General features: G+C 72.7%; 48 protein-coding genes (1 of these 48 running past the window's edge). 29 read left to right on the top strand and 19 right to left on the bottom strand.

The window, feature by feature from the left end:
• The 4 genes from ACFWVV_RS07905 to ACFWVV_RS07890 all read right to left on the bottom strand — a co-directional run.
• Positions 1–296, bottom strand: partial view of a class F sortase gene (locus ACFWVV_RS07905; protein ID WP_384357960.1) — the 5' end (the start) only. 355 nt of this gene lie to the left of the window's left edge; the window shows 296 of its 651 coding nt (coding positions 1–296); its start codon is at positions 294–296; its stop codon lies beyond the left edge, outside the window.
• Positions 297–388: 92 nt separating this feature from the next.
• Complete coding sequence (locus tag ACFWVV_RS07900) at positions 389–907, bottom strand: hypothetical protein (protein ID WP_384357972.1); 519 nt, start codon at positions 905–907, stop codon at positions 389–391.
• A gap of 282 nt (positions 908–1,189) precedes the next feature.
• The gene (locus ACFWVV_RS07895; protein WP_384357974.1) at positions 1,190–3,208 is read right to left on the bottom strand and encodes a sensor histidine kinase; all 2,019 of its coding nucleotides are present in this window, start codon (positions 3,206–3,208) and stop codon (positions 1,190–1,192) included.
• A gap of 130 nt (positions 3,209–3,338) precedes the next feature.
• Positions 3,339–4,064 (bottom strand): response regulator transcription factor, encoded by a 726-nt coding sequence (locus tag ACFWVV_RS07890; RefSeq protein WP_384357962.1) that lies wholly within the window; start codon positions 4,062–4,064, stop codon positions 3,339–3,341.
• A gap of 59 nt (positions 4,065–4,123) precedes the next feature.
• Between ACFWVV_RS07890 and ACFWVV_RS07885 the strand changes: the two genes are divergently transcribed.
• The 6 genes from ACFWVV_RS07885 (at position 4,124) to ACFWVV_RS07860 (ending at position 8,889) form a co-directional block, all read left to right on the top strand.
• Positions 4,124–4,495, top strand: coding sequence for an ArsR/SmtB family transcription factor (locus ACFWVV_RS07885; protein ID WP_384357964.1), 372 nt, complete (start codon positions 4,124–4,126; stop codon positions 4,493–4,495).
• Between the two features lie 144 nt (positions 4,496–4,639).
• Positions 4,640–5,185: a GNAT family N-acetyltransferase gene (locus ACFWVV_RS07880; RefSeq protein ID WP_384357966.1), complete on the top strand. Its 546-nt coding sequence runs from the start codon at positions 4,640–4,642 to the stop codon at positions 5,183–5,185.
• 137 nt (positions 5,186–5,322) lie between these two features.
• The gene (locus tag ACFWVV_RS07875) at positions 5,323–6,186 is read left to right on the top strand and encodes a TIGR03619 family F420-dependent LLM class oxidoreductase (RefSeq protein ID WP_384357968.1); all 864 of its coding nucleotides are present in this window, start codon (positions 5,323–5,325) and stop codon (positions 6,184–6,186) included.
• 416 nt (positions 6,187–6,602) lie between these two features.
• Positions 6,603–7,040, top strand: a complete 438-nt coding sequence (locus ACFWVV_RS07870; RefSeq protein ID WP_384357970.1) for a hypothetical protein — start codon at positions 6,603–6,605, stop codon at positions 7,038–7,040.
• A gap of 172 nt (positions 7,041–7,212) precedes the next feature.
• A complete protein-coding gene (locus ACFWVV_RS07865) occupies positions 7,213–7,872 on the top strand; it encodes a class F sortase (RefSeq protein ID WP_384356467.1) in 660 nt (219 codons plus the stop codon).
• 669 nt (positions 7,873–8,541) lie between these two features.
• The gene (locus tag ACFWVV_RS07860; RefSeq protein ID WP_384356463.1) at positions 8,542–8,889 is read left to right on the top strand and encodes a MerR family transcriptional regulator; all 348 of its coding nucleotides are present in this window, start codon (positions 8,542–8,544) and stop codon (positions 8,887–8,889) included.
• An 83-nt stretch (positions 8,890–8,972) separates the two neighbouring features.
• On the opposite strand, the gene ACFWVV_RS07855 is transcribed toward ACFWVV_RS07860, so the two are convergent.
• Complete coding sequence (locus ACFWVV_RS07855; protein ID WP_384356460.1) at positions 8,973–10,448, bottom strand: MFS transporter; 1,476 nt, start codon at positions 10,446–10,448, stop codon at positions 8,973–8,975.
• A gap of 39 nt (positions 10,449–10,487) precedes the next feature.
• On the opposite strand from ACFWVV_RS07855, the gene ACFWVV_RS07850 reads away from it, so the two are divergent.
• Together ACFWVV_RS07850 and ACFWVV_RS07845 are read left to right on the top strand one after the other, a co-directional pair.
• Positions 10,488–10,985 carry a MarR family winged helix-turn-helix transcriptional regulator gene (locus tag ACFWVV_RS07850; protein WP_384356457.1) on the top strand — a complete coding sequence of 166 codons (498 nt, stop codon included), beginning with the start codon at positions 10,488–10,490 and terminating at the stop codon, positions 10,983–10,985.
• 240 nt (positions 10,986–11,225) lie between these two features.
• Positions 11,226–11,849 (top strand): ADP-ribosyltransferase, encoded by a 624-nt coding sequence (locus ACFWVV_RS07845; RefSeq protein WP_384356454.1) that lies wholly within the window; start codon positions 11,226–11,228, stop codon positions 11,847–11,849.
• A gap of 212 nt (positions 11,850–12,061) precedes the next feature.
• Here the strand turns inward: ACFWVV_RS07845 and ACFWVV_RS07840 are convergent, their stop codons facing one another.
• The gene (locus tag ACFWVV_RS07840; protein ID WP_384356451.1) at positions 12,062–15,436 is read right to left on the bottom strand and encodes a CARDB domain-containing protein; all 3,375 of its coding nucleotides are present in this window, start codon (positions 15,434–15,436) and stop codon (positions 12,062–12,064) included.
• Positions 15,437–15,725: 289 nt separating this feature from the next.
• Positions 15,726–16,745, bottom strand: coding sequence for a LacI family DNA-binding transcriptional regulator (locus tag ACFWVV_RS07835; protein WP_384356448.1), 1,020 nt, complete (start codon positions 16,743–16,745; stop codon positions 15,726–15,728).
• Between the two features lie 173 nt (positions 16,746–16,918).
• Here ACFWVV_RS07835 and ACFWVV_RS07830 point away from each other — a divergent pair, with 173 nt between their 5' ends.
• The 7 genes from ACFWVV_RS07830 to ACFWVV_RS07800 all read left to right on the top strand — a co-directional run bounded on the left by ACFWVV_RS07830 (position 16,919) and on the right by ACFWVV_RS07800 (position 26,780).
• Positions 16,919–19,393 (top strand): glycoside hydrolase family 3 C-terminal domain-containing protein, encoded by a 2,475-nt coding sequence (locus ACFWVV_RS07830; protein ID WP_384356445.1) that lies wholly within the window; start codon positions 16,919–16,921, stop codon positions 19,391–19,393.
• A 66-nt stretch (positions 19,394–19,459) separates the two neighbouring features.
• On the top strand, positions 19,460–20,500 hold the full coding sequence (locus ACFWVV_RS07825; protein WP_384356442.1) for a LacI family DNA-binding transcriptional regulator: 1,041 nt from the start codon (positions 19,460–19,462) through the stop codon (positions 20,498–20,500).
• A gap of 691 nt (positions 20,501–21,191) precedes the next feature.
• Positions 21,192–22,523 (top strand): ABC transporter substrate-binding protein, encoded by a 1,332-nt coding sequence (locus ACFWVV_RS07820; protein WP_384356439.1) that lies wholly within the window; start codon positions 21,192–21,194, stop codon positions 22,521–22,523.
• A gap of 222 nt (positions 22,524–22,745) precedes the next feature.
• Positions 22,746–23,696, top strand: coding sequence for a carbohydrate ABC transporter permease (locus ACFWVV_RS07815; RefSeq protein WP_384356436.1), 951 nt, complete (start codon positions 22,746–22,748; stop codon positions 23,694–23,696).
• Between the two features lie 4 nt (positions 23,697–23,700).
• Positions 23,701–24,687, top strand: coding sequence for a carbohydrate ABC transporter permease (locus ACFWVV_RS07810; protein WP_384356433.1), 987 nt, complete (start codon positions 23,701–23,703; stop codon positions 24,685–24,687).
• Positions 24,688–24,747: 60 nt separating this feature from the next.
• Positions 24,748–26,352 carry an alpha-amylase family glycosyl hydrolase gene (locus ACFWVV_RS07805; RefSeq protein ID WP_384356430.1) on the top strand — a complete coding sequence of 535 codons (1,605 nt, stop codon included), beginning with the start codon at positions 24,748–24,750 and terminating at the stop codon, positions 26,350–26,352.
• A gap of 26 nt (positions 26,353–26,378) precedes the next feature.
• Positions 26,379–26,780, top strand: coding sequence for a pyridoxamine 5'-phosphate oxidase family protein (locus ACFWVV_RS07800; RefSeq protein WP_384356427.1), 402 nt, complete (start codon positions 26,379–26,381; stop codon positions 26,778–26,780).
• A gap of 24 nt (positions 26,781–26,804) precedes the next feature.
• Here ACFWVV_RS07800 and ACFWVV_RS07795 read toward each other — a convergent pair whose 3' ends face one another.
• Positions 26,805–27,107 (bottom strand): helix-turn-helix transcriptional regulator, encoded by a 303-nt coding sequence (locus ACFWVV_RS07795; protein WP_384356424.1) that lies wholly within the window; start codon positions 27,105–27,107, stop codon positions 26,805–26,807.
• Between the two features lie 65 nt (positions 27,108–27,172).
• Between ACFWVV_RS07795 and map the strand changes: the two genes are divergently transcribed.
• Both map and ACFWVV_RS07785 read left to right on the top strand, forming a co-directional pair.
• Entirely contained in the window at positions 27,173–27,955 is a 783-nt protein-coding gene (gene map / locus ACFWVV_RS07790; RefSeq protein WP_384356421.1) for a type I methionyl aminopeptidase, read from the top strand.
• A gap of 112 nt (positions 27,956–28,067) precedes the next feature.
• Entirely contained in the window at positions 28,068–28,982 is a 915-nt protein-coding gene (locus ACFWVV_RS07785; protein WP_384356418.1) for an oxygenase MpaB family protein, read from the top strand.
• Positions 28,983–28,997: 15 nt separating this feature from the next.
• On the opposite strand, the gene ACFWVV_RS07780 is transcribed toward ACFWVV_RS07785, so the two are convergent.
• The 3 genes from ACFWVV_RS07780 to ACFWVV_RS07770 are packed head-to-tail and all read right to left on the bottom strand — an operon-like array spanning position 28,998 to position 31,730.
• Complete coding sequence (locus ACFWVV_RS07780) at positions 28,998–30,011, bottom strand: NAD(P)/FAD-dependent oxidoreductase (RefSeq protein ID WP_384356415.1); 1,014 nt, start codon at positions 30,009–30,011, stop codon at positions 28,998–29,000.
• Positions 30,008–30,553, bottom strand: coding sequence for an isoprenylcysteine carboxyl methyltransferase family protein (locus tag ACFWVV_RS07775; RefSeq protein WP_384356412.1), 546 nt, complete (start codon positions 30,551–30,553; stop codon positions 30,008–30,010). The genes ACFWVV_RS07780 and ACFWVV_RS07775 overlap by 4 nt, the downstream gene beginning before the upstream one ends.
• Before the next feature lie 52 nt (positions 30,554–30,605).
• Positions 30,606–31,730: a type III polyketide synthase gene (locus ACFWVV_RS07770; RefSeq protein WP_384356409.1), complete on the bottom strand. Its 1,125-nt coding sequence runs from the start codon at positions 31,728–31,730 to the stop codon at positions 30,606–30,608.
• Between the two features lie 239 nt (positions 31,731–31,969).
• Between ACFWVV_RS07770 and ACFWVV_RS07765 the strand changes: the two genes are divergently transcribed.
• Complete coding sequence (locus ACFWVV_RS07765) at positions 31,970–32,839, top strand: UbiA family prenyltransferase (protein ID WP_384356406.1); 870 nt, start codon at positions 31,970–31,972, stop codon at positions 32,837–32,839.
• A 96-nt stretch (positions 32,840–32,935) separates the two neighbouring features.
• Here the strand turns inward: ACFWVV_RS07765 and ACFWVV_RS07760 are convergent, their stop codons facing one another.
• From ACFWVV_RS07760 to ACFWVV_RS07750, 3 genes are all read right to left on the bottom strand, one after another.
• Positions 32,936–34,498 carry an FAD-dependent oxidoreductase gene (locus tag ACFWVV_RS07760; RefSeq protein ID WP_384356403.1) on the bottom strand — a complete coding sequence of 521 codons (1,563 nt, stop codon included), beginning with the start codon at positions 34,496–34,498 and terminating at the stop codon, positions 32,936–32,938.
• On the bottom strand, positions 34,495–35,217 hold the full coding sequence (locus tag ACFWVV_RS07755) for a methyltransferase domain-containing protein (protein WP_384356400.1): 723 nt from the start codon (positions 35,215–35,217) through the stop codon (positions 34,495–34,497). The genes ACFWVV_RS07760 and ACFWVV_RS07755 overlap by 4 nt, the downstream gene beginning before the upstream one ends.
• A gap of 121 nt (positions 35,218–35,338) precedes the next feature.
• On the bottom strand, positions 35,339–36,559 hold the full coding sequence (locus tag ACFWVV_RS07750) for a lycopene cyclase family protein (RefSeq protein WP_384356397.1): 1,221 nt from the start codon (positions 36,557–36,559) through the stop codon (positions 35,339–35,341).
• A gap of 296 nt (positions 36,560–36,855) precedes the next feature.
• Here ACFWVV_RS07750 and ACFWVV_RS07745 point away from each other — a divergent pair, with 296 nt between their 5' ends.
• From ACFWVV_RS07745 to ACFWVV_RS07725, 5 genes are all read left to right on the top strand, one after another.
• Complete coding sequence (locus ACFWVV_RS07745) at positions 36,856–38,235, top strand: polyprenyl synthetase family protein (RefSeq protein ID WP_384356394.1); 1,380 nt, start codon at positions 36,856–36,858, stop codon at positions 38,233–38,235.
• Positions 38,226–39,809, top strand: coding sequence for a phytoene desaturase family protein (gene crtI / locus ACFWVV_RS07740; protein ID WP_384356391.1), 1,584 nt, complete (start codon positions 38,226–38,228; stop codon positions 39,807–39,809). The genes ACFWVV_RS07745 and crtI overlap by 10 nt, the downstream gene beginning before the upstream one ends.
• Complete coding sequence (locus ACFWVV_RS07735) at positions 39,806–40,828, top strand: phytoene/squalene synthase family protein (RefSeq protein ID WP_384356388.1); 1,023 nt, start codon at positions 39,806–39,808, stop codon at positions 40,826–40,828. Before crtI ends, ACFWVV_RS07735 begins: the two co-directional genes overlap by 4 nt.
• Positions 40,829–40,872: 44 nt before the next feature.
• Complete coding sequence (locus ACFWVV_RS07730; protein ID WP_384356385.1) at positions 40,873–41,826, top strand: DUF5914 domain-containing protein; 954 nt, start codon at positions 40,873–40,875, stop codon at positions 41,824–41,826.
• 131 nt (positions 41,827–41,957) lie between these two features.
• Complete coding sequence (locus ACFWVV_RS07725; RefSeq protein ID WP_384356382.1) at positions 41,958–42,494, top strand: TspO/MBR family protein; 537 nt, start codon at positions 41,958–41,960, stop codon at positions 42,492–42,494.
• 285 nt (positions 42,495–42,779) lie between these two features.
• On the opposite strand, the gene ACFWVV_RS07720 is transcribed toward ACFWVV_RS07725, so the two are convergent.
• The 4 genes from ACFWVV_RS07720 to ACFWVV_RS07705 form a co-directional block, all read right to left on the bottom strand.
• Positions 42,780–43,571: a hypothetical protein gene (locus ACFWVV_RS07720; RefSeq protein WP_384356379.1), complete on the bottom strand. Its 792-nt coding sequence runs from the start codon at positions 43,569–43,571 to the stop codon at positions 42,780–42,782.
• Between the two features lie 379 nt (positions 43,572–43,950).
• Positions 43,951–45,924, bottom strand: coding sequence for an acyl-CoA synthetase (locus ACFWVV_RS07715; RefSeq protein WP_384356376.1), 1,974 nt, complete (start codon positions 45,922–45,924; stop codon positions 43,951–43,953).
• Between the two features lie 110 nt (positions 45,925–46,034).
• Positions 46,035–47,486, bottom strand: a complete 1,452-nt coding sequence (locus ACFWVV_RS07710) for an amidase (RefSeq protein WP_384356373.1) — start codon at positions 47,484–47,486, stop codon at positions 46,035–46,037.
• A 198-nt stretch (positions 47,487–47,684) separates the two neighbouring features.
• Complete coding sequence (locus ACFWVV_RS07705) at positions 47,685–48,752, bottom strand: Lrp/AsnC family transcriptional regulator (RefSeq protein ID WP_384356370.1); 1,068 nt, start codon at positions 48,750–48,752, stop codon at positions 47,685–47,687.
• Positions 48,753–48,907: 155 nt separating this feature from the next.
• Between ACFWVV_RS07705 and ACFWVV_RS07700 the strand changes: the two genes are divergently transcribed.
• From ACFWVV_RS07700 to ACFWVV_RS07680, 5 genes are read left to right on the top strand one after another with little or no spacing between them, the layout of a single operon-like run.
• A complete protein-coding gene (locus tag ACFWVV_RS07700; RefSeq protein ID WP_384356367.1) occupies positions 48,908–50,476 on the top strand; it encodes an ABC transporter substrate-binding protein in 1,569 nt (522 codons plus the stop codon).
• Positions 50,476–51,468 (top strand): ABC transporter permease, encoded by a 993-nt coding sequence (locus ACFWVV_RS07695; protein WP_384356364.1) that lies wholly within the window; start codon positions 50,476–50,478, stop codon positions 51,466–51,468. The genes ACFWVV_RS07700 and ACFWVV_RS07695 overlap by 1 nt, the downstream gene beginning before the upstream one ends.
• The gene (locus ACFWVV_RS07690; RefSeq protein WP_384356361.1) at positions 51,468–53,306 is read left to right on the top strand and encodes a dipeptide/oligopeptide/nickel ABC transporter permease/ATP-binding protein; all 1,839 of its coding nucleotides are present in this window, start codon (positions 51,468–51,470) and stop codon (positions 53,304–53,306) included. Before ACFWVV_RS07695 ends, ACFWVV_RS07690 begins: the two co-directional genes overlap by 1 nt.
• A complete protein-coding gene (locus tag ACFWVV_RS07685) occupies positions 53,303–54,148 on the top strand; it encodes an ABC transporter ATP-binding protein (RefSeq protein ID WP_384356358.1) in 846 nt (281 codons plus the stop codon). The genes ACFWVV_RS07690 and ACFWVV_RS07685 overlap by 4 nt, the downstream gene beginning before the upstream one ends.
• The gene (locus ACFWVV_RS07680) at positions 54,145–55,386 is read left to right on the top strand and encodes an amidohydrolase (RefSeq protein WP_384356355.1); all 1,242 of its coding nucleotides are present in this window, start codon (positions 54,145–54,147) and stop codon (positions 55,384–55,386) included. Before ACFWVV_RS07685 ends, ACFWVV_RS07680 begins: the two co-directional genes overlap by 4 nt.
• A gap of 52 nt (positions 55,387–55,438) precedes the next feature.
• On the opposite strand, the gene ACFWVV_RS07675 is transcribed toward ACFWVV_RS07680, so the two are convergent.
• The gene (locus ACFWVV_RS07675; RefSeq protein ID WP_384356352.1) at positions 55,439–56,092 is read right to left on the bottom strand and encodes a TetR/AcrR family transcriptional regulator; all 654 of its coding nucleotides are present in this window, start codon (positions 56,090–56,092) and stop codon (positions 55,439–55,441) included.
• Between the two features lie 53 nt (positions 56,093–56,145).
• Between ACFWVV_RS07675 and ACFWVV_RS07670 the strand changes: the two genes are divergently transcribed.
• On the top strand, positions 56,146–57,588 hold the full coding sequence (locus ACFWVV_RS07670; RefSeq protein WP_384356349.1) for an aldehyde dehydrogenase family protein: 1,443 nt from the start codon (positions 56,146–56,148) through the stop codon (positions 57,586–57,588).
• Positions 57,589–57,671: the final 83 nt, after the last annotated feature.

Below are 57,671 nucleotides of genomic sequence, written 5' to 3'. Positions count from 1 at the left end.
TCCACCGTGCCGTCCGCGTTGAGCCCCAGCCGCATGATGTCGCTCTGCACGCCGATGGACGGTATGGACAGCTGGACGGGCCGGCCGGAGCGGGACGGGGCGGCCTCCTCCGCCGCCCGGGACGCAGTGGTCTCCGCCGTCGCTGCCGGGCGGGCCGTGGGAGCCGTGGGCGGGGCGTCGGTGGAGCACCCGGACAGGGACAGGGACATGGCCACGGTCAGGCCCAGGCAGGCGAAGGCCGTGCGGAGGGCCGGCCCGCGCTGGGGGCGTGGGCGACGTCGGGACGTACGGGGCACGGTGCGGGCTCCTCGTAGGGGCGAAGGCCGACGGCCGGTGGACGGACGCCCTGTGCGGGCATCGCACTCACCGGCCGTCGGCAGAGGGTGGGTCAGCCGTTGTCGCGGGTGGCGGACCGGCGGCGGAACACCACGGTCGCGGCGCCCGCAAGGAGGAGCGCCGCTCCGGCGGCGGAGCCCATGACAGCGGTCGAACCGCCGCCCGCCGTGCCGGCGGACTCCTCACCGGCGGCGACCCCGCCGCGCGGTGCGGCCGAGGGCTGTGCGCCCGCAGGCTGTGCGCCCGCAGGCTGTGCGCCCGCAGGCTGTGCGCCCGCGGGCTGTTCCACGGCCGGGGCGGGGTGGTCGCCCGCCGCGACGCCACCGCGCGGCGCCTTCCCCGCGGGTGCCGGCGCGGACGTGCTGTCACTGCCCGCGCTCGGTGAGGCCGGAGCCGGCTGGTCCGGGGCCACGCTGGGGGTGCCGGGCGCGGGGGTCGCAGCCGCCCGGCCGGGGGCCGACGCGGCCGGGGCCGGGGCGGTGTCGGCGAAGGCCGATGCGGCCGGGAGGTAGATCGCGCCCACCGTGACAGCGGCGAGTACGGCGTGACGCAGGTGGGTCCTGCGGGACAGCAACGACATCGATAAGGCTCCGTTCCGGTTCGGCCTCGAACGTCGGCGCGGTACGGACACGTACCGCGCCGCGAGGCGCACCGACAGGCTGCCGAGAAGTTATGAAGAAGCTGTCAGGACGCTGTGGTCATCGGATCAGCCCTGCCTCGGCGGGGCTTCGAGGGCCCGGAGGCGAGCGCGGGTGCGATCTGAGGTGCCGGCGCACCGCCCACGCGTGAAGGCGGACGCGGACTCAGGCGTCGGACGCGGGCGCGGGCTCAGGCGTCCAACGCGGACGCGGGCTCAGGCGTCCGACGCGGGCGCGGACGCGAGACCGGCCCCGGCCCCGGTCCCGCTCTCGGCCCCGGCCCCGGTCTCGGGCGCGCGCGCCGACGGCGGTACGGCGGGCTCCGGCGAGGCCGGCAGCCGGAGGGTGAAGACCGAGCCCTCGCCCGGCGTGCTCGTCGCGGACGCCGTGCCCCCGTGTGCCTCCGTCAGTTTCCGTACGATAGCCAGGCCGAGACCACTGCCACCGGTGCGCCGGCTGCGGGACTTCTCGGCACGCCAGAAACGGTCGAAGACGTGCGGCAGGTCCTCGGGCGGGATACCGACCCCGGTGTCGGCGACGTCCACCCGTACCTCGTCCCCGGCCGCCGAAGTACCGGTGCGCAGGGTGACCCGGCCACCGCGCGGAGTGTGCCGGACCGCGTTGGAGACCAGGTTGCCGACGGCCTGGCGCACCCGTACCGGATCTGCCCGCAGGGCGGGCTCGGGGCGGCCCGGCAGCGGGTCGCTCACCGTCAGGGCGACTCCGGCCGCCTCCGCGTGCGCCTGGTGCGCGGCGGCGACCTGGGCCAGCAGCTCCCCGATGCGTACCGGCTCCAGGCGCAGCCGCAGCGCCCCGGCGTCCGCCTGGGCGAGGTCCTGGAGGTCGTCGATGATGTGCTGGAGCTGCATGGCCTCCTCGTGCAGCGAGGCGATGAACGCCGGGTCGGGCTCGGCCACCCCGTCCTGGGCGGCCTCCAGCCAGCCCCGGATGTTGCTCAGCGGGGTGCGCAGTTCGTGCGCCACGTCGCTGACCATGGCCTTGCGCTGGGACTCCAGCCGGGCGCGGTGCGCGGACATGTCGTTGAACGTGGCGGCGAGCCGGCCGATCTCGTTGTCCGCGGCAACCCGCACCGGCGCCGTGTCCGCACCGTCCCGCATCCGCTGGGCGGCACCGGTCAGCGCGTGCAGCGGACGTACGAGGCGTACGCCCGCGAGCACCGAAGCACCCACGGTGAGGGCCAGTACGAGGGCGGCGACGCCCGCGATTTTCGCGGTGTTCGCCGGGGAGAGGTCAAACCCGGGCACGGTGGCCGCGCCGGTGTCACCGATGAACAGCAGCGCGGCCGGGGCGACGTACGACCCGAGCTGTTCACGGCGTGCCGTGCCGACGCAGGAGGCGATGTCCCTGTCGATCTCGGTGTCGCGCGGGAGCACGGTGGCCTCGACGTCCGGAGCAGCGCCGGTGGAGGGCCGGGGTGCGGGTGCCCGCGAGGGATCGGCGGGCGGAGCCGGCACCGGGCCCAGGCCCGGGTCCTGCCCCCAGGAGAGGTCCGGCTTCAGCTGGACGCCCTCGCGGCCCTGTCGCTTCAGGCACGCGTTCGCCAGCTGGTTGAGGGCGCTGAGGGCCCTGCGCTCCGTCGCCGTGGGCGCGTCCAGGGCGTCGGTCGCACATCCGGAGCCCTGGAGCCGGCCGGAACCGTTGCCCACCATCTGGATCCTGGGCCGGCCGCTCGGACCCGCGACCACGTCGGATGCGGTTCCCGACGCGCTGAGGCAGGCCACCACCCGGTCGGCGATCCGCCGCAGTTCCCTGAGCTCCCCCGCCGGCAGCCGGAACGGGCCGACGGCCCGCGGGTCTATCCGGTCCGCGGCGGGCCCCGCGGCCCCGGAGCTCCCCGAACTCTGCGCCGCCAGCGCGGTGTCCACGGAGAGCGGGTCGACGACCGCGGACGCCTGGGCGGGAAGCGCGGGCGCGGTGGGCGCGGCTGCCGAGTCGGCGAGCGGTATCCGGCTCCCCGTGGTCAGGGTGACCCGGCGGCCGGACTGTTCGGCCAGTTCCCGTACGGTCCGCTCGACGCCGTCCCAGCTGTGGTGGGCCGCCGCGTACCCCAGCAGGCTGTGGTAGATCCGGGCGTCGGCGGCCAGGTTCTGGCCCTGCTCCTGGCGGATGGCGCCCGAGGTCGTCTGTACGGCGAGCCAGGCGGTGGCGGCCACCGAGCAGGACGCCACCAGCGCCGAGACGGCGAGCAGCCGCCCCAGCAGGCTCTTGCGCAGGGGGAGACGGACGTGTTGCCGGGCCGCCGGGGCCTGTTGTGCCGTAATGGCCTGTCGTGCCGCCGTGGGCTGTTGCGCCGCCGTGGGCGGTGATGCCGCGGCGGTCTCCTGGTGGCCGCGCGGACGGTTCCTACGAGGACGCACTGGCCGCCGCCCCGGCCGGGTCGGTCAGCTTGTAGCCGACGCCGAAAACGGTGAGCAGCCGGGTGGGCCGGCGCGGGGCGGGCTCGATCTTCTTGCGCAGGTTCATGACGTGCACGTCGACGGTGCGGTCGCTGATGTACCGGTCGAAGCCGTGCAGTTCGGCGAGCAGCTGCTGACGGGAGAAGACCCGGTCGGGTTCGGCCGCGAGCGCGCCGAGCACCCGGAACTCTCCGGGCGTGCACTCCACCGCGCGGCCGTCCACCGACACCAGGTGCCGCACGGGGTCGACCACGAGCCCGCCCACGGTGAGCACGCCGTCGGCGGCGGGGGTTTCGCCGGCCGGGCGCCGGGTGCGGCGCAGCAGCGTACGCACCCGGGCCATCAGCTCGCGGGGGCTGTAGGGCTTGGTGACGTAGTCGTCCGCACCGAGGTCGAGGCCGAGCAGCAGGTCGTCCTCGGTGGAGCGGGCGGTCAGCATCAGCACGGGCACCTCGCGCTGCTCGGCGCGCAGGACGCGCACCACGTCCAGTCCGTCCGCCCGGGGCATCATCACGTCGAGGACGAGCAGGTCGGGCTCCCCCTGCCGGACGGCTTCCAAGGTGGCGAGACCGTCCCCGACGGCGGTGACGTGATGGCCCTCGCGCTCGAGATAGCGGCGCAGGAGCTCGGCCTGCTTCTCGTCGTCCTCGGCGATGATCACATGAGCGCACACGGGGCAGAGCGTACAGGCGAGCGATCCCGCGCTGGTTCGATGTGTGTCAACATAGACGCATGTCGAATGCGAAGGTGCTGGAGCCGCTCGAACTCGCGGGGCCCGCCGTGGTGCCGTGCTGCACGCCGCTGACCGAGCGCCCGATGAGCGCGGACGAGGCCGAGACGGCCGCGCGGATGTTCAAGGCCCTGGGCGACCCGGTCCGGCTGCGGCTGTTCTCCGCGGTGGCCTCGCACGAGGGCGGGGAGGCGTGCGTGTGCGACATCTCCGACGTCGGTGTCTCCCAGCCCACGGTGTCGCACCACCTGAAGAAGCTGAAGGAGGCCGGGCTCCTCACCTCCGAGCGGCGCGGCACCTGGGTGTACTACCGGGTCGAGCCTTCGGTGCTCGCCGCGATGGGCAAACTGCTGGCCATGCCGGCCGGGTCCTGACCCGTACACGGGAATCCAGCAGCCGGAAGGCCGTACGTTCAGGACCGGAAGGCCGTACGTTCAGGACCGGAAGCCCGTACGTTCAGGACCGGAAGCCCGTACGTTCAGGTCCGGAAGTTCGTACGTACAGGCCCGGGAGGCCGTATGTTCGGCACCGGCCGTACGAGAACCGAGGGGGACGCGGTGAGCGGGGCGCTGAGTGCGGTGGTGGCACCACTGACGGCGGAGCACGCCGAGCAGGTGCTGGACATCTACCGGGCGGGCATCGAGGAGGGCAACGCCACCTTCGAGACCGGCCCGCCGACCTGGGAGGCGTTCTGCGCCTCGAAGCTGCCCGCGCACCGCTTCGCCGCCCTGGACGAGGGCGGTGCGGTACGGGGCTGGGTGGCGGCGAGCGGGGTCTCGGACCGGTGCGTGTACGCGGGCGTGGTCGAGCACTCCGTCTACGTCCACCCCGCCGCCCGCGGCCGCGGCATCGCCTCGGCGCTCCTCAAGGCGCTGATCGACTCCACCGAGCGGGACGGGATCTGGACCATCCAGGCGGGGATCTTCCCCGAGAACACGGCCAGTCTCGCCGTGCACGAGCGGGCCGGCTTCCGGATCATCGGCACCCGCGAGCGGATCGGCCTGCACCGCGGTGTCTGGCGCGACGTCGTCCTCGTGGAACGCCGCAGCCCCGCCGTCCCCTAGCGCACTGCCGCCCCCGGCCCGTCGCCCCAGGACTCCCGGTCAGGGCGCCGAATCACCGGTGGATCCACGGCCCAACCGCCCCTGGACAGGCAGGAATCCCTTCTGGCGGCCCGCTGCGCCTGGCTAGGCTCGGGTGCATGAAACTCGGCGTGAACGTCCTCAACTTCGGCCCCGGCACCGACCCGGGAGTCCTGCGGAACTGGGCCAGGACCGTGGAAGGCCTGGGCTTCGACCTGCTGATGGTCTCGGACCACATCGCCGTCACGCCCGATGTCGCCGAGCGCTATCCGGCACCCTTCTACGAGCCCTTCACCACCCTGTCCTGGCTGGCCGGCCTCACCACCCGGATCCAGCTCGGCACCACCGTCCTCATCGCGCCCTACCGGCACCCGCTGCTCACCGCCCGGATGGCGGCCAATCTGAACGAACTGAGCGACGGACGCCTGGTCCTCGGCGTGGGCGTGGGCTGGGCCCGGCAGGAGTTCGCCGCACTCGGCATGCCCTTCACCCGGCGCGGGCAGCTGACCGACGACCACCTGCGGGACATCCGGGCGGCCTGGACGGACACCGCGGCGTACGGCACGCGCGACATCCCGGTGTGGGTCGGCGGCAACAGCGACGCGGGCATGCGCCGGGCCGTACGGCTCGGCGACGCCTGGCACCCCCTGCGTCCCACCCTGCCTTGGCTGCGCGAGGCCGCGGTCAGGATGCGGGCGTACGCGGACGAGCACCACCTTCCCGTCCCCGCCCTGGCCCCCCGGATCGTCCTGCGGCCCACCGCGGCACCGGTCACCGGACCGGAACGGCTAGCCGGCGAGGGCACCCTCGACCAGATCATGGACGACCTCGCCCAACTGAAGCTGCTGGGCGCCGAGTCCGTCGTCCTCGACACCTACCGGGGCGACCCCCGCGAGACGGCTCACCCCCACGCGGCCTGGCAGTCCCTCGCCGCGGTGGCCGCACACTTCCAGGCCCCGCCCACCCCGCAGGACCAGTCATGACCACGCCCGCACGAGACGGGTCCGGCCGCAACCCCGCCCGTAGCCGTACACCCAGCAGAGGGACCCGTCGCGCGGCATCCTGGCACGCTCGTCGCCGGCGGGCCCGGGCCGAACGCCCTGGCTCTCCATCCGGCCCGGCACCCCGGTCAGGACCTGCGAAGGAGGGACACGGGGACCGCCGCATCACTCGTTTGACATGGGGCCGCAGCGGTGCCGGCCAGGACACGCCCGGGTGCGCGTACCGCGACGACCAGCGAAGTCGCCGCCGGTGAAAGGGCGTCAGCCGGAGCCGCACGGGTACGGCTGACGGGACCTCAGGATGCGGACTCGGGCGGGGGGCCTTCTGCTCGGAGGGTGAGCCCGATCCACCGGCGCGGTGCACAGGTGCCGCCCCGGGCTTCCTGGAGGTCATTTCCTTGCGTTCGCTGAAGATAGCCACCGGCACCGTCCTGGCCGGCACCGTCCTTCTCGCCGCGGCCCCGCTCACCGCACACGCCGCCCAGGCCGCTCCCTCCGGTTGCGAGGAGGCCAAGTCGATGGCCCTGGAGGCCGAGGACGACTACAAGGCGGTCAAGAAGCAGTACGAAGACGGCGACAAGTCGCTGAAGCAGCAGGTCGACGAGGCCGAGCAGAACGCGAACATGCTCGCCTCCGGGGCCCAGCGCGCCTGCGGTGACACCGTCATGAACCCCACCCACCCCGTGGAGAAGCACCCCAGGGGGGCCATGCACACCGGTGTGGGCGGCACCAGCGACAACAACAGCACCGAGATCACCGTCGGCCTCGGCGTGGCCGCAGCTCTCGGCGCGGGTGCGCTGCTGCTCACCCGGCGCCGCGGCAACGGCCAGGTCTGACCGGACAACACCCGGTAAGGACCGGGCCCGGCCGGTGCTCCCGTGTCCCGCGGAAGCACCGGCCGGGCCCGGCCGCCCCTTCTGAACGAAGAGCGCTCATCCCTGCCTGCTCATCCCTGCCTACGGGAGACCACGGGAGGAGAGCGCCCGCCGGTAAGAGAGCAGGGCAAGCGTGGAGCAGACTCCGCCCGGGTTCCGGGAGCGAGTGAACAAGGCCGCCCGCACCACGGTGGCCCTCGTGCTGCTCTACTGGGGACTGACCGTCCTCAGCGACGAGAACCTGGCACCCCCGCCACCGCAGCCCGGCGCCGCCCAGGCCTTCGGCAGCGGCAACGCACACCCCGTCGAGGCCGCCCGCCCCCACCCTCCGCTCCCCGCCGTCACCCCCTCGCGCGTGGTGATTCCGGAGCTGAAGGTCGACGCGCCGCTGACGGGCCTCGCCCTGGAGGACGACGGGCGGATCGCATCGCCCCCGGAGAGCGACCGCAACCTCGCGGGCTGGTACCAGGACGGCACGCCCCCCGGCGCCGCGGGCACCTCGATCCTCGCCGGGCACGTGGACACCGCCCAGGGCCCTGCCGTGTTCTACGGCCTGGGATCCCTGGTCAGGGGCAACACCATCCACATCCCGCGCACCGACGGCATCACTGCCGTGTTCACCGTCGACGCCGTCGAGGTCTACCCCGCCGACGCCTTTCCCGATGCCAAGGTCTACGGCCCCTCGGACACACCGCAGCTGCGCCTGATCACCTGCGGTGGCGGCTTCGACAAGAAGACCCGGCGCTACCTGGGCAACGTGGTCGTCTTCGCCCACCTGACGGGTCGCGCTTGAGCGGTGCGGCCGGTGCGGCCGGTGGGGTCGAGATGATTCTGATTCCTCTCTGCCCGACACCTGGAAATCTGTCATCGCTGGAGTAGACATTGCGGAGTGGCCTCGTTATGGTTTCTCTCGTAGCCAGAGAGACCGCAGGGCCCGGCAGAGACGAACTGCCGGGCGGCATTACCCGCAACAGCAGTACCCGCAGGACGGTGCGGCGGTGGAGTTCCGAAGCCAGGGAAGTCGCAGGACGGTGACGGGACTGACGGCCGGACCGGGTGGCCCGCAGTGATCAGGGGCCGCCACCAGCAGTACCGAGTAGCAGTACCCGCAAGTGAAGTGCTCAGCAGCGCAGTTGAGTGAGCAGTACCTCGGTGAAGGCGTCGGCTGCGGGCGCGCGCACCGAGCAGCAATCGCAGTGGATCACAGCATCACAGAGGGAAGAACGGAGGAGCGAAGCGCCATCGGGATCGCCCGGGCCGAGCCCGGGTACCGCAGGACATCGACAGTGAGGTGGTCTCCGGTCAAGCAACCGCGATCCCCGCGCCCCGGCCACAGCGGTCGGGCCAGCGGAAAAAGAGAGCCGGCGCAGAGCCAGAGCCGGCAGATGGTGTAGCAGTTCCTTCGGGGCCCGGGTGCCAGATGGCACCCGGGCCCCTCCAGCGCGTTTACGGAGAGGTGCCCATGACAGCAGACAACTCGTACGACCGACTCGATGACGACGACTATCCCGCCTACACCATGGGCCGGGCCGCCGAGATGATCGGCACCACCCAGGGCTTCCTCCGCGCCCTCGGCGACGCCCGCCTCATCACCCCGTTGCGCTCGCAGGGCGGTCACCGCCGTTACTCCCGCTACCAGCTGCGCATCGCCGCCCGGGCCCGGGAACTCGTCGACCAGGGCACGCCCATCGAGGCGGCCTGCCGGATCATCATCCTCGAGGACCAGCTCGAAGAGGCCCAGCGGATAAACGCCCAGTACCGGCGCACCGCGGAGTCGGCGGGCCCGGCCGGAGCGGGTGCGGAGGGCTGAGAGCTGGGGGCCGAGCATTCCCGGCGGGTGGCGGCGCGGCGTGCGTCCGGTGGCAGCGCCCTCGCCCATGGAGCTCTCGGCCATCAGGGCACGACCTCCGGAGCGGTCCCGGTGGTGGCCTTCCGTCCGCTCCTCGTAGTGCCGCCGCTGACGACGTGCGCCGGGAGTACGCGCTCCGCACAGAGCAGAATCGCGGCGCCTGCCAGCACCATCAGCGCCAGAACCGTCCACAGCTGCCACTGCCCCGAGTCGAGCAGGAACCCCAGCAGTACGGGAGCGAGGGTGCGGCAGAGTGACCAGGAGAGCTGGTAGACCGACAGATACCGGCCCCGCAGATGATCGGGGGCGGCCTGCACGGACAGGCTCTGCGACGGAGCGGAGTGGACGAGTTCACCCGCGGTGTAGAGCACCGCGACCGCCACGACAGCGACGAGGGCGCCGGTGCCGTCGGTGAGGTGGGGAAGGGCGGCGAAGGCGCCGAAGGACAGTGCGAAGATGCCCGCGCCGGCCGCGGCCGTACGGGTGCGTCTGCCGCGCAGGGTCCGGCGCGCGAGGGGGACGCCGAGCGCGGCGACCAGGACGGTGTTCAGGGCGAACACGACTCCGGCCAGTGCACCGGGAACGCCGACGTCACGGGTGAGGAAGATCGGCAGAGCGATGGCCTGGGTGGTGTAGCCGAAGGCGATCAGGAAGTTGGCGGTGGTGAGGAACAGGTAGGGGCGGTCGGCGAGCACCTGCCGGTATCCGCCCCTGGGGTTCAGCGCCGGCTCGGCCCCTCCCTGTGCGGTCACAGCCAGGGCTGCCTGGGGCCCACGCCGGTCGGGTACGGCGTGGGGAGTGTCGGGCCCCCACCGGTCGGCCACCGCCCGGGCTGCCTCGGGCCCGCGTGGAGCGGGCACGGTCCCAGGCGCTTCGGGCCCGCTCGGCGCGGCTGCGCCCCGGGGCATTTCGGTCCCGCCCCGGACGGCCGGAATCCGGGACACCAGTACAGCGGCGAGGGCGAACACCGCGGCCAGGGCCATGGCGGCCCCGATGAAACCGGCGCTGCCGTTCCACGCCAGCATGCCCGCCGCCGCCAGGCTGCCGCACCCCATGCCGGCATTGCGCAGGCTGCGGTCCCAGGCCAGCAGCCGGTCGCGCTCGGGGCCCCGGGCGATCTCGCCGATGAGGGCGTGCTGGCTGGGCGACGAGGCCCACATGCCCACCGCGACGACGAGGGCGATGGCCACGAAGGCCGGATAGGAGTCGGCGAAGGGGTACGCGGCGAAACCGGCGGCACGCATCGCAAGGACGCCGATGAGTACATGACGGCCGCTGAACCGGTCGATGAGGACGCCCGCGACCGGCATGAACAGCAGGGCGCAGAGCCCGGCGACCGTCAGCCCCGCGCCGATCGACGTCAGGGACAGGCCCGTGAGCGAGTGGACGAACAGCATCGTCAGCGGCACGTAGATGCCGTCGCCGATCGAGCTGACCAAGCTCGCGGCGATCAGCCGGCGCCGGGTGCGGACCGCCGGATCAGCGGAAGCCGAGGCGCGGGAAACGGATTCATCTTCCATGGAAGGTAATTTATCATCCGTGGAAGATAAGGTGAAGGCATGCAGACCGATGCCATCGACGCCATCGTCGAACAGTGGAAACGAGAGCGCCCCGACCTGGATGCGACACCGATGCTCGTCATGGGGCGGCTCTTCCGCCTCGCGAACGCGCTGGACCAACAGCTGCGCCCGCCCTTCCGGGACGCGGGCCTGGGGAGCGGTGACTTCGACGTACTGGCGGCGCTCCGGCGCGCGGGGGAGCCGTACGCGCTGTCCGCGGGCGAGCTCAGCCGCACCGTCCTGGTCACGACCGGAGCGATCAGCAAGCGGGTGGACAGGCTCGAAAGCCGGGGCCTGGTCAGCAGGTCCGTCGACGAGAGCGATTCCCGCGGACGCCTCGTCGCTCTCACCGCGAAGGGCGTCGAACTGGCCGACGAGCTCATCGCCGTCCACCTGGACAACCAGCGCCGGCTTCTCTCCGGCCTCGGTGCGGACGAGCAGAGCCGGCTTGCGGACCTGCTCGTACGACTCGCCGCAACGCTGCCCGGGCACGCTTGACGGAAGGGCCGTACCGGCGCGCACGGGAGCCGCGCATGTTCGACCGCATCAGGAGCAGCTACGGGCTCGGAGCGGATGGTTGGGCGTAGTTCCGGGAGATCGCGTTTGACGCGGTGCCACGTCGCGCGGGCGGCGCCGCCGCCGTAACAGGTGCACCCCGCCGTAACAGGTGTGCCCTGACACGCTCACCTTCGGGTGAGTTGCGCGGCCCGCCCCCGGCGGGCCGCGAAGGTGTCCCTCATGATCTCAATTCGCTCCCGCCGCCGGGTCGTTGTCCTGCCTGCCGTGGTCCTGTCCCTGTCCGCCCTGCTCACCGCCCCGACGGCCGCCTCACCCACGCCCGCTCGTGCCGCCGCGGCGCCGCCAGCCTGCCCGCAGGTCTTCGACCCGATGACCGCGGCGGTGGACAAGACGGTGAAGTTCTCCCGCATCACCCCGAAGCCGGTGGTCCGCGAGAGCTGCGGCACCCTCTACCGGGCCGACGGACGTGGCCCCGAGGTCGTCTTCGTCGAAGGCTTCCGCCCCAAGGAGGTCAACGGCCAGTACGACATCGAGAAGTACGTCCTGAAGAACCAGCCTTCCCCCTTCGTCTCCACGTCCTACGACCACGACCTGTTCAAGCAGTGGGTGCGGTGGATGAAGAACGGAGCCTTCAACTACTACATCGACGCTCCGGGCGGCATCGACGTCAACAGGACCATCGGGGACGACCACAAGTTCGCCGACCAGGTCGAGGTCGCCTTCCCGGGCGGGATCAGGTCCGAGTTCATCATCGGCGTGTGTCCGATCGACAAGGAGACCAGGACAGAGATCATGTCGGCCTGCAGGAGCAACCCCAAGTACCGGGCGCCTGAGGCTGCCTGAGCCGCCGGCTGGAGGAGGGGGTGGGCGCGGATGGGCCGAGCCACCAGCGTCACCCCCTCCCGGCCGAGCAGGAGGAGCCCGCCCCGGCCTGGCAGCGGACCGTGAGGGACCGCACGGCGCCCTGAGTACCCGCGGGGGACCGCGCCGTAGAAACAGCGTTCCCGTGCCCGCGGCGAAGGCCGCGGGCACGGGAAGCTCGCCGAACCGGGCGGTCAGGGCGTCCTGTTGAGGACGAACTGCGAGCCGGGCTCGATCATGACGTCCCCTTCGGCCGAGCCGGTCACGGTGACGTCCGTGAGCGTCGCGCTGCCCCGGGCGCCACTCATCGCGAGGATGCCGGAGCCGTTGTTCGACTTGTCGATGCGGACGTTCTGGATCTTCACGCCCGGCATCGTGCCGCCTCCTGTCTTGAACTGGATGCCGTCGTACGTCGAGTCGTGGATGTCGGTGTCCCTGATGGTGACGCCGGGGATGTCTGGGCCCTGGGCGAACAGGGTGATGGCCCCGAACTCCTGGTCCTCGTTCCAGAAGGCGCCGCCCGTGCGGTGCAGCGCGTTGTTGGCGATGAGGGTCTGCCCCGAGAACGGCAGCGGATCGTGGTCGGTGGCCAGCATGATGCCGGGGTAGTTCATGGTGTCCGCGATCACGTTGTTCTCGATGGTGTTGCCGTAACCGCCGTAAATGGCGATGCCGTTGGCCCGCCAGGGCAGCTGGACGGTGTTGTTGCGGAAGTGGTTGTCGTGGCCGATGTCGACCGCCGTGTCCTTCACATACTTGCTGGCCCAGACCGCCAGCGCGTCGTCACCGTTGTTGCGGAACGATGAGTTGTACACGGTCGAGTTGCGGGTGCCGTTGGCGAAGTTGATGCCGTCGGCGTAGGTGTTGCGGATCCGCATTCCGGTGAACTGCACACCGTCGCCCGGGCCCCAGAGCTCCGGAATGTTGGAGTAGTCCCGTCCGGCCCACACCCCGACGTTCGCGTGCTCGATCCACACGTTGTCGATTCTGGTGTTCTTGCCGAACCGCCCGTTGAGGCCGACCCCGCCCTCGTGGTTGCCGTCGCCGCCGCGGATGGTGCCGGAGCCGAAGATCGCGAGGTCGGAGATCTTCGTGTTGTCGTCGATGTCGAAGCCGAAGTTTCCCTCGTGCGGGTGGTTGATGCCGCCCGCCTCGTGCGGCGGCGTGAGGGTGTACAGCTGGGAGTGCCACATGCCCGCGCCGCGGATCGTCACGTCACGGATGCCCACCGTGTTGAACTGCCCGCGGTTCAGCGGGTCGTCGGTGAGGATCTTCTGCTCCTGGCGCCACTGGCCCGCCGGAATCCAGACGCAGGCGATCTCGCCCTTCTGGTCGGCGGTCACCGCCCGCTGGAGGGCGACCGTGTCGTCGATGCCGTCGTTCGGCACCGCGCCGTAGGCAGTGATCGAGGTGCACTCCGCCGGCTTCGCGGCCGGCGGGGCGACCTGCTCCAGGTCCACCAGGTCGATGATGTGGAACGCCGCGGAGTCACCGGCGTCCCGCTGGAGCCGGAACTTCGTCCCCGCCGGATACGTCTGCGACAGCAGCGCGTGGGACTCGTCGAACAGGCGCCGCGCGTCCGCCTTGGGGGTGTTGCTCAGCCCCTCGGGGTCGTCCGTCGTCCCGTACAGCCAGCTGTGCTTGGAGGACAGGGTCAGCTTCCGTAAGAAGGTGCCGTCGACGTACAGACTGATCGTCGCCTCCGCGCCACCGCCCGCCGGGGCGTCGGGGACGGAGTTGCGTACGACGATCGAGTTGGCGGCACCGGTGGCGGTGAACTCCACGAACTGGCCCGTGGAGTCCAGCCGTACCGACTGGCGTCCCGAGGACTCGGTGGCGAAGTTGGTGTGCCCGAAGGTCCGCTTCCGGTCGGCGGTGAGGAGCGTGCCCTGGTAACGGGCGTCCTCGGCCTCGTACTCCGTGTACGGCACGGCCGCGCCGCGCCCGACCACGAGGGACCGGGCGAACACGTTGTTGTTCTCGTCGGTCTCGGCGACCGTGCCCGTGGCGTCGGCCGTGGCGGTCAGGGTGACGCCGCCGCCGGTGGCCGTCCACGTACCGGTGAGCGGCACCTGGACGGTGGCTCCCGCCGCGATCGCGCCCGCGGTGCCGTTCAGCGTGGTCGTACCGGCGGTCAGCCGGGTGACCGTGCCCGCCGGTACGGCGGTGGTGCCGCGGTTGTGCACCGCCACGGTGAAGCCGACCGGCGTACCGACCGCGGGCGCGGCCGGGCTGGACGTGATGCCCGTGACCCGCAGGTCGGGCCCCGGACTCTGACCCACCGTCAGCTTGGTGGCCGCCGTGCGGCTGTTGTTGCTGTTGTCCTGCTCCGCGACGGTGTCGGTGGGGTCCACCACCGCCGAGACGGTGTACGCACCCATGGGCCGCTTGCCGACCTTGAGTGGCACTGTCGCCGAGGCTCCGGCGGCGAGCGCGGCCACCGGGGCAGAACCGGCCACCGTGCCCTCCACGCTGACGTTCACCGTGGTGGCGGGGGACGCGGCGCTACCGGTGTTGCGCACCAGCGCGTGGACCGTCACCTCGTCGGACTCGGACGGCGCGGCCGGGGACCAGGTCAGCTCGGTGACCACCAGATCGGGGTTCGGCGCGGCCGCCCCCACCACCTGGAACTCCGCGACCTGGGCACCGGGTGCGCCCGTGTTGGAGAAGAAGGTCAGCCGCAGATCCGCGTAACGCCCGCTCACCGGGATGGTGACGGTGTTCTGTCCCGCGGACGGGCTGAAGGCGTAGTCCGCCCGTGCCTTGAGGGAGGTGAAGCCGGAGGCCGACTGCTCACGGCCGAGGACCTGGATTCCCTGCGTCCGCGCCGCCCACTCCTGGGCGGGGTTCAGCTTGACGACCACGGCGTCCACGTCGGCGTTGGCACCGAGCTTCACGGTCAGGCTCGCGGGGAACCCGGCGGACTCCCAGTAGGAGGTGACGCTGTCGTCGTTGGCGTGCGTGGCGACGTACGTCTGGGTGGTCGAGGTCGCCTCGATCGGCTTGTTGCGCGCCAGGTTGGTGCCGTTCGTCGGCGGGTTCCCCGGGTCCTGGCCGGCTTGCCCGTACACCTCCAGCTCGGAGAGCTGCGCCGCGCTCCAGCCGGAGTTGGCGCTCACCCGTACCCGTACGAACCGCACCGTCGCGGGGGTGACGGCGATGCTCACCGTGTTCGCCCCGGACGGGTCGAAGGTGCGGACGGCGGAAGCGGCGAGATCGGTGAACGCGGTGCCGTCGGTGCCGCCCTGGACGCTCAGGGTCTGGCGGCGCGACTCCCAGGCGAGGGGCAGCTTCAGCGCGATGCGCTCCACCCGGACGCTGCTGCCCAGATCGACCTGGACCCACTGCGGGAAGACGCCCGCGGGACCTTCCCAGTACGACAGCTGGCTGCCGTCGGTGACATGGGCGGCGGGATGGGCGCCGTGCGCGCCACCGGCCGTCGCCGATCTGCCGAGCGCCAGATTGGGGCCTTCCGCCGCCTGCGCGGGGGTGGGCAGCAGCCCGAGCGTGAGGAGGGCGGCTGTCACCGTGCCGACGAGCAGCCGTAAACCCTGATGTCTCCATCTCATGATGGCCTCTGTTTCAAGATGACGGGAGTTCCGGTCAGGAACGTGAGAGAGCTCAAGGGGAATCTGCAACGACTACCTGATTGTTTTGAGTGATTCAGTCAAGTTTTTGCGTTGCTGAGGTGACAGGTTTCTACCGGGGCCCCGCTTTGTCAACGGACGGGACAGGTGCGTGAGGGGAGAGGGAGGGTTGCCGCAGGTGGTGAGTGACATGCTCATGTCAAGCATGCCGACGTCGGCGGGGCCGGGCCGTGTTGAGGGGGCTGCCCAATGGGGCACGTGCGCGGTAGGCCTACGGGGGCGGCGCGGCCGGCGGTTGTGCCGTCGAGCCGCGGACGACGAGTTCCGGCTCGAAGAGAAGCTCGCCCTGGTGCGTCTGCGCCCCCTGGATCTGGGCGCACAGCAGCTCCACGGCGGCACGCCCCATCGCCTCGATGGGCTGGCGCACCGTGGACAGGGAGGGGTCGGTGCAGTTCATGAAGGCGGAGTCGTCGAACCCGACGACCGAGACGTCGGCGGGTACGTTGAGGCCCCGGCGGCGGGCGGCCCTGATCGCCCCCAGCGCCAGCGGGTCGCTCGCGCACACGATGCCCGTCACCCCGCGTTCCAGCAGACGGGCCGCGGATGCCTGGCCGCCTTCCAGGGAGAACATCGAGCGCTCGACGAACTCCTCGGCGGGCCCGGCGCCGGCCGCCCGTGCCACGGCCCGTGCGGCGTCCAGCTTGCGCCGCGACGGAATGTGGTCGGCGGGCCCCAGCAGCAGGCCGATCCGCTCGTGCCCGAGGGACACCAGATGGCGCCACGCCTGCTCGACGGCCACCGCGTCGTCACAGGAGACACAGGGGAAGTCGAGCCCCTCGATGGGTGCGTTGACCAGCACCACCGGGACCTGACGCTCCGCCAGCAGCCGGTAGTGGTCGTGCGGCGCGTCCGCCTGGGCGAACAGACCTCCGACGAAGACCACCCCGGAGACCTGCTGCTGGAGCAGCAGGTCGACGTAGTCCGCCTCCGAGACCCCGCCCTTGGTCTGGGTGCACAGCACCGGCGTCAGGCCCTGCTGGGCCAGCGCGCCCCCGATCACCTCCGCGAAGGCGGGGAAGATGGGGTTCTGGAGCTCGGGCAGGACGAGACCGACCAGGCGGGCGCGCTCGCCCCGCAGCTGGGTGGGACGCTCGTATCCCAGCACGTCCAGGGCGGTCAGCACGGACTGGCGGGTCAGCTCCGAAACACCCGGTTTGCCGTTGAGCACACGGCTGACCGTGGCCTCGCTGACCCCCACCTTCTTGGCCACCTGGGCAAGTCGTCGCGTCATACACGCAAGCCTAACGCAAGCGATGCAAGCGAATTGCGCAATCCGTGCCGTCCTTCGAGCTGCGCCCGCCGGAGGCTTTCCCGGTGCGGTCCGCAGGTGCGTTGACAAGCCGGGGACGGCATGGTCATCCTCTCGGAGAGCGCTCTCCGAGGAGTGCTCCGGAAGGGGGACGGATGACGGAAGAAGAGCTCGCCCGACTGCTCGACAAGCTGGACCTGCCCCAGAAGGTGCGCCTGCTCACCGGCGCGACCACCTGGCGCACCGCCGCCGAACCCGCCGTGGGGCTGCGGGAGATGACGATGTCCGACGGCCCGGCGGGGGTGCGGGGCGAGGCCTGGGACGAGAGCGACACGTCCGTCCTGCTGCCCTCCGCCTCGGCACTCGGCGCCCTGTGGGACGAGGAACTCGTCGAGCACCTCGGCGGGGTGCTGGCGGCCGAGGCCCGGCGCAAGGGCGTGGACGTCGTCCTCGCACCCACGCTCAACCTGCACCGCTCACCGCTCGGCGGCCGCCACTTCGAGTGTTTCTCCGAGGACCCCGAACTCACCGGCCGCACCGGAGCCGCTCTGATCCGGGGCATCCAGGCGCACGGCGTCGCCGCCACCGCCAAGCACTTCGCCGCCAACGACTCCGAGACCGACCGGCTGACCGTCGACGTCCGCATCGGGGAACGCGCCCTGCGCGAGGTCTGCCTCGCTCCCTTCGAGGCAGCGGTCCTGGCCGGCGTCAGGCTCGTGATGACCGGCTACAACGGTCTCAACGGCCGCACGATGACCGAAAATCCCCTGCTGGACGACATCCTCAAGCGGGAGTGGGGCTTCGACGGAGCCGTCGTGTCCGACTGGGGCGCGGTCCGTTCCACCGTGGCGTCGGCACGTGCCGGGCAGGACCTCGTCATGCCGGGACCCGAAGGCCCCTGGGGGGACGCCCTCGTGCGGGCGGTACGGGACGGCGTCGTACCGGAGGCCGTTGTTGACGACAAGGTGCGCCGCCTGCTGCGCCTCGCCGACCGGGCCGGAGCACTCCACCCTGCCCCGACCGCCCCACCGGCCCCGGCCGCACCGCCACCGCACGCGGTGCGCGGCCTGCTGCGGCATGCGGTCGCCGCGAGCACGGTCCTGTTGCGCAACGACGGCGTGCTGCCGCTGGACCCCGCCCGCCTGCGCACCCTCGCGGTGATCGGGGCGCATGCCGAGCGGCCCCGCGCCCAGGGCGGCGGCAGCGCCGGCCTCTACCCGCACCACGTGACGACTCCGCTCGACGGCATCCGCGCCGCCCTCGGCCCCGGCGTGCGCGTGCTCCACGCACCGGGACCCGTGCCGGCGTCCCCGCCGCCGCTGGACGGCCGGGAGTGCGTCGACCCGCGGGAAGGGCGCCCCGGCGTCCTGCTGCGGGTGCTCGACGCGCGGGGACGGGAGCTCTACGCCGGACACCGGCTCTCCGGGCGGCAGTTGGAGCCGCCGCTGCCGCCCGGAGCCCACACGGTCGAGATCAGCGCGCGGCTGGTGCCCGCGGCGGGCGGGGAGTGGACGTTCGGCGTCGGCGGGTTCGGCCTGATGAGCCTGAGCGTCGACGGGCGGACCCTGGTCCGCGGCGGGTTCCCGCGCACCACCGACGATCCCGCCGTGGTGCACGTCAACCCGCCCTGCCAGTACGGGCGGACCGAGCTCGTGGCCGGGCGGCCCGTGCACGTGGTGGCCCGCCGCGAACTCGCCCACGACACCGGCAGGGCCACCCTGCTGACCGCCTCCCCGCCGCTGCCCGACCCCGGAACGGCACTCGCGGAAGCGGCAGGGGCGGCGCGCACGGCCGATGCGGCCGTGGTGGTGGTGGGCACCCCCGAGGAGAGCGAGTCCGAGGGGCACGACCGCACGCACCTCGCCCTGCCCGCCTCCCAGGACGCGCTCGTCCGGGCGGTGACCGCCGCCAACCCGCGCACCGTGGTGGTGGTCAACACCGGCGGCCCGGTCGAGATGCCGTGGCGCGAGGAGGCCGCGGCGGTACTCCTGACCTGGTTCCCCGGCCAGGAGGGCGGCACCGGTCTCGCCGACGTCCTGTTCGGCCGCACCGAGCCGGGCGGCCGGCTGCCCACCACCTGGGGCGCCGCCCTCACCGACGTACCCGTCACCGCGACGACGCCCGAGAACGGCGTACTGCGGTACGAGGAGGGCCTGCACGTCGGACACCGGGCCTGGCTGCGCGCGGACCGCGCACCCGCGTACTGGTTCGGCCACGGCCTGGGCTACACGACGTGGGCGTACGAGGGCATGACGGTGTCCGCCCGGGAGGGCGGGCATGCCGGGGGCCGCGCGTGGGACGACGACGCGTTCACCGTCTCCGTAACCCTGCGCAACACCGGGCCACGGGCGGGCCGGGAGGTGGTGCAGGTCTATCTGGCACGGCCGGGTTCGGCGGTCGAGCGCCCGTCGCGGTGGCTCGCCGGGTACGCGTCCGCCCGGGCGCAACCGGGTGCGGCGGTCACCGTGCCGGTACGTGTGCCGGCACGGGCACTGCGCCACTGGTCACCGGAGGACCACGGCTGGCGGACCGAACCCGGCACCTTCCAGGTGCTCGTGGGACCGTCGGCCGGGAACCTGCCCCTGACCTCCGAGGCGCACTGCCCCGGGACTTCGGGCGTACGCGGGTGAGGACCGCCGGGAGAGCGCTCCCGTACGCCCGGTACGGGGCCCGGGGCCGCCGGTAGGGTTACCGGCATGACCAGACAGGCGCCGACCCTCGAGGACGTCGCGCGGGAGGCAGGCGTCTCCCGCGCGACCGTGTCCCGGGTCGTCAACGGCATCCGCAACGTGGACCCGGCGATCCAGGCCGCCGTGCGCGGCGCGATCGAACGCACCGGCTACGCCCCGAACCGGGCCGCGCGGTCCCTGGTGACCCGGCGGGCCGAGACCATCGCCTTGGTCGTCTCCGGTGCGGGCGACGACTCGGAGAGCGGACAGAACCTCTTCGCCGCCCAGGTGCTCGCCGACCCCTTCTTCAGCCGCGTGGTCAGCGGGGTCGTCGGTTTTCTGCGGCCCCGGTCGATGTACCCGGTGCTGATGTTCGCCGAGACCGACGCGGCACGGCGCGACGTGGTCGGCTATCTGCGGCAGGGCAGCGCGGACGGCGCGCTGATCTTCTCCACCCACGCCGGGGACCCGCTGCCGGGGATGCTCGCCGCCGAGCACCTCCCCTGCGTCCTGTTCGGACGCCCCGCGCTTTCGGCGCAGGTCAGTTACGTCGACGTGGCGCACCGGGACGGCGCGCGGCTGGCCGCCGAGAAGTTGCTCGCCCGCGGCTGCCGGCGCGTGGCCACCGTCACGGGGCCGCTGGACCTTCCCGCCGCCCAGGAACGGCTGACCGGCTTCCAGGACACCATGGCCCGCCACGGGCATCCGTACGTCCTCACGGCCGAGGGAGAGTTCACCGAGGACAGCGGGGCGGCGGCGATGACCCGGCTGCTGGCCGAGGACGCCGGTATCGACGGGGTCTTCGCGGCCAACGACCTGATGGCGCGGGGCGTCTGCCGGACCCTGCGGGAGAGCGGCAGGCAGGTGCCGGACGACGTGGCGGTGGTCGGCTTCGACGACTCCGGCCCCGCGGTGGCCTGCCGGCCGCCGCTGACCACGGTCCGCCAGCCAATGGAGGAGATGGCCGCCGCGATGGCGCGCCTGCTCCAGGAGCAGATCGAGGGCGGCAGGACCCGCCCCACCTCGGTCATCTTCGATGCGGAACTCGTGGTCCGCGACTCGGCGTGACGAAGCACCACACCGGATCCCCCCGTACCCGCCGGCGGTCCTGACTGCCGTCGCCCCCGCCGGCGGTCCTACGGCCCCCGTACCCACGACGTGGCCCGGACCGCCCTCGTGCGCGAGGAGGACGGGACGGGCCGGGTGACCGTGGGGCCGTCCCGTGGCCGATCGGGAGAGCGCTCTCCCAGAGTGGCTCGCCGTCGTGTGCCTGACAACGCCTCGGACCTCAACTCCTTTGCGGGCACGCGGCGTCGGCCCGCTCCTGGCCGAGGGTCCCGGCGGAGCGCACAAAGCCGCCCGGGCCCCCGGCCACAGGGGAGTACGTCCGGACCCCGACGGCGCGGGGCGGCGTCACGCGAGGGCGGGTTCTTCCGTACAGACCGGCCCACCACTCACCGGCTCGCACGGCTCGTGGGCCGTCAACCCCCTGCACAGCAACGGGATTAGGGCGGGCATCCTGTGCACACACCTTGACCGGCCTCCCGCGGCCGTCGCTCCGCTCGTCGTCGACCGCGAGCCGCCGCCCGCCCTCAACTGCCCTCCCCACCCGGTCCACTGGTGAGGAGCGGCCCCTATCCCTCCGTAATTCAGTCGTCATCTTGCAAGTTTGGATCGACTTATTGCGCAGATCTGTCGGGAGTCCTATGGTGGCGCAGCAATCAGGGCAGTGCTTGGGCGTCACCTCCGAGGAGCCGTAATGAAGCCCCGTAACCTCGCGATCCTTCTCTCCACAGGCCTCGTCCTCAGCCTCGCGGCCTGCGGCGGGGACGCGACGGACGCCAAGGCGGGAGGCGTGACGATCACCGTGGCGTGTCAGCCGGCGAAGACCGCGGCGAAGCAGCGCAAAGCGTGGAACGACGACGTCGCCGCGTTCGAGAAGGCGCACCCCGGCGTCAAGGTCAACAGCACCGACCAGCAGCCGTGCTTCGATCCGAAGACCTTCGCCGCGAAGCTGGCGGGCGGGCAGATGGAGACGGTCTTCATGGTCCCGGTCACCAACTACGCCGACGTCATTGCCAAGAAACAGGCGAAGGACCTCACCGGCGTCACCGGCCTGGTCAAGAACTTCGGCGACATCAAGCAGGACGTCAGGGACATGGTCACCAAGGACGGCAAGGTCTACGGCGTCCCCAACGTGAGTTACAGCGTCGGCCTGATCTACCACCGCAAGCTGTTCACCCGGGCCGGTCTCGACCCGGACAGCCCGCCCCGGACGTGGGAGGAGGTGCGTGCCGCCGCGAAGAAGATCGCCGCCCTGGGTGACGGGTACGTCGGCTACGGCGAGTACGGCGGCGGCAACGTGGGCGGCTGGCACTTCGCGCAGTCCCTCTTCAGCCGCGGCGGCGAGATGGTGGTCGACGGCAAGGCCGCTTTCAACAGCCCCGAGGGCAAAGCCGTGCTGCACACCCTGCACGACATGCGCTGGCAGGACGACAGCGTCGGCAGCAAGGTGCTGATCGGCTGGGAGGCTCTGATGCAGCAGATGGCGGCGGGGAGGACGGGCATGATGCTCGGGGCGCCGGACGTCGTCACCGACCTGGTCCAGAAGTTCCAGGGGAACGTCGACGCCTACGGCATCGCCGGCGTGCCGGAGGGCAGGGCGTCGCTGAGCGGCGGCGAGGCGTACATGGTCAACCCGAAGGCGGACGCCGCCCAGACCAAGGCCGCCATGCAGTGGATCGACTTCCAGTTCAACACGCCGGGCAAGGGCCGCCACGACTACGCCCGCGGCAAGGCCAACGGCGAGGCGGTGGGTGTCCCCAACAACGACTACATGGGCGACTCCCCGACCGGAAAGGCCATCGCCAAGGACCGCGCCGCGCACGCGGTCCTGCCCACGGAGAACTACCGCTTCTACGTCGAAGCCGCAGCAGGCGTCGCCCCCAAGCTGGAACCGGTCAGGGCCCAGGAGCTGTACGCGGTCCTCGACGTGCCCATGTCCGCGGTGCTGACGCGGCGTAACGCCGACGTCGACAAACTGCTCGCGGACGCCGAGGCCAAGGCGAACTCGATCCTGGCCAGGGGCTGACAGCGACGTCCCCGGGGTGCCGGCCGGCGGATCGCATCCCGGGACCTCCAGGGAGCCGGCCGGCGGATCGCACCCGGGACCTCCAGGGTGCCGTGCGGCGGATCACACCCGAGTCCCCGGGGTGCCGTGCGGCGGATCACACCCGAGTCCCGGGGTGCGACCGGCGACCGCACCCCGGGGCGCTCCCCACATCGTAGCCACAGCCGGGAACTGGAGACCCTCATGGACACACTCACCGCGGAGCCGAAACGGCAGGCTCCGCCGCATCGCAGACCGCCCCGTCGCCGGCCCCCGTCGCCGCGCCGGCGCAAGGTGCGGAACAATCTGACGGCCTACGGCTTCCTGTGCGCGGCGCTGTTCTGTTTCGCGATGTTCGCCTGGTGGCCGATCGTCAGGGAAGCCGTCCTCAGCTTCCAGCAGACCAACCTCGTGGACGAGCCGGTCTGGGTGGGCCTGGACAACTTCCGTACGGTGGTTGCCGATCCCGCGTTCGGCCAGGCGTGGCGCAACACGCTGGCGTTCACGCTGCTGGCCCTGGTGTGCGGGTACCTCGTACCCTTCGCCGTCGCGATCGTGCTCAACGAACTGCGGCACGCCCGGGCGTACCTGCGGTTCGTGGTGTACCTGCCGGTGATGCTGCCGCCGATCGTCTCGGTCCTGCTGTTCCGCTGGTTCTACGATCCGGGCCCCGGGCTGTTCAACCAGCTCCTGGACTTCGCCGGGCTGCCGCCGCTGGCCTGGCTGGACTCCACCGACACCGCGCTGATCTCCCTGGTGATCGTCTCCACCTGGATGAACCTCGGATCCGGCGTGCTGATCTACCTGGCGGCCCTGCAGAACATCCCCGGTGACCTGTACGAGGCCGCGGAACTCGACGGGGCCGGCATCCTCCAGCGGATCCGGCACGTCACGATCCCGCAGACACGGCTGATCCTCCTCCTCATGCTGATGCTGCAGATCGTCGCCACCATGCAGGTGTTCATCGAGCCGTACATGCTCACCGGCGGCGGCCCCGAGAACGCGACGGTCACCGTCGCCTACCTGATGTACCAGTACGCCTTCGTCTACGGCGGCAACTACGGGGCGGGCAGCGCGCTCGGCCTGATGCTCATGCTCGTCCTGCTGGCGGTCGCCACGGTCCAGCTGCGGCTGACCCGCGACGAGAAGAGGTAGACCCATGCTGAAGACAACCGAGCCCCGGGTAGCGGCAGCTGAGGCCTCCGGGGAGTCATCGGTACCCGGGCCCGGCCGCCGGCGCACCACCAGGAAGCGCGGCGCGTGGGCCGAGGGGCACGCCAGGACCGTGATCTCCCCGCTGGAGCTGAAGTCCCGCTGGGGCAGGAAGATCTACTGGGCCGTGCTCACCGCGGTCCTGGCCGTGTTCACGCTGGTGTTCGTCTTCCCGCTCTACTGGATGGTCACCGGGGCGATGAAGACGGGCGAGGAGATCGCCCGGATGCCGCCCTCGCTCTTCCCGGAGGCACCGGACTTCTCGGTGTTCGCCGACGCCTGGGAACTCTTCGACATGGGGCTGCTGCTCGAGAACACCCTGTTCTACGCCGCCGGTGCCTGGCTCTTCGCGCTCGCCGTGGACGTCACCGCCGCCTACGCGCTCTCCAAGCTCCGGCCGATGTTCGGCAACGTGATCCTGGGGGCCATGCTGGCCACGCTGATGATCCCGCCGATCGTCGTGATGATTCCGGCGTACCTCACGGTGACCGATGTGCCCATCTTTGGCTGGCAGCTGCTCAACTCGCCCTGGGCCATCTGGTTCCCGGTGGCCGCCAACGGGTTCAACATCTTTCTGCTGAAGCGCTTCTTCGACTCGATACCCAACGAGATCCTCGAAGCGGCCGAGATCGACGGCGTCCCCCCGTGGCGGGTTCTCGTGTCGATCGTCCTGCCCCTCTCCCGGCCCATCCTCGGCGTGGTGTCCATCTTCACCGTCGTGCTGGTCTTCAAGGACTTCGTCTGGCCGCTGCTCGTCCTGCCCGAAAGCAGCAAGATGACGATCAGCGTGGGCCTGTCCCAGACGGCAGGAGCGGTGACGCAGAACCAGATCATGGCCGGTCTGGTGATCGCCAGCGTCCCGATGATCATCGTGTTCCTCTTCTCCCAGCGCAGCATCATGGCGGGCCTCACCGCAGGCAGCCTCAAGGGCTGACCCTCCCGGTCAGGGACCTCCTCATCCCGCAGAGCCCCACCCGCCCGAAAGGACCGTCCCGTGACAGCCGCTCCCGCACCCTCCGCCGACGACTGGTGGCGCGACGCCGTCATCTACCAGGTGTACCCCCGAAGTTTCGCGGACGGCGACGGCGACGGCACGGGCGACCTCGCGGGCGTCCGCGCCGGCCTGCCGTACCTCGCCGAACTCGGCGTCCAGGCAGTGTGGTTCACGCCGTGGTACCTCTCTCCCATGGTCGACGGCGGCTACGACGTCGCCGACTACCGCACCATCGACCCCGCCTTCGGCACCCTCGAGGACGCCGAGAAGCTCATCGCCGAGGCCGCCGAACTCGGCCTGCGGGTCATCGTCGACATCGTCCCCAACCATGTCTCCGACCAGCACGCCTGGTTCCGGGCAGCGCTGGAGGCCGGTCCGGGCAGCCCGGAACGGGAGCTGTTCCACTTCAGGCCCGGCCGCGGTGAGAAGGGCGAACTCCCGCCGAACAACTGGCCGTCGCAGTTCGCCGGGGACACCTGGACCCGGGTCCCCGACGGTGAGTGGTACCTCCACCTCTTCACCCCGCAGCAGCCCGACCTCAACTGGAACCATCCCGCCGTCCGCCAGGAACACGAGGACATACTCCGCTTCTGGTTCGCACGCGGCGTGAGCGGCGTTCGTATCGACTCCGCCGCTCTGCTCGCCAAGCACCCCGGACTCCCGGACTTCGAGGCGGACACCGACCCGCATCCGTACGTCGACCAGGACGAGCTCCACGACATCTACCGCTCCTGGCGGGCCGTCGCCGACGAGTACGGCGGGATGTTCGTCGGCGAGGTCTGGCTGCCGGACGCCGAGCGCTTCGCGCGCTATCTGCGCCCCGACGAGCTGCACACCGCGTTCAACTTCAACCTGCTCGCCTGCCCCTGGGAGCCCGGCAGACTACGCCGCACCATCGACGACACCCTCGCCGAGCACGCCCCCGTGCGGGCCGCCGCCACCTGGGTGCTCTGCAACCACGACGTGACCCGTACGGTGACCCGCTACGGGCGCGCGGACACCGGGTTCGACTTCGCAGCCAAGGCCTTCGGCACCCCCACCGACCTCGCCCTGGGCACCCGGCGCGCCCGCGCCGCCGCCCTGCTCACCCTCGCCCTGCCCGGCTCGGTCTACCTCTACCAGGGCGAGGAGCTGGGCCTCCCGGAGGCGGACGTCCCGCGCGACCGCATCGAGGATCCCATGCACTTCCGCTCCGGCGGCGCCGACCCCGGCCGCGACGGCTGCCGGGTGCCCCTGCCCTGGACCGCCGACGCCCCCCACTACGGTTTCGGCTCGCGCTGCGAACCCTGGCTGCCGCAGCCCGCCGACTGGGCGCGCTACGCCGTGGACCGCCAGAGCACCGACCCGGCGTCCATGCTCACCCTCTACCGCACGGCACTGCGCCTGCGCCGCACCGTCGCGGGCTTCGGCGATGGGCCGCTGACCTGGCTGCCCTCCCCGGACGGCGTCCTCACCTTCGCCCGCCCCCACGGCCTGCTCTGCGTGACGAACCTGTCCGGCAGCCCCACACCCCTCCCGCCCCACACCCGACTGCTCCTGACGAGCGGCCCCCTGGGCCCCGGCGGTACCCTGCCCCACGACACCACGGCGTGGCTGCGCAACTGACCTGCGCCACCGGTAGTTTGGCCCGCATGGACGTGTACGAGTTCCTGGCCCGGCCGCTCGTCGCCCGGGTGGCTGCGGCCGGCCCCTCCGTGCGCCCCGTCTGGTTCCTCTGGGAGGACGGGGCCTTCTGGTGGTTGACCGGTTCGTACTCGCGGCTGGGGCGGATCGTCGCCGGCGAACCGCGGATGGCACTGGTCGTCGACACCTGCGACCTGTCATCCGGGCAGGTGCTCTCGGTGACCTGCCGGGGCACCGCCCTGCTCGTTCCGCTGGACCGCGCGCGGGCGGTGCGCAAATTGACCCGCTACCTGGGTCCCGGCCAGGAGGCGTGGCCGTCGCGCTTCTCCGCCGGGCTCGACGACCCCAAGACGGCGATGGTCCGCTTCACCCCCGACCGTCCGCCGAAGCTCCGGGACCTGTCGTGGTGAGACGGGCACCTCGGACCGTACGGCTCACGCGGTCAGTTGTGCGTGCGCGCAGTGGCCGTCGTCCGCCGGACCCGTACCGCCGTCGCACCGGCTCATCTCGGCCCACACCGCGTCCAGGGAGAGGCCCAGCACGTCTGCGATGGTCGCGATGGTCGGGAAGGCGGGGGTCGCGACCCGGCCCGTCTCGATCTTTCTGAGCGTCTCCGGTGAGACACCTGCGGCGAGTGCGATCTCCAGCATCGAGCGTTCGCCCCGGGCCCGGCGCAGGAGGGTCCCGAGGTGCTGGCCGCGAGCGATGTCGGCGGGGGTGAGCGGCAGTCTGACCATGGCCCCGATTCTAGTACCGGTACAGTTTGACCGGTATAGTTGTTGGAATCGTGAGGAAGCGGCACATGATCGAAATCCTGAATCCCACCCTGCTGGACCGGGCGAGAGTCACCGGCGCCCTGGTGGCGGACATCCTGCACACCCTGAAGAGCCGCAGCGCGGTCGGTACGAACCTGCTGGACATCGACCGGTGGGCCAAGAGCATGATCGCCGAGGCGGGTGCGCTCTCCTGCTACGTCGACTACGCGCCGTCCTTCGGGCGCGGCCCGTTCGGCCACTACATCTGCACGGCCGTCAATGACGCCGTTCTGCACGGCCGGCCCCACGACTACTCGCTCGCCGACGGCGATCTGCTCACCCTTGACCTGGCCGTCTCCAAGCAGGGAATCGCGGCCGACGCGGCCATCAGCTTCGTCGTGGGCGAGGCGCGGCCCGCGGAGAGTGTCGCGCTGATCAGCGCCACCGAACGCGCACTGGCCGCGGGGATCGCCGCCGCCGGGCCAGGAGCCCGTATCGGCGACCTCTCCCACGCCATCGGTACGGTCCTCGGCCAGGCCGGATACAAGATCAACACCGAATTCGGCGGGCACGGCATCGGGTCGACGATGCACCAGGACCCGCACGTCGCGAACACCGGGCGGCCCGGCCGCGGCTACACCCTGCGCCCAGGGCTGCTGCTGGCACTGGAGCCCTGGGTCATGACGGACACCGCCGAGCTCGTCACCGACGCCGACGGATGGACGCTCCGCAGCGCGACGGGCTGCCGGACGGCACACAGCGAGCACACGATCGCCATCACCGAGGACGGAGCCGAGATCCTCACGTTGCCGACGGCATCCCGGCAGTAGGGGCGGCGACAGGTCCGGGAACCGCGTGCTGTGCCCACCCGGCCGGGGCCCAGGGGGGCGAAGTCGTCGGCAAACGGGCACCGTGGGCCCCCTCCGCCCGCACACTGGAGGTATGGACGTCATCCGACGCGGGAGCGAGGTTCTGCGGAACCGAGTGGGCGGTCAGCTGTTTGCCCAGGTGGCGGGCCCGGACGGACCGAAGAACCGGGAACGCATCCATCAGACCCCGGGGCCCCGCTGGTTCGGCCCCGAGCGGCCGATCCGCGTCGTGCACGGGGACGCGGCCATGTTCGTCGGCGGGCTGCGCGCGCTGCTGCTGCAGTCCCTGCATCCGCTGGCGATGGCGGCCGTCGCAGCGCACTCGGGATTCCGGGGCGACCCGTGGGGGCGGCTCGCCCGTACTAGCACGTTCCTCGCCGTCACGACGTACGGCACGGCCGACGACGCCGGGAGGGCGGTCGCGCAGGTCCGCGCGGTGCACGCCCGGGTGACGGGTAGCGCGGAGGACGGCCGCCCCTACCGGGCGGACGACCCGCACCTGCTGGCATGGGTGCACGCGGCCGAGGTGGACAGTTTCCTCGCCGCGCACCAGGCCTTCGGCGCCCACCCGCTGTCCCCGCCCGAGTGCGACGCCTACGTACGCGACACCGCGCGCATCGCCACGGCGCTCGGTGCGGCGCAGCCGCCGCTGGACGTCGAGCAGTTGCGGGGCGTGCTCGACGGGTTCCGCCCGGAACTGCGGGCGACGGCCGCCGCGCGGGACGCCGCCCGCTTCATCGTCAAGGAGCCACCGCTGCCGCGGGCCGTCCGCGTCCCGTACAAGGCGCTGACGGCCAACGCGGTTGCCCTGATGCCCGAGTGGGCGTCATCCGCACTGGGATTGCCCACGGCGCCGCGCTTCCTCACACCGCTGACGGCACCGCTGACGCGCAGGTCGGGGGACGTGGTGACGGGCCTGATCCGCTGGGCGATGGCACCGCCGGCCTCGTCGCGCACACCGCCCGCCCCACCGGGCCCGGACCGGTAGCAGCGGCGTTCACCGCTACTGCAGTGCGTGGACGGCTGCCGCGAACAGCGCGGGCATGCGGGCCGCTCCGGGGGCGACGAGGCGGGCCGTGCCGGGGCGGCGGCTGGCGGTCAGCAGGGCCCCGGTCAGCAGCCGGTGCCGCCGGGTCAGCCGGGCCCAGGCGCGTTCGTACTCCTGGGGCCGCCCGGCGGCCACGCAGCGGACGGCTGCCCCGGCCGTCGCCAGCGCGAGGGCGATGCCCTCACCGGTGAGGGCGTCCACATAGCCCGCCGCGTCGCCCACGAGCAGGACCCGGCCCGCGGTGCGCCGCCGCACCCGCTGCCGCAGGGGCCCGGCACCGCGCACCTGGGTCGCCGCCGGGCCGCTCAGCGACGCGGCCAGAGCCGGGAAGCCCGCCAGGTGCTCCTCGTACCGTCGACGGCTGCGGGTGAGGACCGCGACCCCCACGAGGTCGTCGCCGACCGGTGTCACATAGGCCTCACCGTCCCCGGACCAGTGGACCTCCACGAAGTCCGTCCACGGCTCGACGCGGAAGTGCCTGCGCAGCCCGTACCGGCCGGGGGCGACACCCGGCAGGTCAAGACCCAGGCGGCGGCGCACCGGCGAGTGCAGCCCGTCGGCGGCGACCAGCCAGCGGGCCGTGAGACCCGCTGCGGTGACCGAGTCCGCGCTCTGACGCACCTCACCGACCTTGCCCGGCAGGATCCGCACGCCGACGTCGAGGGCGCGCCGGTGCAGGGCGGCGTGCAGTGCCGTACGGCGGACGCCGAGTCCTGCGGCGCCGCGGAAGGGGGCTTCGACGCGGGTGTTCGCGTCCAGGTAACGGATGCCGCGCAGTTCACGGCCGGGGGCCTCGATGCCCAGGGCCCGCAGCGCGGCGACTCCGCTGGGCATGACGCCCTCTCCGCACGCCTTGTCCACGGGTCCGCTCCGGGGCTCGACGACGACCGCCTCCAGACCGGCGAGCGCGGCGTGGACGGCGGTGGCCAGACCGGCCGGTCCGCCGCCCGCCACCAGGACGTCGATCACCGGGCGGCAGCCGGGTCCGGGGCGGTGGGGGCCACGGTGGCAAGTGCCCGGTTCTCGCAGCGGATACGCACGGTGAGCAGAGCGGCGTTGAGGACCGTGAAGGCGGCCGCGGTGACCCAGGCGGTGTGCACCAGGGGCAGTGCCACACCCTCCGCGACGACGGCCACGTAGTTCGGGTGCCGCAGCCACCGCCACCGGTAGGGGCCGCCTGCCACCAGGGGCAGCCCGGGGACGACGAGCACCCGGGTGTTCCACCGGGGTCCCAGCGTGCGGATGCACCACCACCGCAGCGCCTGGGAGGCCACCAGTACGGCCACCATCGGCCAGCCCAGGGCGGGGAGAAACGGCCGGTCGCCCAGCCACACCTCGGCCAGGCAGCCGGCCAGCAGGCCGGTGTGGAGGACGACCATCGCCGGGTAGTGGCCCTGCCCCGCCTCCACCGCGCCCCGGGCGCGGCTCCACCGCTCGTTGCGGCGGGCGACGACGAGTTCGGCGACGCGCTCGCCCGCGACGGCGGCCACCAGCAGTCCGTACCAGATCATCTGCCCCGAGTCCCTTGTCCGAGTCCTGTACGCATGTCCTTCGGTGCCCGGACTACCAGCGCAGCAGCACGAGTTCACTGGCGAACCCGGGCCCCATCGCCAGCAGCAGACCCGGTGTTCCCGGGGGTGGCCGGTGTTCCGCGAGGGTGTCGCGCAGGACGTGGAGCACCGAGGAGGAGGAAAGGTTGCCTACGTCCGCGAGGTGACGCCATGTCACGTCGAGTGCGCCGTCCGGCAGCCGGAGCGCTTCGGACACGGCCTCCAGGACCTTGGGGCCGCCGGGATGGCACACCCAGGCCGTCACGTCCTCCGGCTTGATCCCGTGGTCGCCGAGGAACCCCTCGACGTCGTCGGCGAGGTACTGGCGCACCACGTCGGGGACCCGCGGGTCCAGGACGACCTGGAAGCCGGTGCTCCCGATGTCCCAGCCCATGACGCGGCCGCTGTCCGGGTACAGGTGGCTGCGGGTGTCCACGATCGTCGGCCCGGCGACCGCGTCCTGCCGCTCCGTGCGGTGTGCGCCGATCCCGTCCGGCTGCCTGGTACGGTCCGCGTCCGGCCGCTCCGTACGGTGCGCGCCCACCGCCACGACCGCGGCGGCGCCGTCGCCGAACAGCCCGGTGGCGACCAGGTTCGCCATGGAGGCGTCGTCGCGCTGGAAGGTCAGCGAGCACAGTTCGACCGACAGCAGCACCGCCACGTGGTCGGGCCTGCCCAGCAGGTAGTCGTGCATCCGGGCCAGACCCGCGGCGCCACCTGCGCAGCCCAGTCCGAACAGGGGCAGCCGCGTGACGTCGGGCCGCAGTCCGAGCCGGCCGACCAGCCGTGCGTCGATCGAGGGCGTGGCGATACCGGTGACCGAGGTGAAGACCAGCAGGTCCACATCGGTGGGGGCCAGACCGGCGGCGTCCAGGGCGTCCCGGACGGCCTCGGCGCCCAGGTCGGTGGCGGCGGCGATGAAGACGTCGTTGGAGGCGCCGAACCCGTCGAGCTCGGCGTACTGGCCGAGAGGCAGCGTCATGTGACGCGACGCGACCTTCGCGCTGCGGTGCAGCCGGTCCAGGACCCGGCGGTCGGCCCCCTCCGGCAGACAGGTGCGGGCCACCATGTCGGTGATCTCGTGCTGGGGGTGACGGTGCGGCGCGAGGGCACCGCGGACGGCTGCGATCCGGGTCATACGGTTTCCCGTCTGGTGCCTGTAGGGACTGGGGGACTGGACCGGGGGATTGCGCGGGCAGGTCTGCAAGAGACTGAAGAGGGCCGAAGAAAGACAGATAGTGACCGAATACGACTGACTCCTGCTGTGCACGTGTTCCCCGGTCCGGGACTTCGACACCCCGTGATCCCCCGTCCGGCCGCCAGGCCCTACGGCGCGATGCCCCGGCCGGGCGGGCCGGGGCGCATACGATCGGCCGGATGGGAACTCGTGAGCAGTCGACGGACGGCGGCCCGGCCGTGGGCAGGATCGTTTGGCTGGGCGGCCTGGCCGGGTCGTGCCACCCGGGTCCCGTCGTGGCGGTCACCGTCCTGATGACCGCGCTGGCGGCGACCGCGGGCCAGAGCGCCGCGCGGGTGGTGCTGACCGGCGCCGCCGTCCTGACCGGCCAGTTGTCCGTCGGCTGGTGCAACGACGCGTTCGACGCGCGCCGGGACACCAGCGCCGGCCGCCGGGGCAAGCCCGTCGTCGACGGCACGGTCGGTGTGCGGCAGGTGTGGGTGGCCGCGTACGCCGCGCTGGCGCTGTGCGTACCCCTGTCCCTTGCCTGCGGCCTGTGGGCGGGCGCCGTTCACCTGGCCGGTGTGGCGGGCGCGTGGGCGTACGACCTGCGCCTGAAGGCGACGGTCTGGTCCTGGGCGCCGTACGCGCTGGGCTTCGCCGTCCTTCCGGCCTTCGTCGCGCTGGGCCTGCCGGGGCAGCCGTGGCCGGCCTGGTGGCTCGTCACGGCCGGGGCGCTGCTGGGCGTGGGCGCCCACCTGGGTGATGTGCTGCCGGACATCGGCGGGGACCTGGCGACAGGGGTACGCGGCTTGCCGCACCGACTGGGCCGGACCGGTACACGACTGCTGCTGCCGGTGCCGCTGGTGGCCGCGTCCGCCGTTCTGGTGCTGGGCCCCGCCGGAGCCCCCGGCGGGTGGGGAGTCGCGGCGCTCGCGACGACCGTACTGCTCGCGGTGGCGGGCACGGTGCTGGGCCGCCGCAGGGAGCGGCTGGCCTTCGCGGCGGCGGTCGCGGTGGCCGTGGTCGACGTGGCGTTGCTGCTGCTGCGCGGCAACGGGATTGCGTGACCGTGCGACGGCGGGCATGCGGGCGGCCCGCGCGGCGGGCGGCCCGCACGGTCCCGGCACGTCAGCCGGGGGATACCGGCGGTTGGTGACGGGCAGTCATCGTCGTTCCCCAAGGCGGCGGTTCACCTCCCGCAGCAGGCGGTTGCGGCCGCGCAGGGGGACGGTCCACAGGGGGTGACCCTGGATCGCCCAGCGGGCCAGGAGTGCGTTCGCGGCGAGCATGCCGCTGGTCGCGGCGCGTTCCATCAGTGCCACGGGCAGCCCGGTGCGTACGAGGTCACCGGCGACCATCAGGTGGGGGTCGCTCGTGCGCACGGTGGGCCGGCTCTCGTAGCCCCCCACCGGGAACAGCGGGCAGTCGGCACGCCATTCGTGCCGCTGGTCGACGATCCGCGCACCACGCGTCTCGGGATAGACGGTGTGCAGCTGGTCGACGAGGCGGCGCTGCTCGGCGGCGCGGTCCGCGTTCTCGCCGACGGCGTAGGCGTGCAGTTCGACGACCGAGCCCCCCGTCCGGCGCGACCAGCGTGCCGCCTCCCCCTCCCAGCGCTCCAGGACGCTGACGTTGTCCAGGCCGCCGTAGCCGCTGGTGCCCAGGAACCCCGCACGGTGGGGAGCCACCGGGCGCTCCAGCCACAGGCGGGAGACCAGGAAGGGCGGAGCGGTCCGCAGCTGCGCGACGTGATGGCGCCACAGCCCGTCGCCGAGACCGGGACTGCTCCGGACCACGCCCTGGAGCCCCGTGGTGTCGAGAGCCAGGACACAGGCGTCGAACTCCCGCTCCCGGCCTGTCGCGTGCACCCGGAAGCCGCCCGCGGGTGTCGGTGCGACGCGCTCGACGGGCTCGGCCGTGCGCACCTCCGCGCCCAGACGCTCCAGGAAGGCGCCGAGCGGGTCCCACAGTGCTGCGGGGAAGGGTTCGTCGGGGACGTCGAAGAGAAGCCCCTCGGCGGAGCCCAGGAAGTAGATGTGGAACATCAGCACCATCTCGGCCGCGGAGAGATGGCGCGGATCGGCGAAGAAGCTGCGGGAGAAGACCTCGAACGCCAGGTGGTGGGCGGCCTCCGGGAAACGGACCGAGGCGAGGAAGTCGTGCGCGCTCACCGAGTCCAGACGGTGGTACACCTCTGGCACACGTACGTCCATGAGGGGAAGGGCCGCGGCCGCGTCCAACCGCGGCAGGTCGCGCAGAGCGAAGGTCGGGCTGGCCAGCGCGAACCCCAGCGCACTCCAGGGCGGTGTGCGCGGAACGCGCCGGAAGCTGTCCCTGAGCCCGTCGGCGTGCCACAACGGATAGTCAGCAAGCGGTGTCAGGCGTTCCAGGTGCGGGTCCGTGCGGCGCATGAGGGCCCGCAGGTTGTAGTACTGGCGGAAGAAGGCGTGGAAGCCCCGGCTCATCGTCACGGCGGAGCCGTCGCCGAGGGTGGTGGGCCAGCCGGCCAGCCGTCCGCCCAGGCTCGGCTCCCGTTCGAACACGGTGACCCGTACGCCGCGTTCGGCCAGGGCGGTCGCCGCCGCGAGCCCCGCGATGCCGCCGCCCACGACCGCCACGGCGGGAGGTGTGTCCGCGGCCCTCGGCGCTCCCGCCCGCGCGGGGAGGAAGTGCGCCTGCCGGTCCCTGCCACCCGGCGGGGTGCGCGTGGTGCCCGCGCGCCTCACGTCCGCGCCACCGCACCCGGCACCTGCGCCGCGAAGGTGTGGGCGATGCCCGTCTGCCAGCCCGGTAGGGGCAGGACCCGCACCCGTTCGAAGCCCGTACGGGTCAGCCGGGCGGCGAACGCGTCCGCCGTGTCGAACTCGACCACGCTGCGCCACAGATGGCGGTACAGGGCCCCGTCGCCGAGAGCGGACGTGACCGGCAGCAGCGCACCGCAGACCCCCGACCACAGGAGCCTGTGCCGCCGCTTCCCGCTGAGGGTGTACTCGTGCACCGCGAGCCGCCCGCCGGGCGCCAGCACGCGGCGCACCGAGGTGAGCACCGCGTCGGGATCGGCCGTGTTGCGGAAGAGGTACGCGGCGAACACGGCGTCGAACGGCCCGTCCACCCCGGCATCGCCCAGCGTCTCGGCCGCCGTACGGACGAAGGAGACACGCGCGGGCCAGGGCTTGGCGGCCGCACGCTCCAGCATGCCCCGGGAGGCGTCCACGGCGGTGATCTCCGCGTCCGGCAGGGCCGCCAGGAGTGCGGCGGTCGAGGCACCCGTACCGCAGCCCAGGTCCAGGACGCGCAGGCCGCGGCCGCGGTCCGGCAGTCCCAGCCGTCTGGCCGAGCGCCGCAGGTGGGCGTGGTAGCCGGGGTTGGCCGCCACCAGGGCGTCGTAGCTGCCGGCGGCGTGGTCGAACGCGCGCGCCAGTGGTGCATCACGCAGGGTCGGCATCGTTCTCCTGACGAAGGGGCGGGGCGGGGCGGCGGTTGCGGGGCGACGGGAGCACCCGTCAGGGCAGTGCGGGGGGACGGGAGCACCCGTCAGGGCGGTGCGGGGTGACCGGCGGTCCTCGTCAGGGCGGTGCGGGGCGACGGGCGGCATCCGGCAGGGGCGGTGCGGGGCGCCGTGGACGCGACGGCAGCTCCAGGGCGCTGCGCAGCATCGGCCCGACGGGAGCACGCAGGCCGACCGCGAGGTCCTGGAGCAGGGAGGTGTCGCCGTCGAGAAAGCGCAGCAGACGCGCCGTGGGCACCTCCGAGAACAGCCGGGTGAAGAAGGCGTCCCCCTCGATACGGCCCTGCGCCAGCCCGTGCAGCAGGACCGCGTCCATCGCGCGGGAGCGCCGTGAGTGCGGAGCGGGCGGTACGGGGTCGTGCCCGTCGTGCAGGGCGCGTGCCACCGCCGTCGCCTGCCGCTGGATCGCGGAGAACGTGTACCCGGTGGCGGGCCGGGTCGCCCCGCCCGCCGCACCGATCCGGAAGACCGAGGGGCCACTCCTGCGCGCGAACAAGGCGTCCGTCATGGGGATGACACCGTGCTCCGTCGCCTCGACGGCGTAGTCGCGCACACCCAGGGTCCGCTCCAGGTAGCTCCGCAGCGCGCGGTCGTAGTCCTGGTCGGCGAGCACGGACGAGGAGAACTGGGTGTACTCGACCAGAGCCGTGTGCGTGCCGGTCGCCAGCACGTAGCCGAAGGCCAGCCCCCGGCGCGGCTGCGGGGTGCGGAAGTCCATCAGCTCCACGGACGAGGGGTCGAACACCGGCCGCGGGGTGCGGACGAACCAGCCGCGGAAGTGCTGGAGGAGCGTCGTACGGGCGGGAGGCAGGCTGCCCAGCGGGCGGGAGTCGAACACCCAGCGTGCCGAGAGCGTCCGGGACCCGCCGTCGGCGGTGCGCAGGACCACGCGGGCGCCGTCGGCGGCGCCCTCGATGGTCTCGACCGTCCCGTCCAGGCGGGTGAACCCGGGGTGCCCGGCGAGCCGTTGGCCGACCAGACGCACGAAGTCGTCGGAGCGGATCATCTTGTACCGCATCGGGTCGATGGAGCCCTCCACGAGCCGCCCGTCCGGGCCGTGCAGGCGCACCGTCGACCACGAGGCGGTGACGGCGGCGTCGTACCGGCCGGGCCCCTCCTCCCAGAAGCACCAGGTGCGCGGGGGCGGCCGCAGCGGGCCGGGCGGGGGATCGATGAGGGCCACGCTCGGGGACCGGGCGCCGGTGAGGGCACCGAGCCGGTCGGCCAGCGACAGTCCCGCCGCCCCCGCGCCGATGACGGCCACGTCCACCCGTTCCACGCTTCTCCTCCCGTTCCTCCCGTATCGACTATCGACTATCGACACCTGCATCGATTTCTGCGTCGATTCCTGCATCTGTTCGCCTGCCCTGGGAACCCTCCTACCCGGGTGGCGATCTGTGATGTGCGCCACGCTGGTCCGGGCGGGGCAACCCGGGCCCCTTCTCCTCCGGGGAGGGCGGGCCCATTGCTCCGTTTGCCGCCCCGGAACGCATCGGACCACGTCGGGGGAGGGAATCAGGGAGGGAAATGGCCTTGCACCGTCGTCCCAGCCGAGCCGACCCCACAGGAGTAGCCATGCCCCCCGACGAGGCAGCGGGAGCAGCCCCGGCGGAACGTGCGGTGCCCTCGGCGTCGCCGGACCACGGTCCGCCGCCACGGGGTACCGACCACGGCCCGCTGCCGCGCACCGGCTGCGCGGACGCACCACCCGCGCCGAGCGTGGGCGAGACCGATGCCGACGTGCCGGGCGCCGTCCGGCTGCGCCTGGAAGCAGTGCTCGCCCGGCGGGTGGCGGGTGCCCGTGCGGTGGACGAGACGTTCGGACGTGACGTGGCGGAACGCGTCGCACGGTTCACGCTCGTCGGAGGGCAGCGGATCCGGCCGCAGTTCCTCTGGTGGGGAATGCGGGCCTGCGGGCCGCCGGGAAGCGAACAGGCCGACGACGCACTCCGGCTGGGCACGGCGCTGGAACTCATCCAGACCTGTGCACTGATCCACGACGACATCATGGACGCGGCACCCGTGCGGCGCGGCGAGGCCGCCGTGCACGCGGCCCTCGCCTCCCAGTACGTCGCAGGACCGGGCTACGTCGCAGGGCCGGGCTACGTCGCAGGGCCGGGCTACGTCGCAGGAGCGGGCCACGTCGCTGGACCGGGTGCGCCCGCCACTCGTTTCGGTGAATCGGCGGCGATCCTCGCCGGGGACCTCGCCCTCGCCTGGGCGGACGACGAGCTCACGGCCCTCGACCTGCCGCCGCACCGGGCCCGGAGCGTGCGCGACGTGTGGGCGCAGATGCGCATGGAGATGGTGGCCGGGCAGTACCTCGACATCCACGGCGAGCTCACCGGGGCCAGGTCCCCCGGGCGGGCCATCCGGGCCGCCGTCCTCAAGACGGCCCTCTACACGGTGGTGCGTCCCCTCCAGCTCGGCGCCCTGCTCGGCGGCGCGGACCCGGACCTCCAGCGGGCGCTGTGCACGGCGGGCCGCTGCGCCGGGCTCGCCTTCCAGCTCCGCGACGACCTCGACGACCTCTTCGAGGGCCCCCGCCCCCGGGGCAGGCCCGCCGGGGCGGACGTACGGTCCGGGAAACCCACCTACCTCGCCGCTGTCGCACAGGCCCGTGCGGAGGCGGACGGCGACCACCGCGCCCTGGCAGTCCTACGGCACTGCGTGGGGCGCGCCGACCTCGACGACGGCGGACTCGACGAGGTACGCGACGTCTTCACCCGCACCGGAGCCGCCGCGGCCGTCCGGGACAAGATCGGCCGCCTGCTCGCCCAGGCAGTGCGCCGTCTCGGCTCGGCCCAGGTCGACCCGGTCGCCCGCGCGCGTCTGCTCGGCCTGATGCACGCCGCGGCAGGCTCACCGGCAGGTTCCGCCCCGCACGCCCTGGACCGTCCGAGTGCTGCGCGGGCGGCCGGACCGCCCCCGGCCGTCGAAGGAGCATGCCCGTGAAGACCGTGCCCGGGCGCACCGACCACGTCGTCGTCGTGGGCGCGGGGCTGTCCGGCCTCGCCGCCGCACTGCACCTGCTGGGCGCCGGACGCCGCGTGACCGTCGTCGAACGCGACGCGACCCCGGGCGGCAGGGCCGGGCGCCTGACCCGGGGCGGCTACCACTTCGACACGGGACCGACCGTCCTGACCATGCCCGAGCTGGCGGACGAAGCCTTCGCCGCGGTCGGCGAAAGCCTCTACGACCGGGTCGAGCTGATCCCCCTGCATCCCGCCTACCGGGCCTCGTTCGCGGACGGCAGCAGTCTCGACGTCCACACCGGGGCGGAGGCCATGCAGCAGGCGGTCGAAGACTTCGCGGGCCCCGATGCGGCCGCCGGCTACCGGCGGCTGCGCAGCTGGCTGCACCGCCTCCACCGCGCGCAGATGAACCACTTCATCGACACCAACTTCGACTCGCCCCTCGCGCTCCTGACACCCGACCTGGCACGCCTCGCGGCGCTGGGCGGCTTCGGCCGCATGGACAAGCAGATCGGACGGTTCATCAAGGACGAGCGGCTGCGCCGGATCTTCACCTTCCAGGCGCTGTACGCCGGGGTGCCGCCCGCCCGGGCCCTCGCCGCCTACGCGGTCATCGCCTACATGGACACCGTCGCCGGTGTCCACTTCCCGCGCGGCGGCATGCACGCCCTGCCGCAGGCCATGGCCGACGCGGCCGAGCGGGCCGGGGCCGATCTGCGGTACGGGCGCACCGTCACCCGCCTGGAACGCAGCGGGGGCCGGGTGAGCGCCGTGCTCACCGCAGACGAGCGCATCGCCTGTGACGCCGTCGTCCTCACCCCCGACCTGCCCGTCGCCTACCGGCTCCTGGGACGGCCCCCGCGCCGCCCCGTGCCCCTGCGCCACGCGCCCTCCGCGGTGATCCTGCACGCAGGAACGGACCGCACCTGGCCGCAACTGGGCCACCACACCCTCTCCTTCGGCCGCGCCTGGCACGAGACCTTCGACCAACTCACCCGCCACGGCACGCTGATGAAGGATCCGTCCCTGCTCATCACCCGGCCCACCGCGACCGATCCGGCCCTCGCCCCGCCCGGCAAGCACCTGCACTACATCCTGGCCCCCTGCCCCAACACCGACATCGGCCCCGGCCCCGCACAGTGGGCCGACCTCGCTCCCCGGTACCGGGCGGAACTCCTCACCGAACTCGAACGCCGCGGCCTCGACGGGATCGGCTCGTCGATCGAGGAGAGCGACTTCGTCACCCCGGCCCACTGGCACGCCCAGGGGCACGCCGCGGGCACCCCCTTCTCCGCCGCCCACACCTTCGCCCAGACCGGGCCCTTCCGCCCCCGCAACCTCGTCCGCGGCACCGAGAACGCGGTCCTGGCGGGCTGCGGAACCACCCCCGGAGTCGGCGTGCCCACCGTGCTGCTGTCGGGAAAACTGGCCGCCGCCCGGATCACGGGACCAGCCGCCGCCCGGAGCACGGGGCCGGCCGCCCGGAGCAAGGGACCAACCACCGCCCGCACCTCGCCCCGTCCGCCCCACCGCACCGGAGGTGCGTCGTCTTGACCGTCCGTGAACTCGACGCCGCAGCCGTCACCGACCCGGCCCTGCGCGCGGCCTACACCCATTGCAGGCAGCTCAACGCACGGCACGGCAAGACCTACTTCCTCGCCTCCCGGCTGCTGTCCGCCGACCGCCGCTGCGCCGTGCACGCCCTGTACGGCTTCGCGCGCTGGGCGGACGACATCGTCGACTCCCTCGACGGAACGAGCGCGGACACCCGCGCCGCCGCACTCGAACGTCTCTCCCGGCAGCTGGAAACGGGACTGCGCGGCGGCCACAGCGACGAACCCGTCGTGCACGCACTCGCCGACACCGCGGCCCGCTACGCCATCGACCACCGGCACTTCACCGACTTCCTGGCCGCGATGCGCGCCGACCTGTCCGTGACGGACTACCCCACGTACGCGGACCTGCGCCGCTACATGCACGGCTCGGCGGCCGTCATCGGCCTGCAGATGCTTCCCGTACTCGGTGCCGTCGTCCCCCGGGCCGAGGCAGCACCGCACGCGGCGGCACTCGGCGTGGCGTTCCAGCTCACCAACTTCCTGCGCGACGTCGGCGAGGACCTCGACCGAGGACGCGTCTACCTGCCCGCCGACCTGCTGCGGTCCCACGGCATCGACCGGCACACGCTGCAATGGAGCAGGCACACCGGCCGCGGCGACGTCCGCATCACCCGGGCCCTGAAGGACTTCGAGGCCCTCACGCGCGACGTGTACCGGCAGGCGGCCCCGGGGATCGCGATGCTGTCCCCGGTGTCCCGCCCCTGCATCCGGACCGCCTTCGTGCTCTACGGCGGGATTCTCGACGCCGTCGCCCGCGACGGCTACGCGGTGCTCCACCGACGGGCGGTGGTACCCCGCCGACGTCGCACCACCGTGGCCGCCGACGGCCTGGTCCGGGTGGTGTACGCCCGGATCCGCCACGCCGCAGCACCGGGCGGCGACGTGCTTCCCGCACGCCCCCTCGCCGCGACCCGGTGCGCCCCCGTCCCTTCCCGCACACGGCCGGAGGCAGTGTGACACCCCGTCGGCCCCGCTTCCCGCTCACCTGGCGCAGGCACCCCGTGAGCTGGGAACGTCAGCACCCCACCTGGCGCGAAGCCCGCCCCGCCGTGATCGACGCCGCGCTCGGGCGGGCACAGCAGCGGCCCTGCGGCAACTGGTACGTGGTGGGCGCGAGCCGTGACGTACCGGCCCGGGCGCCCGTCGGACGTACCGTGGCCGGCCGCGAGATCGTCCTGTGGCGCGACGCCGACGGACGGGTGGCCGCGGCCCCGGGCGCCTGCCCCCACCTGGGCGCGCCGCTGAAGGACAGTTCGGTGCGCTGCGGGGTGCTGGTCTGCCACTGGCACGGCATGGCGCTCGGCGCGAAGGAGGTGCCGGGGCGGCGGCCGTTCCCCTCGTACGACGACGGAGTGCTCGTCTGGGTGCGGCTCGACGCGGCCGGCGGCGGCACGCCGCTCGACGAGCCGGTGATCCCGCGGCGCCCGGACCCGGGCCGCTCCGTCAGCGCGGTCTACACCGGCGTGGGCAGCTGCGAGCCCGAGGACATCGTGGCGAACCGGCTCGACCCCTGGCACGGGGCGTGGTTCCACCCCTACTCGTTCGTCGATCTGCGCGTCACCGGCAGTCCCCGGCACGCGAAGGACCCGGACGCCTTCGTCGTCGAGGTCTCCTTCCGGCTGACCGCCAGGATCGTCGTACCGGTACGCGCCGTGTTCACGGCACCGGGGCCGCGCACCGTCGTCATGCACATCGTGGACGGCGAAGGACAGGACTCGGTCGTCGAAACACACGCCACACCCCTGACCCCGCCCGGGCATCACGCGCCACGGACCGCAGTGGTGGAAGCCGTGGTCGCCACCTCCGACCGGTCGGGCTTCGCGGCCGCACAACGCGCCGCACCCGTACTGCGCCCGCTGATGCGCACGGCGGCACGCCGCCTGTGGCGCGACGACCTCGCGTACGCCGAACGGCGCTGGCAGCTGCGCTCCCCGCACACGCAGCCACCGCGATGACCGGGCCGTCCCCCGCATCGGCCGCCGCCACACCGCGCGGGACGCATGCCGGCCGCGGGGCCGGGGACCAGGACCGCACACATGGCGCACCGCACACATGGCGCGACGACGGGAGCATGATGCCGGAACCGATGAGCGACGGACACCACGGCGCCGGCCCTCACCACCTCCACGCCCCCGGCAGGTCCCGGGCCGCCCGCCGCGCCGCGGGAATCCCGGGTCTGCTGGGGCTCCTCGCCGTCTGCTTCGCCGTGGCGGGCCTGGGCGCCCTCGCCTCGGCCGACGCGGGCACGGTCTACCAGTCCCTGGACAGGCCCTCCTGGGCACCGCCGGGATGGCTCTTCGGTCCGGTGTGGACCGTCCTGTACGCCACGATCGCGGTCGCCGCGTGGCTGGTGCTGCGCCGCCCCAAGGGCTCTCCCCGTACGGCGATGGCGTGGTGGGCGGTCCAGCTCGCCCTCAACCTCGCCTGGACCCCGCTGTTCTTCGCGGCCGGCGAGTACGGGTTCGCCTTCCTCGACATCTGCCTGCTGCTGGCCGCCCTGGCGGTCACGGTGGTGGCCTTCGCCCGGCACCGCAGGAGCGCGGCCCTGCTGCTCGTCCCGTACGCGGCCTGGGTCACGTTCGCCGCCGCGCTGAACCTGTCGGTCTGGCTGGCCAACACCTGAGGCGGGGCGGGCTCGCGGAGGAAGCGCTGTACGCGGACACGCCGGTGCGCCGCCGGGCCGGCGGCGCACCGGCAGCTGATGGGTTCGGGGTCAGAAGTTGGTCCAGCGGTGGGAGGAGATGTTGTCGTTGAGCAACTCGCCCGCGCCCGAACCGCTGCCCCGGCCAGGATCGTGCGCAGCCTGCTCATGCGGTGAGTCCTTTCCGTATGTGGTGCGTCGGTGGCGCTTCGGTCCGTGCGTGGTGCGTCGGTGCGCTTCGGACTTCCACCCGGGCCCGTTCTCGCCCTAGTGCGGGAGGGAACGGGCGCGGGGCAACGCGGCGAGCTGGAGCCGCAGCCCGGTGATGACGTCGGACTGATGGAGCCGCCGCAGTTCGGTGTCGTGCGTGCGGTCGAGGCGCCCGGCCGTGGCGGCCAGGCCGGAGGAACGGGCGCAGGTGGCCTCGGTGACGGCCAGCGCCACCTCCCGGCTCCGGGGGAGCGGAGGCCGGGCGGCAGCCAGCGCCTGGCGTACGGCGCCGGGGGTCGTGTACGGGTGGCCAGCGGCCCGCATGCAGCGGGACCACGGGCGGGTGGCCCGGGCGTAGTCGTGGTCGGCGAGCACCCGTTCGGTGCGCATCTCGCGCAGCGATTCGAGGGTGGACCGGGCCCGGAACCACGCGCCCAGGTCCCTGTACAGGGTGCGCTCGGCGTGCGCGCGGCAGCCTTCGGCACTCCGGGTGAGCAGCATGCCGTCCGGGGTGCGGACGCTCAGGCCGCGGGGGCTCGCCCCATTGACCGCGGCAAGCGCGGCGGCCCGCCGCTCCGCGGTCAGGCTCTTGAAATAGCGCTGGTTCGGGTCTTCCCCGCGTATACGTTCCGCTCGGCGCTGGAGGTCGCTGCCATAACCGTGCAGACGTGCCCAGGCGATGTCGTCGATGACGTAGCGGAATTCCCGCTCCTCCGGCACCGGCCGGCGAGGTACCACCGAATAGGAGAAGCCGCGTGCACGGATGCAGTCGCGCAGGAGGTGTTGCTCGGCGGCGTGCAGGGTGTCCTTTTCCTTATCGGTGAGCTCTCGCACCTCTCCTACCGTCACCTCCGCATTCTTTTCCGCACTCTTCGGTGCGGAGCCGGCTAATTCCTTTCCGCCGGGACCGGCGATCAGGAACACGCCCGCAATCGCCGCAAGGACGGTACCGAGGGCAGGTGCCAGGACGAAACGGCGAGGGTGCAGGCCGCTTCTCGTTGTGCCAGCCCTTTCGGGAGGGCCGTTTCCGTGCCCGGTCAAAGTCCGCTCCTCACCTCGTGGTTGACCGGCCTTCCGGGCCGGAAAGCGAAAGTGATCCGAACTCTTCAGCCGCAGACCCAGAACTTAACGTCTGGAACCGGGGAGCGAAAGCGGTCCCGGCGGAATGGCGAGGATTCGACCCGGGGTGATTCGGCCTCCGGTGATTCGACCTCCGGCGTTTTGATTCTCACCGCGCACGCGCACGGGATTCCCGCCGGTCCTGTGAACTGCCGGGGTCCTCGGCGAACGCCCACTTCACGTCGTACGGGGCGAGTGCGTCGCCGATCCGGCGGTGCAGGCCGGGATCGGCCACATGGGGCAGGGAGATCCACGGGTGGCCGTCGGCCAGTTCGCAGGTGATCCGGCTCTCGGGGACGGCGTCGGCGAGGCCGTGGGCGGCCAGGGCCGTGACGATCGCGCGTCGCGTGGCATCGAGGCGCAGCGGGACCTTGGAGGGTTTGCCGATGTCCGTCAGCGGCAGGGCCGGCAGCACGACGACGTCCTTGGGAGCCGCGGCCCGCTCGGGCACGTGCCGCGCGGCGAAGGCGATCAGCTCGTCGGGCCCGGGCCCGGGTCCGGCCGTGCGGGGTCGAAGGGTGACGTAGGCGACGGGGACCTCGCCGGCATGCGGGTCGGGGCGTCCGACGGCGCTCGCTCCGGTGACGGCGGGGTGGGCGAGCAGGGCGTCCTCGATGACGGCGGGGTCGATGTTGTGGCCGCCACGGATGATCAGGTCCTTGGCGCGGCCCAGCAGGTGGATGAATCCGTCGGCGTCCACGCGGGCCAGGTCACCGGTGTTGAGCCAGCCGTCGCGCACGCTGCCGAGGGTGTCCAGGCGCGGTCCCGTGCCGTCGTGCCCAACGACGTAGCCGGGGAAGACGGTGGGACCGCTGAGGGCGAGGACGCCGGGTTCGCCCTGGGGGAGGTCGTGCCAGTGCCCTTCGCTGTCGATCCGTATCGTCTTCACCCGCTGGTACGGCATGCGCTGCCCGGCAGCCTCCGGGCGGCGGTGCTCGTGCAGGAAGCTCCGCGCGCTGCCGCAGGTGGCCTCGGTGAGCCCGTACCCCTGACAGAGGGGGACGCCCGTGTGCTGCTCGAACGCGGTACGGACCGCCGGCGGCAGCGGTGACGCGCCGACGATCGCGAAGCGCATCGAGGTGATGTCCGCGTCGAGCGGCACCCGGGCGAGGGCGGCGTAGACGGTGGGGACCGCGGACATGGCGGCGATCCGGAAATGCTCGACGATCTTCCAGATGACCGAGAACAGCGCCGGTTCGCGGTAGCCGAGGGGGCCCGTCCACACCCCGCGCTGCCCGCGCAGCAGCGGTGCCAGCAGGGTGACGACCAGGGCGTTGACGTGGAACAGCGGAAGCCCGGAGAAGAGCACGGAGCCGGAGTCCAGCACGCTGTTGGCCGCGATCATCCAGGCGTCGGTCACCTCGTTGGAGTGGGTGTGCGCGGCGAGTTTGGGGGCGCCGGTGGTGCCGCCGGTGTGGAAGTACGCGGCCAGGTCACCGGCTTGCGGGAGCTCCACGCCGGGCAGGAGGCCGGACGGCTCGGCGGCGGCCGCGACGTCCAGATGGGCGACGTGGACCCCCTCGATCCGGTCCAGCTCGGGCGCGGGGGCGGGGGCGCCGACGGGACGCAGCGCGAACAGTGCCGTACAGCCGAGCGCCGCCGCCACCGTGCGCGCCGTCCGCCAGGCGTCGGCGTCCAGTTCGGGTCCGGCCGCGACCAGGACCCTCGCCCCGCCCAGGCCCAGCAGCCGTTCGGCGTGTTCGGCGGAGAGCGCCGGGTTGACCGGTGCCGCGCAGCCCGCGAGCTGGGCGGCCAGCAGGGTGGCGGGCAGCAGGCCCGTGTTCGGTGTCAGCAGGCCCACGGCGGTGGTCCGGCGGACGCCGTGCCGGTGGAAGAGATTGGCGATGCGGTGCACCTGGTCGCGGAGCTGCCCGAACGTCACGGTCTGGCCGTGTTCCCACTGCTCGGCGCTGGGCAGTGCGGTGAGAGCAGGCCGGTCGGGCCACAGCGCGGCGGCGCGCACCAGGACGTCGTACGTGGAACCCGGGAGCCCGCGGTCCTCCAGCGGAACGGACTCGATCGCCGTCAGGGCGCCCGGCTGGTCGTACGTCGGCCAGAGCGGGTCGGGTGCGGGGGCGTTCACGGGAGCTGCCTTTCGAGGGGGCGGATGAGTGCGGGACCGCTGCGAGGGGTGGGCAGGAGTGGGCCGAGGCCGCGGCGCGGGTCGGGTTGGTCACGGCGAGGCCGCCGCCGTCAGGACAGGAGGTCGTCGAGCGGTGCGTACGACCAGGGGCGCAGGACCTCCAGGGCCTTGCCGATACGGAAGACGGCGGGGTCGTCGTAGGGGTGGCCGACGATCTGGAGGCCGGTGGGGATTCCCCAACTCGACATGCCGGAGGGGACATTGAGGACCGGGCAACGGTTGTTGATGTTGAAGGGCACCGTCATGGCGCTCCACAGGGTGTCGGCCACCTCCTCCCCGTGCACCACGACCCTGTCGCCCGCGAGGTCGTCGCCCGCGTGCCAGCCTGGCACGGCGGTGGTCGGGCAGATCAGTGCGTCGAACCCGGCCATGGCGGTGGCGAGGCCGCGCTGCAACCGGTGTTCGGCGCGCAGGGAATCGAGGTAGCTCACCCGTGTACGGGCGTAGGTCATGGTGTCGGCGAAGGCCGCCGCGTACGGGGTGAGCAGGTCCCGGTCGGTTTCGGCGGCCTCGATGACGAGGGCGCCGAGGATCGTCGAGAAATGTCCGGCGATCGCGGTCAGCAGGTCGCCGCGGGTCCAGGGGAGGGTGATCTCCTCCACGTGTGCGCCGGCGTCGGCGAGGGCCTGCGCGGCGGCGCGGGTACGGTCCTCGATCTCCGGATGGACGTCGTACTCGCCGAGCCGCACGCACAGGGCGATACGTGTTCCCCTCACGTCGTCGTACGACGACGGCAGGGTCAGCTTGGGGCGGATCGAGGCGTGGTCGCGTGGGTCGGGGCCGGCCAGGACGTTCTGGAACGCGATGACGTCGTCCACGGTACGGGCCATGGGGCCGTCGCCGCGGTAGTGGTCGGCGGTGAGCACGCCGAGGCCCGGGTTGCGCCCGTAGGGGGCTTTGAAGCCGACGGTGCCGGTGAACGCGGCCGGGATGCGGGTGGAGCCGCCGATGTCGGAGGCCGAGGCGAGCAGGGTCGTGCCGGCGGCGAGGGCGGCGCCCGCTCCGCCGGAGGAGCCGCCCGGGGAGAAGCCGAGGTTCCAGGGATTGCGGGTGATGCCCCACATCCGGGAGTGCGTGTACGTGGTGAGGGAGAACTCGGGGGTCGCCGTACGGGCGTGAATGATGCCGCCGGCACCGAGGACGCGGTCGATCACGGGAGCGTTCTCGGTGGCGACGCGGCCCTGGTGGGCGAGGGAACCCTCGGTCAGGGTGCGGCCGCGGACGGCGTGCTTCTCCTTGGCCGCGACCGGGATGCCCTCAAGGGGGCGCGGGGCGAGACCATTTCGGCCGAGGTACCGGTCCTCGGCGTGCCGGGCCTGTTCCAGGGCCTCGTCGTGGAACTGCTCGGTGAAGGCGTTGATGTGCGGTTCGGCCTTCTCCGCCCGCTCGACGACGGCGCGCATGAGCTCGACGGGTGACAGCTCGCGGCGGGCGAAGAGCTGGAGTGCCTCGGTCGCGCTGAGCTGGACCAGGGCATCGTCGGCGGGCAGGTGAGTGGGCATGGGCGTCCTTCCCGTGCGGAGGCCGAGGCGGCAGGTCGGCCGGCCGGCGCTGGGTGACAGCCTCGGGGACCGGTTCCGGGCGGCCGCCGGATTGCATGAATCCGCCAGGGCCGGGGTGCGGGTGCCGGAAAGCGCCAGGCGCCCGGGAGGGAAGGCTTCGGCCGGGGGAGGAGGGCTCGGATGCCGGGTGAGGGCGGCTCAGGCCACCGGGTGCCAGGGGTCGACCGGGACGCAGCCGGTGCCGCGGCCGTGCTCGTCGAGCAGGCGGCCCATGCGCTTGATCCAGCGCAGGTTCACGGCCCGGTTGAGCACGCGCACGGAGGTGATCCGCTCGGCGGCCCGGACCTCGTAGCGCGCGAGGTCGTCCAGGGCGTGCAGCCACACCACGCTCAGCAGGTTCGCCTCGGCGGACACGGAAGCGGCCATACGAGTGCTCCGCAGACGACTCAACTCGTCGCACGCGGACATGAGTTGGCCGGGCGGCACGGACATCCACAGCGTCGCCGAGCTGCGCCAGCCCGCGTGCAGATTGGCCGCGTCGCAGCGCAGTACCGCCCGGCCGCCGTGGAGCAGGGAGTGCAGCAGGCGTCGCACCGTCGACTCGGGGCGTCCCAGCTCGGCGGCGATCGAGGTGACGGAGCGCCGGCCGTCCTCGGCGAGGGCGAGCAACAGGACGCGGTCCTCGGGCGTGAGCGTGGCCGACGTGGCCGTGGGTGTGCCGCCGTCCTCGGTCTCCGCCAGGTCGCGCCGCTGGCCCCGGGAGAGGGAGTCCATCCGCCACTCGCTTCCGTCCCGGTGCACGTGCTGCACCAGGTGGGTGCGCGTGGCGGTCACCGACTCGATACGGCCGAGGGCGAGCACGTACCCGCTCATCAACGACATGGTCGCCGTGGCCACCGTCAGGAGCAGGTCGCACGATCCCGCCACCAGTTCCACGCTCATCGCCTGCGGATGTCGGGCGAGCTGGAGGGCCAGTGCCTCCCGGGCCTGCGGCACGCACGACACCTCGATCAACGCGAGGGCGCCGTAGGTGACTTGGGAGGGCGCCGCGTAACAGGTGACCCAGGCCTCACCGGACTCCCGCAGCCGGGACCAGCGCCGGGAGAGCGTCGCCGCGTCCACGCCGAGCGGGCGGGCCAGTTGCGCCCAGGGCGCGCGGGGAGCCATCTGTAGGGCGTGGACGAGTGCGAGGTCGAGTTCATCGAGTGTTCCCCGGGACGGGGTTTCGCCGACCTTCCGGCCGAGGAGTCCTGCGGATTCATGCATGCGATCACCTTCCCGATGCGGATTCTTGCAATTGCGGGGCCGGTGGGGAAGTGGCCTGTTCTGTATGCCGCAACGCACTGCGGCACCGTCGCACCGCGGCGCTCCCTGCCCTCGCCCCCACCCCGGCCTCAGCCCTCAGCCCTGGAGAGTCCTCCATGCCCCGTTCGCGGTTCCTCTCCGGCGCCATCACGGTCGCCGCAACGTCCCTGCTGGCCTCCGCCTGCACCACAGGCCCGTCCGGCGGTCCCTCGTCGAGCGGCGGCAGCAGCGGGGGCACCGTCAAGATCGGTGTCACCTCCGACGCCACCTCGTTCGACCCGGCGAAGGGCGCGGGCGCGACGGACTACCTCCTCACGTCGCTGCTGTACCAGCCACTGGTCGGCCAGGACGACGGCGGTACGTTCGTCGCCGGTCTCGCCGGCTCCTGGACGTCCACGCCGACGAAGACCTCGCTGACCCTGCGCAAGGGGCTGACCTGTTCCGACGGGTCGGCGCTCACCGCCTCGCAGGTCGTCGCCTCGCTGAAGCGCTACCGGACGGCCTCGGCCGGCGCCCTGCTCACCTTCGGCGCAGCGAACGCGGGGGAGAAGACCACGATCACCGGCGACGACGCGGCCGGCACCGTCAGCATCACCACCGCCGCTCCGTGGGGCGAGGTGCTCGCCGGCCTGTCCGGCACCGGCGCCGGAATCGTCTGCGGGGCGGGCCTCGACGCGGGCGCCGCCGCGCTCGCCAGGGGCGCCGTCAAGGGCGCGGCCACCGGTCCGTACGAGATGGTGACGGCACGGCGCGGGGCCTCGTACGAACTGCGGCTGCGCAAGGGCTTCGCGGCGTACCCGGGGTTCGCCTCGCTGCCGGCGGGCAAGCCGGCCGACCGCCTGCGGGTCCAGATCTCCCGGAACGAGTCGACCCTCGCCAACCAGCTGCAGACCGGCGCCCTCGACCTGGCTCCCCTCACGGGCACGGACGCGACGCGGTTCACGGGCCAGGACGGGTTCACGGTCCGCTCCGCGCCTTTCATCCGCAACTACCTCGCGTTCAACCAGCGTTCCGGGCACCCGGGCGCGGACCCGAAGGTCCGCAGGGCGATCGCCCAGGCGGTCAGCAGGGCCGCGTTCAACAACGTCTTCGGCGGAGCGGGACAGACCCTGACCTCGTACGTGGACGACAGGGCGGCCTGCGTCTCCACCGACGCTTCCCTGCTGGCGAAAACGGACCCGGCAGCCGCGAAGCAGGTCCTCAAGGGCGTCCCGATCAAGCTGGAGGGCTCCAACGCGGTGGCCGGCGGGGCGGGCAACTCCTATGTCGCCGAAGCCCTGCGCGCCGCCGGCGCCGAGGTGAAACTCACCAACGCCGACAACGCCACCTGGGCCACCGACGTCACCGCCAACCAGGGCGACTGGGACGCCACCGTCTTCCCGCTGATCAGCGGCGCCCTCGCGCGCGGCGGCGCCGCCTTCCTGGGCCCCGCACCGGACAAGGGCGGCCTCAACTACGGCGCGGTGCAGAACGCGGCGTACGCGAAGAACTACGTGGCTGCCACCTCCACCACGGACCGCAACGCCAAGTGCGCCGCCTGGCAGAAGGCCCAGGAAGCGCTCCTCACGGCCCACGACGTGATCCCACTGGCCACGGTCAACGTGCACTACGTCGCCCGCGAGGGTGTCTCCTTCGCGACGCCGAGCGGCTCCCTGGCCCTCTCCACGCTCCGGATCACCCCCTGATGGCGGCGGCGACCACCACCGCTGCCGCGACGGCCGGGCGCGCGGCACGGCTCGGCCCCTGGGGCACCTTCCTCGTCCGGCGTCTCGCCGGGCTCACCGCCGTGGCGGTCACACTCGTCGCCGGCACCTTCCTGATGGTGCAGCTCATCCCCGGCGACCCGGCGCGCGTGGTCGCCGGCGCCGAGGCGACGCCCGCGGACGTGGCGCAGGCCCGCCACGACCTGGGCCTGGACCGGCCGCTGCTCACCCAGTTCGGCACCTACACGGCCGGTCTGCTCCGCGGCGACATGGGCATCTCCTTCCAGACGAAGGAGCCCGTCGCCCAGATCATCGGCGGCCGCCTGCCGTTCACCGCCGAGATAGCACTCGTCGCGGTCCTCATGGTGCTGGCGCTCGCCGTGCCGATCGGACTCGCCGCCGCGGCACGCGGCAGCCGCCGTACCGACGGCGCGTTCACCTTTGTCACCGGCACTGCCGGCGCCACCCCCGAGTACATCATCGGCACCCTCCTCGTCCTCGGCTTCGCCATCGGGCTGGGCTGGTTCCCGGCAGCCGGCGCCGAGACCCCCGCCTCGATGGTGCTCCCGGTCGCGGCCCTGGTGCTGCCCGCCACCTGCGTCATGGCCCGCATCGTGCGCAGCGAGGCCGCACACGTCCTCGCCCAGGACTACATGCGCACCGCGCGGGGCCGACGGCTGCCTCCCCTGCGCCTGTACGCCCGGCACGCCCTGCCCAATCTGCTGACCGCCACGCTCACCCTCGGCGGGCTGATCCTCGCCGGGCTGCTCGGCGGCACGGTCGTCGTCGAGTCCGTCTTTGCCTGGCCCGGCATCGGCCAGCGCGTCGTCGAGGCGCTCCTGGTCCGCGACTACCCGGTCATCCAGGGCTGCGTGCTGGTCCTGGGGCTGCTCGCCGCCCTGCTGAACCTGCTCGTCGACGTCGTACTCGCACTGCTCGACCCGCGCGTACTGGCCGGAAAGGGAGGTCACTGATGCGACGCATCCGATGGAACGCACCCCTCGTCACCGCCCTCACCGGTCTCGGCCTGGTCGTCCTCCTGGGCCTCGTCGCGCCCCTCGTACTGGAGGAGGTGGCAAGCGGACTCAGCGGCGCCGCCCGCGCGCACGCGAGTGCCGCACACTGGCTCGGCACCGACGCCCTGGGCCGCGACGTGCTGGCCAGGACCCTGGTCGCCACCCGCCTCACCCTGGAGATGACCGTCGCCGCGACCGCGATCGCCGCGGTCGCCGGCATCCTGCTCGGCACCGGCATCTGGGTGTCGGGCCGCCGTGTCCGCGAGCTGGGCCTGCGCCTGATCGACGTGATGATCTCCTACCCGGCGCTCATCCTGGCCCTGGTGATCGCCACCGTCCTGGGAACCGGGCCCACCGCCTCCGTCCTCGCGATCGGCCTGGGCGGCGCCCCCGCCTTCGCCCGGCTCACCGCGAACATGGCGGCCTCCGTGGCACAGCGCGACTTCGTTGCGCAGGCGCGCCTGATGGGCGTACCGCCCTCCCGCGTACTCCTGCGCCACCTCCTGCCGAACATCTCGGGACCGCTCCTGGTGCTGTTGTCGGTGGCCTTCGCGAACGTGCTCGTCGCGCTGTCCGGCCTGTCCTTCCTGGGCGTCGGAGTACAGGCGCCGGACTACGACTGGGGCGCCCTGCTCAACTCCGGCCTGGAGTCGCTCTACACCAACCCCGCCGAGGCGATCGGCCCGGCGGTGGCCATCACCGTCACCGGAGTCCTGGCGGGCTTCGTCGGCGACGGCCTCGCGGCGGCGCTCGATCCCCGGGGAGGCGGGACCAAGGCGTCCGCGACACGACCCGCCGCCGTGCCCATGCCCTCGCACCGGGCACCCGGCGACGCCCTGGTCACGGTGGACGGACTGGCCGTCGTCCTGCCGGACGGCACCCGTCTCGTCGACGACGTCTCCTTCCACGTCATGCCCGGAGAAATCGTCGGCCTGGTCGGGGAGTCAGGCTCAGGCAAGTCGCTCACGGCGATGAGCGTGGCCAGGCTGCTGCCCGGGGGGATGACCGCCCACGCGGCCCGACTGACCCTGGACCACCTCGACCTGGCCGCCCGCGAAGCCGACCGCGGGCGGCTCGCCACCGAGATCGGCATCGTCTTCCAGGACCCGTCGTCCTCCTTCAACCCCGCGCTGCGCATGGGCGGTCAGCTCACCGAAACCCTGCGCGTGCACCAAGGGGTGCGGGGGCCCGAGGCGCACCGGCGGGCCGTCGAGACCCTGGAACAGGTACGCATCAAGGATCCGGCCCGGGTCATGAAGCAGTACCCGCACGAGCTGTCCGGCGGCATGCGGCAACGCGCGATGATCGCCGCCGCCCTGCTGCCCGGCCCGCGGCTGATCGTCGCCGACGAACCGACCACCGCCCTCGACGTGACCGTCCAGGCCGAGGTTCTCGACGTCCTGCGGGAGATCAACCGGCTGCGCGGGACGAGCGTGCTGTTCATCTCCCACGACATCGGTGTCGTCGGCACGCTGTGCCACCGGATCATGGTGATGTACGCGGGACGGGTCGTCGAGGAGCTCTCCGCAGCCGACCTGCGGGCGGGCCGGGCCCGCCACCCCTACACCCGGGCCCTGCTGGCGGCGAGCCCGCGGCTGGGGGACAGCGACGTCGGGGAACGGGCACCGCTCGCCACGATCCCCGGCCGCCCGCCGGGGCCCGCCGCCCGGCCGGCCGGCTGTGCCTTCGCCGCCAGGTGCCCCGTGGCGCTCGACGCCCTCTGCACGACCGAACGACCGCGTCTGATCGACGACGTGGCCTGCCACGTCGTACGCCAGGAGGTACCGGCCCCGTGACCACGCCCCCGCACCAGCCGGCGCCCGCGACCACGCCCCAGCCCGCGCCCGCGAGCCCGCCCCCGTACAAGCTGGCCGTCGAGGAGCTCACCGTCGTCTTCGGTCACGGCAGACGCGCGAGAACCGTGCTGCACGGTGTGTCCACCGGGGTCCGCCTCGGGCAGACCCTCGGCCTGGTCGGCGAGTCGGGATCCGGGAAGTCGACCATCGCCAAGGCGGCCGTCGGCATCCACCCGGTCCGCGCGGGCCGGGTCCTCCTCGACGGTGAGGATCTCACCGCCCTCCCGCGCCGGGAACTCGTCGCGGTGCGCCGCCGGGTGCAGCTCGTCTCCCAGGACCCGTACGCCTCACTCAACCCGCGCATGACGGTGGGGGAGGCCATCGCCGAGGCCGTCGACCCCGCGCGGGCCGACGCCCGGAAGCACGCGGCGACGGTCGAACGGTGGCTTGAGACCGTCGCCCTGGACGGCTCGGCCGCGGGCAGGTACCCGCACGAGTTCTCCGGCGGCCAACGGCAGCGCATCGCGGTGGCCCGCGCGTTGGCGGTGGAGCCCGAAGTGCTGATCGCCGACGAGATCACCTCGGCGCTGGACGCCTCCGTGCAGGCCGAGGTGCTCAATCTCCTTGCGGAGCTCAGGCGTTCGCTGTCCCTGACGATGCTCTTCATCTCGCACGATCTGGCCGTCGTACGCCATGTCAGCGACGAGGTCGCCGTCCTGTGCCAGGGCGAGCTGGTGGAGCAGGGCCCGGTGCGGGACGTCTACCGGGATCCCCAACACCTCTACACGCGCCGCCTCCTGGCGAGCGTGCCGACATTCGAACCGAAGGAGGAAGCGGCATGAAGGACCCGACCGCCGTCGCCCGCCGCACACAGGAGATCACTGCCGACCTGAAGCCCGCCGCCCTGGCGGACTTCTACCAGGACCTCCACCGCCACCCGGAGCTCGCCTTCCGGGAGCACCGCACCGCGGCCAAGCTCGCCGCGCGGTTGCGCGAGGCCGGATACACCGTGACCGAGGGTGTCGGCGGCACCGGAGTGGTCGGAGTGCTCACCCACGGCGAAGGACCGACCGTGTGGCTGCGCGGGGACATGGACGCACTGCCGGTACGGGAGGCCACCGGACTCCCGTACGCCTCCACCGACGACGGGGTGATGCACGCCTGCGGCCACGACCTGCACGTCACGTGGCTGGCCGGAGCGGCGGACGCGCTGGCCGCCGCCCGCGGCACCTGGTCGGGCACGCTCGTCGTCGTCGGACAGCCCGCCGAGGAGTCCGGCGGCGGGGCGGCGGCCATGGTCGCCGACGGCCTGCACACCCGCTTCCCCCAACCCGAGGTGGTGCTCGGCCAGCACGTCACTCCCGGCCCCGCCGGGTTCTACCCGCACACCCCGGGCCTCACCATGTCGGCCTCCGACGACATCGACGTCGTCGTGCACGGCGTCGGCGGGCACGGCTCCCGGCCCGAGTCGACGACGGACCCGGTGGTGACGGCCGCGTACATCGTCACGCGACTGCAGACCGTGGTCTCCCGCGAGGTCGCGGCGGCACACTCGGTGGTCCTGACGGTGGGTCAATTCCATGCCGGTACGAAGCACAACATCATCCCCGCCGAGGCCCGGCTCTCGCTGAACCTGCGCACGCAGGACGCGCACGTGCGCGACCGCGTCCTCGCGGCCGTCCGCCGCATCGTCGCGGGCGAATGCAGGACCGCCGGCTGCCCGGCTCCGCCGGACGTCACCGTCCGGCCCGGCTATCCGAACACCGTCAACGACACCGCCCTCGACGGCGAGATCGCGGCCGTGCACCGCGAACTGTTCGGTGCCTCCACGGTGTTCGACTTCGGTCCGGCGATGGGCAGCGAGGACTTCTCGCTGCTCGCGCCCGAGGGCGTGCCCTACGACTACTGGTATGTGACGTCGACACCGGCGGAGGTGTGGGAGGCGGCACCAGGAGCGGACCTGGCCGAGAAGTTCGCCCAGGTGCCGGGAAACCACAGCCCCGCGTTCGCCCCCGACCCCTCGGTGCTCCTCCCGGGCGTCCGGACCCTGGTGTCGGCGGCGCTGAGCCGGCTGGCCTGACAGGCCCGGCCGGCCCGCGCGCTCCGGTGGCCCGTATCAGTGGGTTCCCGTGTCAGTGCGTTACGGCGGCCCCCAGTGCGCGCAGCAGGAAGGGCCGCAACTCGGCGATCATGGCTTCGCCCTCCGGCGGCCGGTCCGCGTCCGGCTGCGCGGGGCGCGGAGTGAGGAAGACCCGGCTCACCATGGCGCCGACCACGAGGTCGGCCAGGATGTGCAGGTCGGGTACGGGAGCGATCTCGCCCCGGGCGACGGCCCGCCGCACCAGGGCGTCGGCACGTTCCCTGACGGGCTGGACGACGGCGTCGTCCAGGACCCGGGCGAGAGCGGGATTGTGCGCGGATTCGCCGATCAGGACGTGCAGGAGCCGTCCGCCGGGCCCGTCGAGCGTGCGGGCCTTGTCGGTGAGGAGCGCCGTGAGGTCCCCGTACAGGGTGCCGGTGTCCTCGCCGGGGCCGAGGTCGTGGGCCCAGCTGACGGCCGTACCCACGACGAGGTCGTCCTTCGACTTCCACCGGCGGTAGAGGGTCGCGGTGGAAACCCCGGCGCGCTTGGCCACGGCGGACGTGGTCAGGCCGCCGTACCCCTTGTCGTGCAGGACCTCCAGGGTCGCTTCGAGCAGGGCGCGGTCCAGGCCCGCGTCCCGGGGCCTGCCGCGGGCGGGCGGGTCGTTCTCGGAGTGGCCGGGGCGCACAGAGGGTTTCGTCACACCTTGACGATATACGAAACGAAACACTTTCGTTTTGTATATGCTCGGGACACATGACCCCCCACAGCGAAACCTCTGCCCGCTCCGAAGCCACCTCTCACAGCGGAGCCGCCACGGCCGCCGCATCCACCACGGCCGCCGCCTCCACCGCGCCCGTCTCCGGCACCCGGGATGCCACCCCCCTGGACGCGCCCCGCCTCGTCGCAGGGCTGCGTGCCGCCTTCCGCACCGGCCGCACCAAGCCGGTCGCCTGGCGCCGCGCCCAGCTCGAAGCGCTGCGCACGCTCCTCACCGACCACAACGACACCCTCCTGCGCGCGCTGCACGCGGACCTCGGCAAGGGCCCCGAGGAGGCGTACCGCACCGAGGTCGGCTTCACCGTGAACGAGATCGACCACACCCTCGCCCACCTCGACACCTGGCTCGCCCCGCGCCCCGCGGCGCTGCCCGAGCGGCTGCTGCCCGCCGAGGGCAGCGTCGTACGCGAACCGCTCGGTGTCGTCCTGGTCATCGCACCCTGGAACTACCCGCTCCAGCTGGCCCTGGCACCGGTGGTCGGCGCACTGGCGGCGGGCAACAGCGTGGTCGTCAAGCCCAGCGAGCTGGCTCCCGCGACCTCGGCCGAGATAGCCCGCCTGCTGCCCCAGTACCTCGACCCCGAAGCGGTCGCCGTGGTGGAGGGTGCGGTCCCCGAGACCACCGCGCTCCTGGAGCAGCGCTTCGACCACATCTTCTACACCGGCAACGGCACGGTGGGCCGCATCGTCATGGCCGCCGCCGCCAAGCACCTGACCCCCGTCACGCTGGAGCTCGGCGGCAAGAGCCCCGCGCTCGTCGACACCGACACCGACCTGGCCGCCGCCGCCCGGCGGATCGTGTCGGGGAAGTTCCTCAACGCGGGCCAGACCTGCGTCGCCCCCGACTACGTCCTGGCCGTCGGTGACACCGCCCACGCCCTGGAGTCCCACCTCGCCGCCGCAGTCACCGAGCTGTACGGGAGCGACCCGGCTGCCCGCGCCGAGTACGGACGCATCGTCAACGACCGGCACTTCGACCGGCTCGCCGGCCTCCTGTCCAGCGGCCGCACCGTGATCGGCGGCACCCACGACCGTGCCACCCGGTATATCGCCCCCACCGTGCTCACGGACGTCTCCGCCGATTCGCCGGTGATGCAGGAGGAGATCTTCGGCCCGGTGCTGCCCGTCGTGCGGGTCCCCGACCTGGACGCGGCGCTCGCGTTCATCAACGACCGGGACAAGCCGCTCGCGCTGTACGCGTTCACCGCGTCGGACACCACGAAGCAGCGGCTGCTGACCGAAACGTCCTCGGGTGCGCTCGCCTTCGGCATCCCGGTGGCCCACCTGACCGCTCCGGAACTGCCCTTCGGCGGCGTGGGAGAGAGCGGTATGGGCCGCTACCACGGCGAGTACTCGATCGACACCTTCAGCCACAGCAAGGCGGTGCTGGACAAGCCGCTGCCCCCGTCGGCCGGCTGACAGGGCCGAAGGAGGCGGTGGCGCAGGGGTTCTCCCTGCGGAGGGCGGGTGCCGGGCGGTCGCAGCGACGCCCGCCCGGCACC

The sequence above is a fragment of the Streptomyces sp. NPDC058663 genome, from assembly GCF_042716745.1.
Taxonomy (GTDB): domain Bacteria; phylum Actinomycetota; class Actinomycetes; order Streptomycetales; family Streptomycetaceae; genus Streptomyces.
Note: the sequence above shows the minus strand (reverse complement) of the source record. Positions and strands in the feature narration are given on the sequence as shown.

Coding starts and splice junctions, on each gene's coding strand:
- ACFWVV_RS07885 (WP_384357964.1), top strand. CDS start 4,124: ATGTCGAATGCGAAGGTGCTGGAGCCGCTCGAACTCGCGGGGCCCGCC.
- ACFWVV_RS07880 (WP_384357966.1), top strand. CDS start 4,640: ATGTTCGGCACCGGCCGTACGAGAACCGAGGGGGACGCGGTGAGCGGG.
- ACFWVV_RS07875 (WP_384357968.1), top strand. CDS start 5,323: ATGAAACTCGGCGTGAACGTCCTCAACTTCGGCCCCGGCACCGACCCG.
- ACFWVV_RS07860 (WP_384356463.1), top strand. CDS start 8,542: ATGACAGCAGACAACTCGTACGACCGACTCGATGACGACGACTATCCC.
- ACFWVV_RS07855 (WP_384356460.1), bottom strand. CDS start 10,448: ATGGAAGATGAATCCGTTTCCCGCGCCTCGGCTTCCGCTGATCCGGCG.
- ACFWVV_RS07850 (WP_384356457.1), top strand. CDS start 10,488: ATGCAGACCGATGCCATCGACGCCATCGTCGAACAGTGGAAACGAGAG.
- ACFWVV_RS07845 (WP_384356454.1), top strand. CDS start 11,226: ATGATCTCAATTCGCTCCCGCCGCCGGGTCGTTGTCCTGCCTGCCGTG.
- ACFWVV_RS07840 (WP_384356451.1), bottom strand. CDS start 15,436: ATGAGATGGAGACATCAGGGTTTACGGCTGCTCGTCGGCACGGTGACA.
- ACFWVV_RS07835 (WP_384356448.1), bottom strand. CDS start 16,745: ATGACGCGACGACTTGCCCAGGTGGCCAAGAAGGTGGGGGTCAGCGAG.
- ACFWVV_RS07830 (WP_384356445.1), top strand. CDS start 16,919: ATGACGGAAGAAGAGCTCGCCCGACTGCTCGACAAGCTGGACCTGCCC.
- ACFWVV_RS07825 (WP_384356442.1), top strand. CDS start 19,460: ATGACCAGACAGGCGCCGACCCTCGAGGACGTCGCGCGGGAGGCAGGC.
- ACFWVV_RS07820 (WP_384356439.1), top strand. CDS start 21,192: ATGAAGCCCCGTAACCTCGCGATCCTTCTCTCCACAGGCCTCGTCCTC.
- ACFWVV_RS07815 (WP_384356436.1), top strand. CDS start 22,746: ATGGACACACTCACCGCGGAGCCGAAACGGCAGGCTCCGCCGCATCGC.
- ACFWVV_RS07810 (WP_384356433.1), top strand. CDS start 23,701: ATGCTGAAGACAACCGAGCCCCGGGTAGCGGCAGCTGAGGCCTCCGGG.
- ACFWVV_RS07800 (WP_384356427.1), top strand. CDS start 26,379: ATGGACGTGTACGAGTTCCTGGCCCGGCCGCTCGTCGCCCGGGTGGCT.
- ACFWVV_RS07795 (WP_384356424.1), bottom strand. CDS start 27,107: ATGGTCAGACTGCCGCTCACCCCCGCCGACATCGCTCGCGGCCAGCAC.
- map (WP_384356421.1), top strand. CDS start 27,173: ATGATCGAAATCCTGAATCCCACCCTGCTGGACCGGGCGAGAGTCACC.
- ACFWVV_RS07785 (WP_384356418.1), top strand. CDS start 28,068: ATGGACGTCATCCGACGCGGGAGCGAGGTTCTGCGGAACCGAGTGGGC.
- ACFWVV_RS07775 (WP_384356412.1), bottom strand. CDS start 30,553: ATGATCTGGTACGGACTGCTGGTGGCCGCCGTCGCGGGCGAGCGCGTC.
- ACFWVV_RS07770 (WP_384356409.1), bottom strand. CDS start 31,730: ATGACCCGGATCGCAGCCGTCCGCGGTGCCCTCGCGCCGCACCGTCAC.
- ACFWVV_RS07765 (WP_384356406.1), top strand. CDS start 31,970: ATGGGAACTCGTGAGCAGTCGACGGACGGCGGCCCGGCCGTGGGCAGG.
- ACFWVV_RS07755 (WP_384356400.1), bottom strand. CDS start 35,217: ATGCCGACCCTGCGTGATGCACCACTGGCGCGCGCGTTCGACCACGCC.
- ACFWVV_RS07745 (WP_384356394.1), top strand. CDS start 36,856: ATGCCCCCCGACGAGGCAGCGGGAGCAGCCCCGGCGGAACGTGCGGTG.
- crtI (WP_384356391.1), top strand. CDS start 38,226: ATGCCCGTGAAGACCGTGCCCGGGCGCACCGACCACGTCGTCGTCGTG.
- ACFWVV_RS07725 (WP_384356382.1), top strand. CDS start 41,958: ATGAGCGACGGACACCACGGCGCCGGCCCTCACCACCTCCACGCCCCC.
- ACFWVV_RS07710 (WP_384356373.1), bottom strand. CDS start 47,486: ATGCCCACTCACCTGCCCGCCGACGATGCCCTGGTCCAGCTCAGCGCG.
- ACFWVV_RS07705 (WP_384356370.1), bottom strand. CDS start 48,752: ATGCATGAATCCGCAGGACTCCTCGGCCGGAAGGTCGGCGAAACCCCG.
- ACFWVV_RS07700 (WP_384356367.1), top strand. CDS start 48,908: ATGCCCCGTTCGCGGTTCCTCTCCGGCGCCATCACGGTCGCCGCAACG.
- ACFWVV_RS07695 (WP_384356364.1), top strand. CDS start 50,476: ATGGCGGCGGCGACCACCACCGCTGCCGCGACGGCCGGGCGCGCGGCA.
- ACFWVV_RS07690 (WP_384356361.1), top strand. CDS start 51,468: ATGCGACGCATCCGATGGAACGCACCCCTCGTCACCGCCCTCACCGGT.
- ACFWVV_RS07680 (WP_384356355.1), top strand. CDS start 54,145: ATGAAGGACCCGACCGCCGTCGCCCGCCGCACACAGGAGATCACTGCC.
- ACFWVV_RS07670 (WP_384356349.1), top strand. CDS start 56,146: ATGACCCCCCACAGCGAAACCTCTGCCCGCTCCGAAGCCACCTCTCAC.